The sequence below is a fragment of the Brevibacillus sp. BC25 genome, from assembly GCF_000282075.1.
Lineage (GTDB): Bacteria > Bacillota > Bacilli > Brevibacillales > Brevibacillaceae > Brevibacillus.
Genome location: NZ_AKIX01000025.1, coordinates 1 through 48,176 on the forward strand (window position 1 = coordinate 1; position 48,176 = coordinate 48,176).

Annotated in this window: 54 protein-coding genes and 1 riboswitch; of the genes, 22 read left to right on the forward strand and 32 right to left on the reverse strand. The window is 47.8% G+C overall.

Annotated elements, in window-relative coordinates; all coding sequences use genetic code 11:
• The 4 genes from proC to PMI05_RS05540 all read left to right on the forward strand — a co-directional run.
• Positions 1-495: pyrroline-5-carboxylate reductase (gene proC, locus PMI05_RS05525; protein ID WP_007718466.1), on the forward strand; the 495-nt coding region annotated here is incomplete at its 5' end.
• 78 nt (positions 496-573) lie between these two features.
• Complete coding sequence (locus PMI05_RS05530; protein WP_007718468.1) at positions 574-1,380, forward strand: hypothetical protein; 807 nt, start codon at positions 574-576, stop codon at positions 1,378-1,380.
• Positions 1,381-1,484: 104 nt separating this feature from the next.
• The gene (locus tag PMI05_RS05535) at positions 1,485-1,805 is read left to right on the forward strand and encodes a ferritin-like domain-containing protein (protein WP_007718471.1); all 321 of its coding nucleotides are present in this window, start codon (positions 1,485-1,487) and stop codon (positions 1,803-1,805) included.
• 13 nt (positions 1,806-1,818) lie between these two features.
• Positions 1,819-2,151, forward strand: coding sequence for a spore coat protein (locus PMI05_RS05540; RefSeq protein WP_007718473.1), 333 nt, complete (start codon positions 1,819-1,821; stop codon positions 2,149-2,151).
• Between the two features lie 42 nt (positions 2,152-2,193).
• Here the strand turns inward: PMI05_RS05540 and PMI05_RS05545 are convergent, their stop codons facing one another.
• On the reverse strand, positions 2,194-3,642 hold the full coding sequence (locus PMI05_RS05545) for a PLP-dependent aminotransferase family protein (protein WP_007718481.1): 1,449 nt from the start codon (positions 3,640-3,642) through the stop codon (positions 2,194-2,196).
• Positions 3,643-3,789: 147 nt separating this feature from the next.
• Between PMI05_RS05545 and PMI05_RS05550 the strand changes: the two genes are divergently transcribed.
• The 4 genes from PMI05_RS05550 (at position 3,790) to PMI05_RS05565 (ending at position 7,056) form a co-directional block, all read left to right on the forward strand.
• On the forward strand, positions 3,790-4,404 hold the full coding sequence (locus PMI05_RS05550) for a LysE/ArgO family amino acid transporter (protein WP_007718483.1): 615 nt from the start codon (positions 3,790-3,792) through the stop codon (positions 4,402-4,404).
• A gap of 81 nt (positions 4,405-4,485) precedes the next feature.
• Positions 4,486-5,103 (forward strand): DUF47 domain-containing protein, encoded by a 618-nt coding sequence (locus tag PMI05_RS05555; RefSeq protein WP_007718486.1) that lies wholly within the window; start codon positions 4,486-4,488, stop codon positions 5,101-5,103.
• Between the two features lie 19 nt (positions 5,104-5,122).
• Positions 5,123-6,130: an inorganic phosphate transporter gene (locus PMI05_RS05560; RefSeq protein WP_007718489.1), complete on the forward strand. Its 1,008-nt coding sequence runs from the start codon at positions 5,123-5,125 to the stop codon at positions 6,128-6,130.
• Between the two features lie 248 nt (positions 6,131-6,378).
• Positions 6,379-7,056 carry a GNAT family N-acetyltransferase gene (locus PMI05_RS05565; protein WP_007718492.1) on the forward strand — a complete coding sequence of 226 codons (678 nt, stop codon included), beginning with the start codon at positions 6,379-6,381 and terminating at the stop codon, positions 7,054-7,056.
• 125 nt (positions 7,057-7,181) lie between these two features.
• Here PMI05_RS05565 and PMI05_RS05570 read toward each other — a convergent pair whose 3' ends face one another.
• The 4 genes from PMI05_RS05570 to PMI05_RS05585 form a co-directional block, all read right to left on the reverse strand.
• Positions 7,182-7,739, reverse strand: a complete 558-nt coding sequence (locus PMI05_RS05570) for a DUF4825 domain-containing protein (protein ID WP_007718494.1) — start codon at positions 7,737-7,739, stop codon at positions 7,182-7,184.
• Positions 7,720-8,409: a permease prefix domain 1-containing protein gene (locus PMI05_RS05575; protein WP_007718495.1), complete on the reverse strand. Its 690-nt coding sequence runs from the start codon at positions 8,407-8,409 to the stop codon at positions 7,720-7,722. Before PMI05_RS05575 ends, PMI05_RS05570 begins: the two co-directional genes overlap by 20 nt.
• Positions 8,409-8,756 (reverse strand): PadR family transcriptional regulator, encoded by a 348-nt coding sequence (locus PMI05_RS05580; RefSeq protein ID WP_007718496.1) that lies wholly within the window; start codon positions 8,754-8,756, stop codon positions 8,409-8,411. Before PMI05_RS05580 ends, PMI05_RS05575 begins: the two co-directional genes overlap by 1 nt.
• Before the next feature lie 115 nt (positions 8,757-8,871).
• On the reverse strand, positions 8,872-9,369 hold the full coding sequence (locus PMI05_RS05585) for a DUF3574 domain-containing protein (RefSeq protein WP_157230854.1): 498 nt from the start codon (positions 9,367-9,369) through the stop codon (positions 8,872-8,874).
• 258 nt (positions 9,370-9,627) lie between these two features.
• Here PMI05_RS05585 and PMI05_RS05590 point away from each other — a divergent pair, with 258 nt between their 5' ends.
• The gene (locus tag PMI05_RS05590) at positions 9,628-10,017 is read left to right on the forward strand and encodes a cupredoxin domain-containing protein (protein ID WP_007718499.1); all 390 of its coding nucleotides are present in this window, start codon (positions 9,628-9,630) and stop codon (positions 10,015-10,017) included.
• Here the strand turns inward: PMI05_RS05590 and PMI05_RS05595 are convergent.
• The 3 genes from PMI05_RS05595 to panE all read right to left on the reverse strand — a co-directional run bounded on the left by PMI05_RS05595 (position 10,007) and on the right by panE (position 13,219).
• Positions 10,007-11,227, reverse strand: coding sequence for an MFS transporter (locus tag PMI05_RS05595; RefSeq protein ID WP_007718502.1), 1,221 nt, complete (start codon positions 11,225-11,227; stop codon positions 10,007-10,009). The two genes, PMI05_RS05590 and PMI05_RS05595, sit on opposite strands and share 11 nt — an antisense overlap.
• 67 nt (positions 11,228-11,294) lie before the next feature.
• Positions 11,295-12,230: a 4-hydroxy-3-methylbut-2-enyl diphosphate reductase gene (locus PMI05_RS05600; RefSeq protein WP_007718504.1), complete on the reverse strand. Its 936-nt coding sequence runs from the start codon at positions 12,228-12,230 to the stop codon at positions 11,295-11,297.
• A gap of 59 nt (positions 12,231-12,289) precedes the next feature.
• On the reverse strand, positions 12,290-13,219 hold the full coding sequence (gene panE / locus PMI05_RS05605; protein WP_007718506.1) for a 2-dehydropantoate 2-reductase: 930 nt from the start codon (positions 13,217-13,219) through the stop codon (positions 12,290-12,292).
• Positions 13,220-13,444: 225 nt separating this feature from the next.
• Here panE and glnA point away from each other — a divergent pair, with 225 nt between their 5' ends.
• Positions 13,445-14,863 carry a type I glutamate--ammonia ligase gene (glnA, locus tag PMI05_RS05610; protein WP_039960323.1) on the forward strand — a complete coding sequence of 473 codons (1,419 nt, stop codon included), beginning with the start codon at positions 13,445-13,447 and terminating at the stop codon, positions 14,861-14,863.
• A gap of 121 nt (positions 14,864-14,984) precedes the next feature.
• A complete protein-coding gene (locus PMI05_RS05615) occupies positions 14,985-15,698 on the forward strand; it encodes a L,D-transpeptidase family protein (protein ID WP_007718509.1) in 714 nt (237 codons plus the stop codon).
• Positions 15,699-15,721: 23 nt separating this feature from the next.
• Here PMI05_RS05615 and PMI05_RS05620 read toward each other — a convergent pair whose 3' ends face one another.
• The 11 genes from PMI05_RS05620 to PMI05_RS05665 form a co-directional block, all read right to left on the reverse strand.
• Positions 15,722-16,006, reverse strand: a complete 285-nt coding sequence (locus PMI05_RS05620) for a hypothetical protein (protein WP_039960314.1) — start codon at positions 16,004-16,006, stop codon at positions 15,722-15,724.
• An 84-nt stretch (positions 16,007-16,090) separates the two neighbouring features.
• A complete protein-coding gene (yjcZ, locus tag PMI05_RS31755) occupies positions 16,091-16,270 on the reverse strand; it encodes a sporulation protein YjcZ (protein WP_081496796.1) in 180 nt (59 codons plus the stop codon).
• Between the two features lie 21 nt (positions 16,271-16,291).
• Complete coding sequence (locus PMI05_RS05630; RefSeq protein WP_238543255.1) at positions 16,292-16,693, reverse strand: hypothetical protein; 402 nt, start codon at positions 16,691-16,693, stop codon at positions 16,292-16,294.
• A 177-nt stretch (positions 16,694-16,870) separates the two neighbouring features.
• Entirely contained in the window at positions 16,871-17,425 is a 555-nt protein-coding gene (locus PMI05_RS05635) for a hypothetical protein (RefSeq protein WP_007718514.1), read from the reverse strand.
• A gap of 210 nt (positions 17,426-17,635) precedes the next feature.
• Positions 17,636-18,130, reverse strand: a complete 495-nt coding sequence (locus tag PMI05_RS05640; protein WP_039960318.1) for a hypothetical protein — start codon at positions 18,128-18,130, stop codon at positions 17,636-17,638.
• A gap of 196 nt (positions 18,131-18,326) precedes the next feature.
• Positions 18,327-18,491, reverse strand: a complete 165-nt coding sequence (locus PMI05_RS30975; protein ID WP_007718517.1) for a hypothetical protein — start codon at positions 18,489-18,491, stop codon at positions 18,327-18,329.
• 55 nt (positions 18,492-18,546) lie between these two features.
• A complete protein-coding gene (locus tag PMI05_RS05645; RefSeq protein ID WP_007718518.1) occupies positions 18,547-19,395 on the reverse strand; it encodes an energy-coupling factor ABC transporter ATP-binding protein in 849 nt (282 codons plus the stop codon).
• Positions 19,392-20,189: a cobalt ECF transporter T component CbiQ gene (gene cbiQ, locus PMI05_RS05650; RefSeq protein WP_007718519.1), complete on the reverse strand. Its 798-nt coding sequence runs from the start codon at positions 20,187-20,189 to the stop codon at positions 19,392-19,394. Before cbiQ ends, PMI05_RS05645 begins: the two co-directional genes overlap by 4 nt.
• Positions 20,186-20,470, reverse strand: coding sequence for an energy-coupling factor ABC transporter substrate-binding protein (locus PMI05_RS05655; protein WP_007718520.1), 285 nt, complete (start codon positions 20,468-20,470; stop codon positions 20,186-20,188). Before PMI05_RS05655 ends, cbiQ begins: the two co-directional genes overlap by 4 nt.
• Positions 20,467-21,231, reverse strand: a complete 765-nt coding sequence (locus tag PMI05_RS05660) for an energy-coupling factor ABC transporter permease (protein ID WP_007718521.1) — start codon at positions 21,229-21,231, stop codon at positions 20,467-20,469. Before PMI05_RS05660 ends, PMI05_RS05655 begins: the two co-directional genes overlap by 4 nt.
• A 143-nt stretch (positions 21,232-21,374) precedes the next feature.
• A riboswitch (cobalamin riboswitch) is annotated at positions 21,375-21,569 on the reverse strand.
• A gap of 132 nt (positions 21,570-21,701) precedes the next feature.
• Positions 21,702-22,793 carry a quinone-dependent dihydroorotate dehydrogenase gene (locus PMI05_RS05665; protein WP_007718522.1) on the reverse strand — a complete coding sequence of 364 codons (1,092 nt, stop codon included), beginning with the start codon at positions 22,791-22,793 and terminating at the stop codon, positions 21,702-21,704.
• Positions 22,794-22,944: 151 nt separating this feature from the next.
• Here PMI05_RS05665 and PMI05_RS05670 point away from each other — a divergent pair, with 151 nt between their 5' ends.
• Genes PMI05_RS05670 through PMI05_RS05680 form a run of 3 tightly spaced genes read left to right on the forward strand, consistent with a single transcriptional unit; the run spans position 22,945 to position 26,586 of the window.
• Complete coding sequence (locus tag PMI05_RS05670) at positions 22,945-24,045, forward strand: endospore germination permease (protein WP_007718523.1); 1,101 nt, start codon at positions 22,945-22,947, stop codon at positions 24,043-24,045.
• Positions 24,035-25,411, forward strand: a complete 1,377-nt coding sequence (locus PMI05_RS05675) for a spore germination protein (protein ID WP_007718524.1) — start codon at positions 24,035-24,037, stop codon at positions 25,409-25,411. Before PMI05_RS05670 ends, PMI05_RS05675 begins: the two co-directional genes overlap by 11 nt.
• Positions 25,408-26,586: a Ger(x)C family spore germination protein gene (locus PMI05_RS05680; RefSeq protein WP_007718525.1), complete on the forward strand. Its 1,179-nt coding sequence runs from the start codon at positions 25,408-25,410 to the stop codon at positions 26,584-26,586. The genes PMI05_RS05675 and PMI05_RS05680 overlap by 4 nt, the downstream gene beginning before the upstream one ends.
• Before the next feature lie 62 nt (positions 26,587-26,648).
• Here PMI05_RS05680 and ald read toward each other — a convergent pair whose 3' ends face one another.
• The 3 genes from ald to PMI05_RS05695 all read right to left on the reverse strand — a co-directional run bounded on the left by ald (position 26,649) and on the right by PMI05_RS05695 (position 29,794).
• Complete coding sequence (ald, locus tag PMI05_RS05685) at positions 26,649-27,773, reverse strand: alanine dehydrogenase (RefSeq protein ID WP_039960320.1); 1,125 nt, start codon at positions 27,771-27,773, stop codon at positions 26,649-26,651.
• A gap of 131 nt (positions 27,774-27,904) precedes the next feature.
• A complete protein-coding gene (locus PMI05_RS05690) occupies positions 27,905-29,143 on the reverse strand; it encodes a CdaR family transcriptional regulator (protein ID WP_007718527.1) in 1,239 nt (412 codons plus the stop codon).
• 81 nt (positions 29,144-29,224) lie between these two features.
• The gene (locus PMI05_RS05695) at positions 29,225-29,794 is read right to left on the reverse strand and encodes a helix-turn-helix domain-containing protein (RefSeq protein WP_007718528.1); all 570 of its coding nucleotides are present in this window, start codon (positions 29,792-29,794) and stop codon (positions 29,225-29,227) included.
• A 226-nt stretch (positions 29,795-30,020) separates the two neighbouring features.
• On the opposite strand from PMI05_RS05695, the gene PMI05_RS05700 reads away from it, so the two are divergent.
• On the forward strand, positions 30,021-31,322 hold the full coding sequence (locus PMI05_RS05700; protein WP_007718529.1) for an MFS transporter: 1,302 nt from the start codon (positions 30,021-30,023) through the stop codon (positions 31,320-31,322).
• Positions 31,323-31,339: 17 nt separating this feature from the next.
• The gene (locus PMI05_RS05705) at positions 31,340-32,326 is read left to right on the forward strand and encodes an ornithine cyclodeaminase family protein (RefSeq protein WP_007718530.1); all 987 of its coding nucleotides are present in this window, start codon (positions 31,340-31,342) and stop codon (positions 32,324-32,326) included.
• A 65-nt stretch (positions 32,327-32,391) separates the two neighbouring features.
• Here the strand turns inward: PMI05_RS05705 and PMI05_RS05710 are convergent, their stop codons facing one another.
• Together PMI05_RS05710 and PMI05_RS05715 are read right to left on the reverse strand one after the other, a co-directional pair.
• On the reverse strand, positions 32,392-32,745 hold the full coding sequence (locus PMI05_RS05710) for a response regulator (RefSeq protein ID WP_039960321.1): 354 nt from the start codon (positions 32,743-32,745) through the stop codon (positions 32,392-32,394).
• Positions 32,746-32,864: 119 nt separating this feature from the next.
• A complete protein-coding gene (locus PMI05_RS05715) occupies positions 32,865-33,056 on the reverse strand; it encodes a hypothetical protein (protein ID WP_007718535.1) in 192 nt (63 codons plus the stop codon).
• Between the two features lie 168 nt (positions 33,057-33,224).
• Here PMI05_RS05715 and PMI05_RS05720 point away from each other — a divergent pair, with 168 nt between their 5' ends.
• Together PMI05_RS05720 and PMI05_RS05725 are read left to right on the forward strand one after the other, a co-directional pair.
• Positions 33,225-34,235, forward strand: coding sequence for a BMP family ABC transporter substrate-binding protein (locus PMI05_RS05720; protein ID WP_007718536.1), 1,011 nt, complete (start codon positions 33,225-33,227; stop codon positions 34,233-34,235).
• Positions 34,236-34,240: 5 nt separating this feature from the next.
• Entirely contained in the window at positions 34,241-36,061 is a 1,821-nt protein-coding gene (locus PMI05_RS05725; RefSeq protein WP_007718537.1) for an ATP-binding protein, read from the forward strand.
• On the opposite strand, the gene PMI05_RS05730 is transcribed toward PMI05_RS05725, so the two are convergent.
• Complete coding sequence (locus tag PMI05_RS05730) at positions 36,058-36,858, reverse strand: S9 family peptidase (protein WP_007718538.1); 801 nt, start codon at positions 36,856-36,858, stop codon at positions 36,058-36,060. The two genes, PMI05_RS05725 and PMI05_RS05730, sit on opposite strands and share 4 nt — an antisense overlap.
• Before the next feature lie 5 nt (positions 36,859-36,863).
• Positions 36,864-37,751 (reverse strand): LysR family transcriptional regulator, encoded by an 888-nt coding sequence (locus PMI05_RS05735; protein WP_007718539.1) that lies wholly within the window; start codon positions 37,749-37,751, stop codon positions 36,864-36,866.
• A 120-nt stretch (positions 37,752-37,871) separates the two neighbouring features.
• Here PMI05_RS05735 and PMI05_RS05740 point away from each other — a divergent pair, with 120 nt between their 5' ends.
• Positions 37,872-38,261, forward strand: coding sequence for a rhodanese-like domain-containing protein (locus PMI05_RS05740; RefSeq protein WP_007718540.1), 390 nt, complete (start codon positions 37,872-37,874; stop codon positions 38,259-38,261).
• A 51-nt stretch (positions 38,262-38,312) separates the two neighbouring features.
• Here the strand turns inward: PMI05_RS05740 and PMI05_RS05745 are convergent, their stop codons facing one another.
• The 5 genes from PMI05_RS05745 to PMI05_RS05765 all read right to left on the reverse strand — a co-directional run bounded on the left by PMI05_RS05745 (position 38,313) and on the right by PMI05_RS05765 (position 45,138).
• Entirely contained in the window at positions 38,313-38,726 is a 414-nt protein-coding gene (locus tag PMI05_RS05745; RefSeq protein WP_007718541.1) for a S1 RNA-binding domain-containing protein, read from the reverse strand.
• Positions 38,727-38,853: 127 nt separating this feature from the next.
• Positions 38,854-39,972: an acetate/propionate family kinase gene (locus PMI05_RS05750; RefSeq protein ID WP_007718542.1), complete on the reverse strand. Its 1,119-nt coding sequence runs from the start codon at positions 39,970-39,972 to the stop codon at positions 38,854-38,856.
• Positions 39,973-40,035: 63 nt separating this feature from the next.
• Positions 40,036-40,539: a VanZ family protein gene (locus PMI05_RS05755; RefSeq protein WP_007718543.1), complete on the reverse strand. Its 504-nt coding sequence runs from the start codon at positions 40,537-40,539 to the stop codon at positions 40,036-40,038.
• A 110-nt stretch (positions 40,540-40,649) separates the two neighbouring features.
• Positions 40,650-43,898 (reverse strand): efflux RND transporter permease subunit, encoded by a 3,249-nt coding sequence (locus PMI05_RS05760; RefSeq protein WP_007718544.1) that lies wholly within the window; start codon positions 43,896-43,898, stop codon positions 40,650-40,652.
• Positions 43,891-45,138 carry an efflux RND transporter periplasmic adaptor subunit gene (locus PMI05_RS05765; RefSeq protein WP_007718545.1) on the reverse strand — a complete coding sequence of 416 codons (1,248 nt, stop codon included), beginning with the start codon at positions 45,136-45,138 and terminating at the stop codon, positions 43,891-43,893. Before PMI05_RS05765 ends, PMI05_RS05760 begins: the two co-directional genes overlap by 8 nt.
• A 265-nt stretch (positions 45,139-45,403) precedes the next feature.
• On the opposite strand from PMI05_RS05765, the gene PMI05_RS05770 reads away from it, so the two are divergent.
• The 3 genes from PMI05_RS05770 to PMI05_RS05780 all read left to right on the forward strand — a co-directional run bounded on the left by PMI05_RS05770 (position 45,404) and on the right by PMI05_RS05780 (position 47,664).
• On the forward strand, positions 45,404-46,096 hold the full coding sequence (locus PMI05_RS05770; protein ID WP_007718546.1) for a CoA transferase subunit A: 693 nt from the start codon (positions 45,404-45,406) through the stop codon (positions 46,094-46,096).
• A gap of 46 nt (positions 46,097-46,142) precedes the next feature.
• Entirely contained in the window at positions 46,143-46,799 is a 657-nt protein-coding gene (locus tag PMI05_RS05775) for a CoA transferase subunit B (protein WP_007718547.1), read from the forward strand.
• Between the two features lie 100 nt (positions 46,800-46,899).
• Entirely contained in the window at positions 46,900-47,664 is a 765-nt protein-coding gene (locus PMI05_RS05780; protein WP_081496797.1) for a carboxylesterase, read from the forward strand.
• On the opposite strand, the gene PMI05_RS05785 is transcribed toward PMI05_RS05780, so the two are convergent.
• On the reverse strand, positions 47,642-48,176 hold a 535-nt coding region (locus PMI05_RS05785; protein ID WP_007718549.1), incomplete at its 5' end, for an MFS transporter. The genes PMI05_RS05780 and PMI05_RS05785 overlap by 23 nt on opposite strands.

Here is a 48,176-nt window from a genome sequence, read left to right on the forward strand (position 1 = left end):
TGGCTCGGTGCAGAGTGCCCGATCATCCGCACGATGCCCAATACTTCGTCTGCCGTTGGTTTGTCTGCTACGGGACTGTGCGCGAATCCTTTTGTTCAAGAAGAGCACCGCGAGCTGGCTACCAAACTTTTCGAAGCAATTGGCACTGTATATGAAGTCGCCGAGGAAGAGCTGGACATCATTACTGGATTGTCTGGAAGCGGCCCTGCTTATATTTACTATTTGGTAGAAGCCATGATGGGGGCGGGTGCCACAGCGGGGCTGGATCGGGAAATGGCACGCCAATTAACGCTGCAAACCGTGATCGGCGCGGCACATATGCTGCTCGATACACGCGAAGAGCCTTCTATTCTCCGCCAAAAAGTAACGAGTCCGGGTGGAACGACCCAGGCAGGACTGGAAGTATTGGAAGCCTATCAATTCCAGGAGGCCGTCACTGCAGCCATTCTGCGTGCTGCGGAAAGATCGCGGGAGATGGGGGCACAATACCAGTAAAGTCGTTTTGTCCCTCCTCCTTGTCATGTATAATAAAAAAGATCAAGCATAGTCGAGAAAAATGACGAAGGAGGTCCCATGGAAATTTACGCCTTGTACGGCACCAGTGGAACAGGAAAAAGCACCAGTGCATTAGAACTTGCTCACCGAATGAACATCGACGCCATTATTGATGATGGCATCCTGATTTACCAGGGACGCAAGGTGGCCGGAACCTCTGCCAAATATGAGAAGACAAAAATTCAGGCGGTAAAACGAGCTATTTTTCATTATAAGGAGCACGCTGAAGAAGTACGGCGAAGTCTTGGCGAGATTCAACCAAGCCGACTACTCGTGTTAGGAACTTCGCAGCGGATGATTGGTCGTATCGTCGAAGCCTTGCATTTGCCTTTTCAGGTGGACTTCATCCCAATTGAATCCATCAAGCCTCCGCAGGAAATCGAGGCTGCCCGCTACGTGCGGGAAACAATGGGCAAGCACACGATACCGATTCCGCGTGTGGAGGTAGAAAAAGATTTCCTCCAGCGCCTCATCTCCTCTGCCCAACAGATTTTCAGCTCGAAAAAAGAAGTCATTGGGGAAACAACTGTGGTTCATCCTCCGTTTTCAGGTGGACGCATCATGATTCATCCTCAGGTGTTGCGAAAAATCGTGGAAGCGGCCTGCGGCCAGTTTGATGAGGTCCATCATGTGGTCAAGATCGTCTCAAGCTTTGAGGATTTGCCTCGGTTTCAGGTTTCGATTGCTCTTCAACTGCCTTACATGACAAATATTCCAGCACTTATCCATGCCCTTCAATCTACGTTGTACAAAGAAGCCCAATATTGTCTCAATATCGCTCCCGCCAGCATCGACATCGTCGTTTCTTCGCTGGAGCTAACCTGATCCGGTCCTTTGCGACCGGATTTTTTTTTGGCTGCAATCCTCAGGGGTTACATCCTGACTTGTTGCTCATCCTATACATGATTCCATCTGAAAGGAGCAACCCAATGCCATCCATCCTGTCTTCCAAGCCCTTTACACAAGCTCCGATTCCCGAACCACCCAAGGTCATTACGACAAAGGACTTGAGCTATCTCAAGGATGCTTTGTCATGGGAACTGATCGCTTTCAAAAAGCTGCATGCTTTCGCACAGCAAGCTACTGATCCCCAGGTCAAGCAATGTCTGGAACAGCAAGGACAAATGCATCAACGACACTACCAAAAACTGCTGAGTCACCTGCAAAACAACAACACTGCAGTGATGGCGACCATTCCGCAGACACAGTCCCAGCAACAGCAATCCCAACCACAACATCAAATGCAATAAGGGAGGAATCGGGATGCCAAACCAAAACCAGATCGCCAATCCGCAATCCGGTCAGCTGCCACAAGTAAAAGGACCACAAATGAACGATCGTGACTACCTCAACGACTGTCTGGCTACGTGCAAGTATTTGACGGATAACTTTAACATCGCCGTTCGTGAAGCCAGCCACCAGCAGCTTTATGATGACATGGTACAAATTTTGAATGAAACCCATCAGTCAGCGCGCGATGCTTTCAATCTCATGTTCCAAAAAGGATGGTACAAGCTGGAGGCTGCCGAACAGCAACAACTGCAGCAAGCATATCAGCAGTTTAGCGGGTACTCCACGCAGTTCCCTTATCATTGAAATAACAGAAGACACCTGACCCAAGCAGGTGTCTTCTTTCCATTACCCCCTGCCACGCAGGAGCTGCGATAAGACAAATAACGCCTTTTCCATGTCGGCTTCCTCTGCGTACACATAGGACAAGCGAAGATGATGACTATCCGTCTGATCATATACAAAGCCGGGATTTAACAGGACCCCTTTTGCCAATGCTTCCGTAAAAAGCTTGCGCATCGAAACAGCCTGATGCAGACGCAGCCAAATATAAAATCCGCCATCTGGAATATGCCAATCTGCCAGATCGTCAAACCAGCGAGTAAGCCATTCGCACATCCTGTCCCTTCGGTGTCGCAGTGCCGCTCTTAGACGATCCAAATGCCGGGAATATCTTTCGCTTGTGAGCCATTCTGTCGCCACCCATTGGGAAATAGCACTCGCTCCGTAGTCTGTCTGCATTTTCACATCCGCGAGGCGTTCAATGACAGGCTCAGGCCCTACAATCCAACCAATCCGCAACCCCGGACTGAGTGTTTTGGACAAGCTGCCCAAATACAAGACCAACCCGCTCTGATCCCTCGCCTTCAACGGCAATGGCCCTGGCTCGTCCAACCACAATTCTCCATAAACATCGTCTTCCAACACAGGCAATCTCTCCCGCTCACATGCCGCCAGCACTTGCTCCCTTCGATTTTCTGATAGGCTAATCCCCGTCGGATTGTGGTAAGCCGAAATCGTATAGAGTAGTGCCGCGTTATGCGCCTGTTTTTGTCTCGTTAGCACGTGGGGAGAGATTCCTTCTGCATCCATCGGTACACCAACCAGACGCATTCCCGATGATTGAAACAAAGGCAGTGAGAATAAATACGAAGGCTGTTCGAGCAAGATGGCAGATCCACGGTGAAGGATGCCAATCGATATCAACTGCAGGGCTTGAAGGGCCCCTGAAACGACTAAAATAGAAGCCGGAGAAGCTTCGATCCCCCTGCTCCGCAAATGATTGCTGATCGCCTGACGCAAAGGCAACAGCCCTTTTGGCTCCGAATATCCGAGATGAGTCATTTTGCCTTGCAAGCTAGCCATGACCTCTTCCATCTCCGCAACCGGAATCAAGCTAGACGACAGCTCACCTGTCCCCAAACGAATGTACCTGGGGTCAGGCTCATAACGATTGATATCCTGAATCGTCGGCGAATTGGGGATATGCGCCCCTGCCTGAACGTAGCCCAGCCAATTGGGGGGAGGTGTGGTCGTCAGCAAGGACCACGTGTTGTTGCTAACGACGGAGCCACTGCCTACTGTTGTTTCAATGAAGCCATCCGCTTTTAGCTCTTCCAACGCCGTCACCACCGTGCTGCGGTTTACATCAAAGGCTTGCGCTAACGCTCTTTGTGTTGGCAATTTACTATTGATCGGCCACTCTCCGCCTGCAATTTTCCCCTTGATATAAGCCACGATCTGCGCGTAGATCGGTATGTCAGATGATTTGTCAGGCTTCCAGTCTATCGTCAGCACAGGCACATTCCTCCTCGTCTTATCATTGTACAAATTGGTTGGTTTGGATGTAAACCAATTGGCTGGAGACAACGGATTCACAAACGTGAATAATGACAGTAATGCAAATAGCCTTTGCATCCAGAGAGAAACGGGGAGGAAATGATCATGCTGGAAGCGATTTTGCACGGTTTTGTGCTTGCTTTTGGACTTATTTTACCGCTCGGTGCACAAAATGTTTTCGTTTTTAATCAGGGGGCTCTACAACCTACATTACTTCGCGCCATGCCAGTCGTACTGACTGCGGCACTCTGTGATACCCTGCTCATTTTATTGGCGGTATTGGGAGTTTCCTTGGTCGTATTGACAGTCACATGGCTGAAAACAGTTCTGTATGTCGTCGGCTTCTTCTTTTTGATGTACATGGGATATTTAACGTGGCGTAGCCGTCCAAATACGGAGGATGGAGAGAAAGAGCGCTTTTCTGCAAAAAAGCAAATCATGTTTGCTGCCTCTGTCTCTTTATTGAACCCACATGCGATTCTCGACACGATCGGCGTGATCGGCACCAGTTCACTCAGCTATACCGGAACAGAAAAATGGGGCTTTACGATTGCCTGCATTCTCGTATCCTGTCTCTGGTTTTTCGGCCTTTCCGTAGCTGGTCGTACAGCAGGACGATTGGATCAGTCTGGAAAATTACAGCGTGGTATGAATATGGTTTCAGCTGTGATCATGTGGGGAGTGGCCGTCTATATGGCAGCCCAATTACTAACGACGTAAAGAGTTAGTGAAAAAGTGCATAATCCCCACCTCCTCCACTCAAAATACTTCTAATCGGGTTTTCGAAGTGGAGGTTTGTTTATGCTTTTTACCAAATCGGATGCACTCTTGGATGACTTGTATGAGATTGCGAAAAATGTGCATCAAACAGCGATCTATTTTAATGAATACAAGATAACTTCATTGGAGACTGTCAAAACCTTTTCTACAGAGATGAAGGAGTACGAAACAAAAGGCGACAAGCTCATCCATGAAATCATCGTGCAAATCAACAAGACATTTATTACAGCCATCGAGCGAGAGGACGTCCTGGACCTTGCCGTCAAACTGGATGACGTATTGGACGGATTGGAGTTTTGCGCTTCGAGGCTCTATATGTACGACATTATTGAAGCAGATGAAACGATGGTCAGATTCGGGCAACTCATCGAAGACGCTACCAAGCAAATTCTTCTCGCCATCGAGCTGCTCCAAAAGCAAAAGCTGTCTGAAATGAAGGAGTACATCATCCGCATTAACGATTTGGAAAGCGAAGGGGATGAATTGGTGAGGGGGAGCATCCGGCAATTGTTCAAGACCTCGAGCGATCCGATTCACATTATGCAGCTCAAAGAGATTTACGAAGTGCTCGAAGATGTCATGGATCATTGCGAGGATGTCGCCGATGCGATGGAATCCGTGATCATGGGCAACTCTTAAACCAAGGAGACCTACTTTCATGCATACGAGCCTTCCTCTTGTTATTGCGGTTATTATCCTGGCTGTTTCCTTTGACTTTATCAACGGATTTCATGATACAGCCAATGCCATTGCAACCACCGTATCCACCAAAGCTCTCCCGCCTAAAATTGCCATTGCTCTAGCAGCTATCATGAATTTTATCGGTGCCCTGACATTTACCGGGGTCGCCAAAACTATCGGTGGAGATATCGCCGATCCAGCCAAGCTGGAATTCGGTGTGCTTGTGGTCATGGCAGCTCTTTTGTCTGCGATCCTTTGGAATTTGATTACGTGGTGGTACGGTATCCCGAGCAGTTCGTCTCATGCCCTCATCGGCTCACTCGTAGGTGCAGTCCTTGCTTCTGCCGGGAGCGCGCAAATCAACTGGGCTGGTTTTTTAAAAATCTTCCAGGCGCTTATTGTGTCACCGGTTATCGCGCTGGTTGCCGCTTACCTCATGATGAATTTGGTTTATTTCATTTTTAGTCGGATCATGATTCCCCCTACCAAGGTTAATCGGGGTTTTCGCCTCTTTCAGATTTTCACGGCGGCCCTGCAATCCTTTACACATGGAACCAATGACGCACAAAAAGCGATGGGCATTATCGTGTTCGCTCTTGTAGCCGCTGACCTGCATGCAGATACGAGCACGATTCCTTTTTGGGTGCAGTTCATTTGTGCGCTCGCGATGGGCTTGGGAACCTCTGTCGGAGGCTGGAAAATCATCAAGACGGTCGGGGGCAAAATCACCAAGATTGAACCAATCAATGGAGCCACGGCCGACCTCACATCGTCCTCGATCATTTTTACTTTTACGCAGCTAGGTTTGCCTGTCAGCTCTACCCATGTCATCTCTTCCGGGATCATGGGGGTCGGCGCAGCCAAACGGCTGAAAAGCGTCAATTGGGGCGTCGCTAAACGCATCGTGATCACCTGGTTTATTACACTGCCGATCTCTGCCTTACTGGCTGCGGCCATCTATTTGTTGTTACATGTATTTATCTAAAAGCAAAAGGGACGAGTGACGGGCTCGCCCCTTTTATCTTTTATCCGAATAAAAAGCCCAAGTAAGACTAGCGCGGAGAACCGTATCTCAAATGACGGCAAGTTTACTTGTTGAAACGTAAAGAAGACAATTCAAACTGCTTCTGAAAGATGATATCTTGAATACAGATTATGCCGAGAGCGAGTGATCTTTGATGATAATTAATTTGTACAGGGAAAGGGTGAGTGATCAATAGAGGAGGTAAGCCTTTGTACAACTATTTAGAACTAATGAGTATTCAAGCAAGAGTACTCTATATTCATGATCATGCTGGACGTATCACAACGATTAATGAGCCAACGAACCAGCCTGCTCCTCGATTTTTTTGGGGACAGACTGTTGCTGGCAGTATTGTAAGATTTCACAGCGACGTACCAAATCGCATAATCCATGACATCATGCAATCCCTGAATCAGGGTGATTCAACCGAGCAACTGCCTAATGTTATTCACGCGTTGGAGAAAGACAGAAAAATTAGAAGCTTATGGATGGGGCCGGCTTTTACATTTCATGAAACCGTAAAGGATTACACAGACGCCACCTTGGTCACTGAAGAGAATAAATACTGCTTGGAACCAGGGTTTCCTACCCTTTTATCGGAACTGAAGTTTCGAGGACCTTGTTTTATGGTGACGGAAAACAACATGGCCGTATCTGTCTGTTTTAGCGCAAGAAGTAGCGATAAGGCTGCAGAGGCCGGAGTCGAAACATTGAAAGATTATAGAGGAAAAGGATATGCGATGCACGTAACGTCCTCATGGGCCCAAGCGATAAGACGGTCTCAAAGGATTCCTTTATATAGTACATCATGGGATAATTATTCTTCGCTGTCCATTGCTAAACGCCTTCGTCTTCACCTTTATGGAACGGATATTTCGATATATTAAGGTTTACATCAAAATGAAAGGCCATTCTGGAAAGGATGGCCTCTATTTCCCTCTTCCCCTTTTGTTCGATCCAAAAATAAAAAAAGCAATGCATAACATAGAAGCTCCTTTGCATTGCTTTTGTCTTACTCATTTATAAGCTGTTTCATACCCTCTTCAACAAATTTATCATCCCGCAACTTGTCTTGCACACTTGTTCGCCACTTTTCTTTCGTCAACAACGATGCTAAATCTTCACCGAAGAGGCCCTGCATGGCAACTCGTGTGGCAACAATCGTAGTATCTGAAAAACGGTATTCGATTGTTTGCAAATTGTCTACCAGTGCAAAGGCTGACACGGAGTTATACAGCATCGCTTGCTTGAACAATTTCGCCTCGACGTCGGTCGTCTTGTCCTCGTAATGGATCTCAATCGTAAACTTCTCCGGACGAAGCTGAAAGGTTCTCTTGAGCTGATCCAACGGCAGATGATTGAACATAACCAGATTCGAAGTAGCGCCCATGTACTTGTTTTTGTATGGCAAAATGGATTCCAAATCGTGAGTCAGCGGGCTTTGCTGAGCCAATTGATATTGCTCTGATTGCGCTTCGTTCTCCGGGATAATGACGATCTGAATGACCATGAACAGGACAACCCCGATGAGAACCAAGGCAAGTATGATTTTATTTCGCAATGACGTCACCTTCCCCTACATCGTATTTTAAAATAAGCCGCGGAATGGCGTGGAGCCACAATGGTATAAGGATTGAGAGAAAAGGCAGCGCATATGATACGGCAACGTTAGCGAATTGATAAGGTCCAGTAAGATTCACTGGCGTTGAAAACCATAGATTACTGCCAAAATAGAGCGCAGTCGTAAAGACGAGTGTCCCGACAATATAAAGCGCCCACAGCATCCAGCCTGTTTTTCGCAGCAAAAAAGCAGACCGCACATTCAGACTGGTCAAATGATGTGAGGAAGCCGGTCGATTGCTACCTAGCAAGATCAAATAGACGATTCCGATGAGGATGCAAATCGCAAACAGACTATAGTTCAAAAAGATACCCATGCCCCAAATTCGCAGAGGCATAGTCACGATCCAGGCAATGAGTACGTACAACAATCCGAGTTGCAACAACTCTTGCACAAGTGGAAATATGTATACTTGGCGGCGTTCTCCGACAATCGAATCAATCGAAGGGAGATTGGCTTTTGCTTTTTTCACCGCTTCATCCAGTGATAGCCCATCTGCAACTAAGTCGGCGACCTTTGCCTCCAGATTGCTCAATACTTCCCATTTGAGCTCCTCGATTTTCTTACTTCCTCGATATTTTTGAAACAATTGATCGACATAGTGCTGTAAACTCTCCATCACACTTCCTCCCGCCTTTCGATGAGCTGGTCAATCAATTCTTTAGCGACTTTCCAGGATGCCAGCGCTTTTTCGTACGCCTCCCTCCCTGCTTCTGTCACCTGATAATATTTGCGTCTGCCCCCCTGGCTCTCATCTCCCCAGTACGAAGCAATCAGCTTGTGTGCCTCTAGTCTTTTCAAACTGGTATACAAGGAAGGCTCTTTCAATTCGTAACGCCCACCGCTGTTTTTGAAAATGGCTTTGATGATTTCGTATCCATAGTTATCGCCGTCACACAGGACACGGAGAATAATCGTATCGATATGACCGCGGATAATGTCACTGCTGATACTGCTGTCACTCATCTCGTTCACCTCGCAGCTATAGCATAACACATATTACTATGTATGACAGAGTAATGTGTTACAGAAAGCAAAAAAAAGACCGTTACAGCACAACAGTCTTTTTTGCTCCACCCTTTTATTCAATAAAGTACATCTTACCGTCCACTTCAAGAGAAATAGCGGATTGCGTCATATCCTTCTTCAATTGTTTGGCGTAGGCTACGACTTCATCCAGTGCCTGATTGTCGAGTTTTTCAGCGAAGCTGTAAACGATCGTGACTTTCTCCTTGATCAGTTTTTTGTTATCGTCTACCCATCCACCCGTTCCGCTAATGGCGGTCGCTCCTCCGAAGAGATTTGAAAATTTCGTCAATGATTGGTCGACGTATTTTGCATGAACTTCATCTGTAACCGGGATGCTTCCGTTCATCGTAGATGGGACATAGATTTTGACAACATGACTCAAGTGGAATTGGCTTTGCAAGGCACTTTTGTCTGTTTTTGATGTCGTCTCGGTATTTGTTGCTGCTTTCGTAGAAGCAAGAGCTTGGAGCGGATTTGTTGCAGATTGCAAGGAAAGTACAAGCAGTGCGGCCATACACAATCCGATCATTCTAGAAACGATTTTTTTCATGCGCTTTTCAACCCCTTCATGGATTGGATATAAAAACCAATTTCCATTGTAATGTAGCGCAACACGGAAATGAATCCACCCGAAGACACGGGCTTACTCATCGGGATTAGTAGGCTAGCCCTACACGAGACATTCCTCATGTAAGAGATCTAGTTATTGACCTCATCCGAATAGGAAAAAGGTGTTTATCCCCCTCACTCCGAGGACAGGATAATAGTAACTTCCCAAGCTATGGTCCTCAAAGGAGTTGAAAGCAAAATGTCTCGTCACTGGTATCGGCAGCTTCGTTATCCAATCATCGCTCTGGCTGTGACATTAACGCTACTTTGGACACATCATCACCATCGCCTGCCCGCTTCGTACGCTGTCGCGACGCGGACACATACCGTTACGATTTCTAGCGCTGGCTTTTTGCCCAATCAATTGACTGCACACGAAGGAGAGCGAGTCTCGTTGATGATCGTCAACACCGATACGCGCCCTCACAATCTATCCATTCGTGATCTAAACCTTGCATCTACAGAGCTGAAGCCGACCCAATCGACTCTTTTACAGTTTTCAGCCGCCAAACGCGGTCGGTTTCATTTCGTATCAGACGCACCTGGCTATCCGGAAACAGGCTTCCAAGGCATGCTCGTCATTGACTAGTTTGCACTTCTTCGTCTGGTGAGATTTGCTTCCACCGTCCGAATTTTATCATGAGCAGAGGAATGATCCCGATCGCGGTGATGATTCCAAAAAACAAATAAATGGCTAGCACCGAAAACGAATCTTTGATCCACCCTGCTACCAAATTACAAAACATCGCACCAAGCCCGCCTCCTACCGAAAAGAAGATGGCCAACGCCGTCACCTGAAGGGATGCGGGCGTATTTTCGCGCACAAATTGGGCTGCTGTCGCCAAATAAAAGCCTACTGAAATCCCTTGCACAAAGAACATGGCAATCACGGCAGTGGTACTCGGAGCTGAACTATACCAGAACCAGCGCATCGCGCAAAAAATCGCAGATAGCAAGAGCGTCAACTCCAGTCCCCACCTGCGGACAATATAACCTGCCAGCTTCATAAAAGGAGCCTCACTGCCTGCAAACAACAAGAAGGCAAGACCGATTCCGGCAATGGTTCCTCCGATATCCTGATAAAACAGGGAAAACCAAATATTATTGGCATTCACAGAGCCCATCATGCAAAACGATGAAATCAAAAACAGCGCAAATCGCGGAATACGCGCCAAATCCCTGATCCCCGCAAGCATACTGACACGAAACCGCGAAGCCTCTGTCACTTCTTCCGGAACCTTCTGAAGAAACAGAATGGCAATCAGAAACGCCAAGCAAAACGAGTAAAAAAGAACATGTGGCCCCCATTGCTCGACGAGAAGACCTGTGATGAATGCCGCTAGTGCAAAGCCGATGGCTCCCCACAAGCGAATGTCGCCAAACTGCATGCCATGTCCCTTGGCATAACCAAGAGCCAAACTATCTGAGATGGGAACGACAGCACTTTGAAAAAACGACAGAAGTATGTAGAGCAAAAATACGTAAACAAAGGTGGAAACACCCGTAAAGAGAAGTCCCACCAAGCCGGTGATGATCAATGTCAGAATCAGCACAGTTTTGCGAATTTGATAGCGATCACAGATCATACCCCACATCGGCTGCGCCACTATGGAAACGATCGGCGCGACTGCACTGATGAGACCAATTTGGGTCCCAGTTAGATGGATGGATTCGTAGTATTGCGTAATGAGCGGAGCAAAAGCGCCAAACCCGTAGTAAATAAAAAGATAAAGGGCGCAAAGACTTACGTATCTGCCTTTTGCGCCCCCCAGCCCTATACCGGAAAGTAATTCTGGCATATAACTCTCCTATTTTGAGGTTAATTAACCGTGTAAGAAAACATAACACAGAGCATGCCTACATTATTTATTTTACCGTTGGCAATATTTTCGCCATGTTGACTGTCCGTTTTTTCTCCCATGTAGCCGGGTTGAACTCATCGAACTGCTCCAGGAAGGAAATGACTTCCTTCGTCAATGGAGTCGGCGTCGAAGCTCCAGAAGTTACCGCCACATTTTTCTTTCCACGCAACCATTCAATGTCCAGCTCAGACAAATCAGCGATTCGATACGATGGAACATTCGCGATTTCTTCCGAGACCTGTGCCAAACGATTGGAGTTGTTGCTGCGCGGATCGCCTACGACAATGCACAAATCTGTCTCTCCAACTTGCCCTGCTACAGCTTCCTGACGAACCTGTGTAGCGAGACAAATTTCATTATGCACTTCCACGCCTGGAAAACGCTGAAGAATGGCGTCCATCAGATGTTTGACATCCCATTGGCTCATCGTCGTCTGGTTCGTTACGATCAGCTTGTCTGTCGGCAGATCGAGCGCGTTCAGCTCTTCCAGCTTTTGAACAAGATGTACGTGATCCGGCGCGATCCCCATAGCGCCCTCTGGCTCTGGATGTCCTTTTTTGCCGATGTAGAGCACATGATAGCCTTCTGCTACTTTTTCACGGATCAAATCATGTGTCTTTGTTACATCCGGGCAAGTCGCGTCGACGACGGTCAAGCCTTTATCGCGCGCTTTCTTGCGCACCTCAGGAGACACCCCATGGGCAGTGAAGATTACTGTTCCTTCATGGATCTGATCCAAGAGAGCCAGTCGATCCTCTCCATCCAATGTTTTTATCCCTTGTTTTTCAAACGCCTCGACGACGTGAGCATTGTGTACGATCATGCCCAAGATATGAATCGGGCGGGGCAAGTCAAAGTTTTGCGCTGTTCGCAGTGCCAAGACCATGGCATCCACTACACCGTAACAATATCCACGGGGGGAAATCTTGATGACTTCCATCTTTACCCCTCCTACTTTTTATAATGCGTGAGCGAAAGCATTTCACCCCGTATTATACCTTATTTGTCTCCTGCACGCTTCTGTTCGTAAACCTTCAGATTATTGTAGACAACTTTTAAAAGTGGCGTGGACAAGCCATTTTGTTCCGCTCTCTCCAAGAGATAGCCTTGCAGATGATCTGCTTCCACCGAAAGGCCTTTTTCCATATCACGTAGCATTGAAGATTTCGTTTGAGGACGCTGATTCTGGAAAGTCTCCATCTGCTTGTCGACGATATCCGGCTTGATTGGTGCCCCCAAAGCGTTCATAACAGAAGTGATTTCCTCAGCGAGCTGACGTGTCAACTCTACGCCCCAAGCCGATTCCCGGATAGGACCGACAGCGGAATTCATCAGTGTGGTAATACCGGAAAACGTCGCAATAAACAAGTATTTGTGCCAGGCTTCCCGTTGAATATTTGCGCTTGCACGCATCGTTCCATTGATCTTGGAAAAAGCTTGCTCAATTCGCTCTACACGCTCGCTTTTGCCGCCTTCCCACTCACCGAAAACCGTATCATGAATAGGACTTGTCTGCACGACATCTCCGTCAGCATTCAGCGTCGTCTCAATGAAACAAAGACCTCCGAGCACACGCTCCCGGCCAAAACGATCCCACAGCAGCTCCATATGCGCAATTCCATTCAATAGTGGAATGACGACCGTGTCCTCGCCTACGTACGGAGCGATGGCATCAACGCTATCTTCTAGCGTGTAAGCTTTGTTGGACAAAAGCACAACATCAAAAGGTCCTGCTTCCTCCCCTGCTTGAATCAGTTGTGGCTGTTCCAAAAGCAAATCCCCATGAATGCTCTGAATGCGCAAGCCTCGCTCCTGCAACTGTTTGTATCTACGTTCGCGCACAAGAAATGTTACATCTACCCCAGATTCAACCAGCCTGCCACCAAAATAACCGCCAATGCCCCCCGCTCCCAGTACGAGAACCTTCATCTATATCGCCTCCGCGTTTATAAGTCTTGGTTTGTCTACATTTTATTAGAAAGTAACCATTTTCTAAACCCCACAATATAATGTTAGAAAATCTGACAACAAACGTCAGAAAACCTCTTGACGAACAATGTGAATTGTCGATATAATTCGGAATATAGAAATTAAGGAAAAACCGAACGTTGATAATGAATTCGTAAATTTAATTCGTGAATGGAGTGAATCATGTTGGATATGAAAACAGTCTTGTCCACAATTGACGCAGAAAAAGTGGAATATGTAGATTTTCGCATCGTTGACCTGCTCGGCCGCCAACACCATGTCACAGTTCCTGCCTACGCGGTAGATGAAGGAACATTCCGCAATGGCGTTGCATTTGACGGCTCCAGTCTAATCGGCTACAAGTCCATTGAAGAAAGCGACATGGTAGCGATGCCCGATCCAGCAACGGCCTTCATCGATCCATTCGTAGAAACCAAAACCATGAATATCATCTGCAACATCGTCAATCCAGACAACACCGTCTACACACGCGATCCTCGTGGCATTGCACTCAAGGCTGAAGCCTATCTGCAACAATCCGGCCTCGCTACCGCTGCTTACTTTGGTCCAGAATCCGAGTTCTTCCTCTTTGACAACGTACGCTATGCCTCTGGTCCGTCCGGTTCCTTCTTTCACATCGATTCAGAAGAAGCTTTCTGGAACACAGGAAAAGAAGGACAAAACCTCGGCTACAAAGTACGTAACAAGGGAGGATACTTCCCTGTTCAACCAACCGACTCCCAAATGGATATCCGCAATGAAATGTGCACGTTGATGACGAAATGCGGCATGTATGTGGAGCGCCATCACCATGAGGTGGCAACAGCCGGTCAAGGTGAGATTAATTTCCGTTTCGATACACTGACTCGTACAGCAGACAATTTATTGCTGTTCAAATACATCGTGCGCAACGTAGCTGCCAAACATGGCAAAACTGCTACCTTCATGCCAAAACCAATCGTTGGCGACAACGGATCTGGTATGCACGTTCACCAAAGCTTGTTTAACGGCGATACCCCGTTGTTCTATGAGCAAGGCGGTTACGCAAACCTAAGTGAGACTGCGCTACACTACATTGGCGGTATTTTGCACCACGCCCCTGCTCTGATCGCCTTGACGAACCCAAGCACCAACTCGTTCAAGCGTCTAGTTCCCGGGTACGAAGCACCCGTGAATTTGGTCTTTTCCAAAGGAAATCGCTCTGCTGCTGTTCGGATTCCGATTGCTGCGGTTACGCCAAAAGCGTCTCGCATTGAGTTCCGCACCCCGGACTCTACTGCTAACCCGTACTTGGCTTTTGCTGCCATGCTGATGGCTGGCCTCGATGGAATCAAGCGCAAGCTCGACCCGCGTGAACTGGGCTTTGGCCCAATGGATAAAAACATCTACGACTTGTCCGATGCAGAAAAACACGAAATCAAGAGCGCTCCCGCCTCTCTCGGAGAAGCACTTGTCGCACTTGAACAAGACCATGACTTCTTGCTCGCGGGAGATGTCTTCACAAAAGAAGTAATTGAAGGCTGGATTGCACAAAAACGCGGTGAGATTGAGCAAGTCGAGCGGACTGTGAATCCGAAAGAGTATGAGCTGTATTACGACCTATAAGCAAAGAAACAGCCCTTCTCAGCTGAGGAGGGCTTTTACATGCTCCCGAATAAAACGCTGTTTCCATACACAAATTAAAGTTGTACTGTGAAAAAAACAGATGATCGGATGAACATTTACAATGGTGAATCGAACGATAACTCGCTTGCTCATTTGTTTCGCTGCAATACTTCTCCTAACCGTAAGCTTTCCTGTTGAAATAGAAATCGGTCAAAAAATCGTTTACGCCGAGCATTCGTTACCAATCATAAGCGACCAAGGGATTATTACGATTGAGGTTTATCCTAGAAAACATAAGTTAATTGTCAAAAAGCATGGAAAAACAGTAAAAACTTATCAGGTTGCAGTTGGTAATCCTTCTACACCTACACCAGTTGGAGAATACAAAATCATATCCAAAGGAAAAGATTGGGGACCCTCATTCGGTCCACGATGGTTAGGCTTAAACGTCCCTTGGGGAATTTATGGCATCCACGGCACAAACAAGCCACACTCCATCGGACAGCATTTGAGCCATGGTTGTATCCGCATGCGAAACAACGACGTCATCGAACTGTTCAAGATGATTCCACTCGGAACAAAAGTAACGATTTATGGTCATATATTGGGGGACCCGAGCCACGACCCTAGAGATTTAGCCGAAGGCGATGTTGGTGGAGATGTACAGCTCATCCAATCTCGATTGAAGAGCGCTGGTTATTATCACGGGGTATGCGATGGCAAGTTTCGATCCTCGACAACTGCAGCTCTAAAGAAATTTCAACGGGATCGAAAGTTAATACCAAACGGTGTCGTGTCCAAAAAGGTATACGAAGAGCTTGGATTGCTGGAATAAATCCCGACAAGATTCGTGATACACTACATGAACCTTCTAAACATGCTTCCAATCCCATTTGTTCCTTGGAACGTTCTGAATACCTCGTTCGCTATGCGTACACCATTTAAAATGGAATCCATATCAAGGTTTAGATTTGAAACCCTTGGCGCTCTAGACTCTTTTCTCGTCCTACGGCTTGTTTTTGCCCACTCTTGATAATACTGACCAAGGGATTCAGGATTTTTTTGCAGCTTTCTGACCGAGACCTTATTTGACTTGAGCCAGTCAGAAAACTCTGGGGTAAAACCATTGATTTTTCTAGCCACTCTTCACTCTCACCTCGTTTCATAAATGAATAATGCAAAGGGATTGTATGTCCCTTTGCATTACTCTTTTGCTAAACCCATTTCCTAATCACAATCACATCCGACAATGACAAGCAAAACAAACAATACCAGGATCAGAGCAAAGTCATCAAAGCCATTAAAGAAACCCATTCTGCCTCCTCCTTTCCTTAGACACAGTACTGTATGCGTATCGCGGCTATTTTGCCTGTACCATGACCTACTAAGCAAAAAGGACGCAAGCATTTGCCTGCGCCCTTTTTCATGCTATTGAAGTCCGATTTGCGATTTTACTTGCAGAACCCCGCCTTGGAAAGAAAAATTCGCATTTGCCCCAATCGCCCCTTCTCCCTTATACATGTAGACGATCGTGTGTCCTTCCTCTCCCTTTTTCCCAACCTCAGCAAGCAGTTCGCCTTCTCCGCCCACTATTTTTTTTACTTCCTCCAAGCTCATCCCATTTTCAATCTGTTCAAATTCACTCTTCGTGATCGTTGCTTTCTCTGTCACTGCAGGAGCAGTCGCTTCTTGTGCTGGTGTAGCTGGCGCGGTTCCTTCAGCTGGAGCCGTGTCAGCTGGCGTTGTTGGAACAGGTGCTACCGTATCCGTTGATTGCCCGGAGCTACATCCAACCAACATGATGGCGAAAGCCACTATGAAAAAAGCCATTTTTTTCAAAGAAATTCCCCCTAAATTGAAATAAATCTCTCCTACCATAATCCAAAATATGACTACCAACAAGAATAACAACCTGACAATTCTCGACAAATACGAATAACACATGTACGACTTTTCAGGCATAAGAATGCAAAAAGAGCCTAGTTCAAGGCTCCCTTTGCGTTGTAATTACTCTTTTACATAAAGCTGATACATCTCGGTTTCTTCATCAGTTGCTTTTGCGATTCGAAAAGCTTCTTCCACGCTTTTCTTGTTTTGAATTACCTCGTAGAAAAAGCGCAGTGCGAACATCAGCGCAGAATTTCCGTCTGGGTAATCCTCTGGCCCGATATACGTCTGGCAACCACTGTCCAGAAAGGCCTTCGCTAATTCGGGATCACCAAGCGAGCATCCGTTACCTAACACGATTTTTCCATCCAGCTTGGCAAAACGCCTTACCTCGTCAGGACCAAAATCACCCTTTGGTTCTCCTTCCTCATAAACGTCCTCGCCCAGTTCTGGCATGATGAGGCTTCCCTCATCGCCATGGAAATTCAGAATAATCATGTCGGTATTTGGGTATAGGTCGCTGCCATTCAATACATCGATCAAATCGCTTGGTCGACCAATCCAGTACGTAAAGACTCGAGCTCCAAAATACTCAAGTGTATTTCGGATTGCTTGGCTATCCAGGTCCGTATCCGGACCGACTACTAAGGCAACATTCATTTCAGGTTTACTCATCGTGATATTCCTCCATATTGTTGTAAGTGGTTTTTATTTGTGGGTAGACAAAACCATTTACATGGAGGGGGTCGGGCCAACTGGTGAATGGCAAGACGTTACTTTTTGATCATCAAGTAGGAAAACTCCTCTTCAATTGGAATATTTGATAAATTTTCAGTAGTATATCATCCGAAACTTGGCATGTAAAGTTGCTCTACTAACAAAAAACTACGCAAACCCTTTTTTGATTTTGGACTTCATATCACGATACAGCTCTCCGTATGTAATCGCATGCTCGATATGCGAATAGGAAAGTACGGAATCTCCATCCTTGCTCTCGCAGCACGCAAAGAACAAACTTTCCATCAGATTGTGATTTTCGATGGAATTGGTAATATGGACGCAATCCTCAATCGAATCATGAGCGTCATGCTTGTAAAAAAGAAACGTCCCTTCCTTGAACGCCCCTTTTTTGTTGGCGTCTTTCCAAATGAGCATGCCCAAGGTAATAAAGTACCCTTCCTGGAAACGGATGACGCCTGTAATAACAGAATTAATCGTGGTCGGAATGATCGCAATCGAGTCATTGAGCTGATTGACGTATTCATACAACACTTTATTGGATTCTCGAAGATCAGCGATTGGTACATGAAGAAGCTGCTTGTCTCTTAATTTTTCTACGAGTTGCTGAACACATAGCGTCTTATTCAAAGTTGAAATCACAACCTCATCACTTCTCCCATTGTAAGTAAGTGCCTTCTTTACGTTATTCGTGATGAATGGACATATCCCTACAAAATTCGCACAAATCTTCTTACCCGCGGTCAAGATTTGCTCTACCGTGAATATTACTTAAACCATCCCATGTAAAAAAGCCCTTCATGCCTTTATGTGGCGAGAAGGGCTTTTTGGCGCAAATTTACGCCTTTCCTTTTAAATAATCATCTTTTAGCTTCTTTTCCTGCTCGTCGGTAGTCATCTCTTTCTCCAATACTTGATACATCAGTTCATCCTTTACATGGCGAGAGATTCCTTTTTCCTGATGATTCGGGACCGATGTGCTCGTGATAGAGTCTTGTTCCATACTGTGTACCTCCATGGCTTTTTGGGGTTAGCTTACCCGAAAGCGCCCACTCCATTCACCAAACCCGCTGAACACTGAGCATTTTTCGCAGCTCGTCGACCGAACGGGGAATATTTCCGCCAAGTTCCCGCTTCCACTGCTCAGGCAGTGCCTCCCACACATCAACGAGCAACGGCATACCCAGATGAAGACTCTCCAGCATAGTTCTATTTTCCAATGCCTCCTGCGGATCTCCCGCGAACACAAGCCTGCCTTCATCCATGATGCAAATCCATTCTGCCCATTCAAAGGCAATATCCATATCATGTGTCGCCATCAAAACAGTCGTTCCTTGCCGGTGAATGGTATCGAGCTCCCGCAGCAAATTTTTTGTCTGATAGCGATCCAGATACGCAGTAGGCTCGTCCAATAGCAAAAGCTCGGGCTCCATGACCATGACCCCCGCGAGTGCCAGACGTCGTTTTTGTCCCAGGCTCAAATGATGAATCGGAGCTTCTGCCAGCTCTCTCAATCCGAATGCATCCAGCACCTTTTCTACCTTTGCCCGGATTACGTCCTCAGGCAGCTTCTGATTGCATAAACCGTAGGATATATCTTCCGCGACCGTGCTTGCGATCAGCTGATGCTCGGGATCTTGAAAGACCAAGCCTACCTTTTGCGTCATCTCTTGCAGTGCGGCTCGTTTGTATACAAGCGGTTTCCCCTTCCACAGCACCTGTCCCTGCTGTGGCTCGATGATCCCGTTTCCATGCAAGAACAAGGTCGACTTCCCACAGCCATTTCGTCCCAAAAGGACACATTTTTTTCCCTCTGGAATCCATAAGGACAGCCCTGACAGGACGGGTCCCCGCCCTCCCGAATACGTGTACTGCAAATCGATGAACTCCAACAACCTTGATGTCATAACCACCAACCTCCTGTCCACCACTCAAGCAGTACCAGCAGCATACAGCCTACGATTGACTCCCACTCATAGCGTCGCGAACGAGCATGTGTATGAAACGAGAGCACCTGCATGCTCTCCCCGAAGCCTCTAGCCGCCATTCCTTTGTGCAAAGCTTCGTATTTGCGCATTGCTCTGACAAACAATTGCGCAACGAGAACCCCTGCATCTCGAAGCGTCGCGCGGAAGCCGCGGTGACCTCCCCGAGAACGTTGGGCAATCCATAGCTGGTGAGAAATCGTTACCAACACAAAAATAAACCGATACATGATCATTAATAAGTCAGTCACAAGGACAGGCATACGAAGCCGGCGAAGTACCTGCAAGGTTTCAGCAAACGGCACGGTAAACAAAATGAAAGCAAAGCAAGATAAGCTCGCCATGGTACGCCAAAACAAAACCCAAACTTTACCAAATGATGACATAGGCACATAGAGCACATACGAACCCAACTCCCATGCTGCCACGACCTGGACGTGTACTTCTCCTGCTCTCGCCCCTTCTACCAATAGGGCAGGGAGCCCCGACACGAAAAACGAGAGCGACACGATCATAAAGGCACAATAGATACGGACAGGAATACGGGCATACACCACTACCCATACCGTCATCCAAACAACGACGGCCATCTGCATCCATACATGTCCCACCAAGACGAGTAGTAACAATGCACTCGCCAGCAATAGCTTATGAGCTGGCGGCAGACGTTTCAGCCTGTTTTGATAAGAGAGAGAATCAGGTTGCAGCCCGTTCATTTTTTCCGTTTATCCAACCGACCTTTGTACAAGCCTACAGCGTAGCCAACCACTCCCGCTCCCAACGCCGCCTGCACCGCAAACAATAGACTCTCCGTCTCTCCCCCTGGTGGTTCTATCAGCGGTTGAAACCACGGCTCGTAGTTCGGAGCAATTTCCTTGATCGCTTCCTCTGCCACGCCGTCTGCGCCGCCAAATTCCGAATCCTGCACCAGCAACAGCGGGACAATCGCGAGTACGATTACCCCCAAGAGTAAAAGCCAGTTCCATCCTTTTTTCACAGCGATTCCTCCCGTTTGAGCAAACGAAGCTGTGTAAGCTCTTTTGCGTTGTAAGATAACAACCAGTTCCAAACGAGGACGGTCAACAGACCTTCACTGATTGCGAGCGGTACTTGCGTGAATGCAAAAATTCCTGCAAATTTGGCAAACGAGGCCAACACTCCACCAGATTCAGCTGGAAATGCGAGTGCCAGTTGAATCGAAGTCACCACATAGGTAGCGAGGTCAGCCAAAGCAGCCGCCGCAAAAACAGCCAGACGTTGGCTTCCGTTGACCTTCATGATCATCCGATAGATTCCGTATGCCACCAGTGGTCCTACTACAGCCATGGATACAGCATTTGCCCCTAGTGTAGTCAAACCTCCATGTGCCAAAAGCAAGGCTTGAAACAAGAGCACCATGCTCCCTAACACAGACATCGCAAAAGGCCCAAACATAATGGCGCCAAGCCCCGTCCCAGTCGGGTGAGAGCTGCTACCTGTAACCGAAGGGATTTTCAATGCAGATAAAACAAACGCAAACGCTCCAGCAACGCCAATAAGGAGCTTCATTTCGGGATGTTCTTTTACAATCTTGTTAATCGAGCGAATCCCAAGAATAAAAAATGGCAAGAAGACAGCCCACCAAAATAAGGCCCAGGATAATGGCAAATACCCTTCCATGATGTGCATCGCATGTCCTGTCTCTGGTTCATTGAGCAAAAAATACAGGACAAAGCCCGCGATCATCAGACAAGTCGATACGAGACGAGATCGATTCATGTTCATTCCTCCTTCACTGACTTTTGTTCTTTGCCTACAAACAAAAAAATCCCATCCATCAATGGACGAGATGTGCACACAAAACAACAGACTGACTATACAGCCTCATTGCCTCGTATTCACCGCTCCTTTCCGCGAAGGTTCTGTGGGTGTGGCTACTAGGTAGGTCTCCTGGCTTCCAGATCTATGCGCTCTTTGTCCTTCCCCATACGAAAATGAGTGGTTTCCTTCTCAAAGAGAGCTCCCTGGTTACAGTGGCGGGACCGCTCGGGACTTTCACCCGATTCCCTGTTACCCTTTATGCGTCACATAAAGGCACCTAACGCCGACAATATGAAATTGACAGACAATTCATGTTTGTCCACATCATTATACCGGATCACTACATAAATCGGAAGAATATAAGCAAAAACGCATAAGTCGATGACCCACTACAAACGGAGCCATCTACCTATGCGTACTTGTTCTATCTATTCTTTTGCGTCTACGCCAATTACTTCACTAATATGTTTAAAACCATCGCGCTGCATGAGCTTGAGCAGCTTTTTGTTAATTTGTTTGGCGATACCTGGGCCCTGATAAATCATCCCCGTATACACCTGAACGAGACTGGCTCCTGCTCGGATTTTCGCGTAGGCGTCTTCGCCGTTATAAATACCTCCGACACCGATGATTGGTACCTTGTCTCCTACTTCTTGATAAATCTCCTTCACCCAAGCAGCGGAACGCTCCGTAAGAGGTCTTCCGCTCAAGCCACCAGCTTCCTCGGCAAATCGATGTCCGGAAACCGCCTCGCGTGACAGTGTCGTATTGGTAGCGATAATTCCGGAAATGCCTTCTTCAACAGCAGCGTGAACAACATCACGCATGTGCTCATCCGACATGTCTGGTGCTACTTTCAGCAATATCGGTTTTTTCTTGATGGCACGCGCTTCCATTTCGGTCGCCTTTTCCCTTACTGCACGCACCAAATGACGCAAGCTCTCTGTTTCCTGCAAGTCACGCAGATTCGGGGTATTCGGAGAGCTGATGTTAATGACGAAATAGTGACCGTATGCATAGAGCATGTCCATACATTTGATATAGTCGATGGCCGCCTCTTCATTCGGCGTTACTTTGTTTTTCCCAATGTTAATCCCAATCGGAACATCTGAGTATGCGTAACCGACCAAATGCTGGGAAGCCAAATACGCACCGTGATTGTTGAAGCCCATCCGGTTAATGACAGCTTGATGTTCCGGCAATCGGAACAAACGCGGCTTCGGATTGCCTGGCTGCCCCTGCGGCGTCAACGTCCCGATTTCCACAAATCCAAAACCAAGAGCACCCAACGCATGATAGACTTCTGCATTTTTATCAAAACCGGCTGCAAGTCCGACTGGATTCGGAAACGTCATTCCCCACAGCTTATTCTCCAACCGCTGGTCTTTTACCTGATAGATCATCTTCAGGATGCTTTTGCCTGGAGCAGAATCCTCCACCAGCCTTAAGGCACCAATTGTCTTTTCATGAATCTCTTCCGCATCTTGCTGGAACAGATAATTTCTTATGAGCTGATACATCGGCTGCACTCCTTACTCTGTTTCTACCTTTTTACCTCATAGTAGAATACCATACTTTTTCGGACGGATGTAACCTTTATACCTGATACATATTTCCAAGCAAGCAGGCAAATCCTAACAGCACCACCACGCACAGGGGGATAAGTCTTTCATGAAAGTGGACGGAAAAATCGGGATTGGTCAAGCCATTATGGTGATGATGCTGACGATCGGCATTACGAACCACGTAACCGTCATCCCCCTCTTATTGAGTAAAGCCGGAAGAGATGCTTGGTTGAGCGTGTTGCTTGCTGGTATCCCCTTTTCCTTCTGGGCGTATCTGCTGTTTGTGATTAATCGAAGTTTGGATCAACAGTCTTTGTATGAATGGATTTCACAACGGTCAGGAAAAATCGTCAGCAATCTCTTGCTCGTTCCAATCATGATTTGCCTGTATCTTATGGCGCTAACGAATCTGATCGATACGCAAACTTGGACAACCGTAAACTACTTGCCTCGAACACCCGAGTGGGTGACCGCTTTAGCCTTGATTGGGCTATGTGTACTCGCTTCTATTGGAGGTATGACCTCCGTTGGAATCACCGCAGGCGTCTTGCTCCCCATAGTCGTGTTGCTCGGATTTTTCGTTGCTTTTGGCAATATTCCCAAAAAGGATTATAGTCTTTTGCTCCCGCTTTTCCAGAACGGTTTTCGTCCGCTGCTACATGGGATGCTTTACGTTGGCGGCGGTTTCACCGAGCTGTTTCTGCTCCTGTTGCTCCAGCATCACGTACGAAAGCCGTTTCGACTCGTACACTTTTTTGTCATGCTCGGTATCACGCTGCTGTTGACACTCAGCCCACTGACAGGGGCAATTGCAGAATTTGGACCTGTGGAGTCCTCTCGTCAACGTTTTCCTGCATTTGAACAATGGCGGCTACTCACGATCGGAAAAGACATCGAGAACATGGAGTTTTTCTCGATTTTTCAGTGGCTTTCTGGTGCTTTTATTCGAATAACGCTTTGCCTGATTCTTTTAGGAGATTTGATCACGATACGAACCCGAAAGCAACGCAAATTCATGATGCTGTTTTTCGGCGGAAGCATGATTGCCCTCACCAGCCTCCCTTACAGCGACATGCAATTCGTAGCCTTCTTATCGCGTGTATACTACCCACTTTACTTCGTCATCATGGTTGTTGTCTCACTCGCGCTCATCCTGATATCCCTGCGCAAACCATCCAGACAGGAGGGGGCCCCTTATGACCCTTGAAGAGGAACTGCGGGAAAAATTCGCGCATTGTGCGGACGTCGTTTTTTTGCGCACGGTCACATCTGAGGACCAGCCTGTATTGATGCTTTATTGCGAAGGACTTGCAGACGTTCGTCAATTACAAGATACGGCCTTGCCGCAATTGGAGCGATTTCTGGCTATTGGTGATTTGCGTTCCCTGCCTCTTTTTCCGCTCTTCACGAATCCAGAGTTGTGGGTTGAGCGACTGTTTGCAGGAGATTTGCTGATTTTCATTGGAGACTCCCCGCCATTCGCCTGGGATATCTCCAATCGGCCGGAGCGTGGCCCTGAGGAAGCCAATACAGAGATATCGATCAAAGGTCCCCGCGACGGCTTCGTCGAGGATCTTTCCACGAATGTGGCTCTCATTCGCAAGCGTATGCGAACCATTACCCTGGCCTATGAGCCTTTTATTCTCGGAACGCGCTCGCGTACAAGAGTTGCGATGATGTATATCACGGATGGGGTATCTTCGGATCTCGTGGAGATGATGCGCGAGAGGCTCCTCAATTGTAGGTCAAAAAAAATCTTGAATAGCGCTATCCTGGAAAAATTACTCAGTGACAACACTCGTTCGCTGTTTCCGTTAGTTGATTATACGGGACGTCCTGACTTTGCGATTTACATGCTGCTGCAAGGTAAAGTGATCGTGTTGATAGACGGCTCACCCTTGGCAATCGTGGCCCCTGTTACCTTGCTCGAACTCATCAAATCTCCCGAAGATGATCAGTATCCGGTTACTTATGTATGGCTGGAACGCATGCTGCGCCTGGGTGGATTTTGGATCGCGATCTTTTTGCCTGGCTTCTGGATTGCCCTGTCCGCCTATAATATAGAGCAATACCCTTTTCAATTGCTCGCTACCGTTACACAAGGCCGAAAAGGGCTGCCGTTTTCCGCGCCGATGGAGCTTTTTATCATCTTGTTTATCTTTGAATTTCTGCGTGAGGCAGGTGCCCGTTTGCCCAAAAACGTCGGGCAGACACTGGCATTAGTCGGAGCACTGATCATCGGGGATGCTTCCATTCGTGCAGGACTGACATCGCCCTCGATGCTTTTTATCGGCTCCCTTACAGTCGTTGCCTCCTTCACACTGGTCAACCAGGCATTAAGCGGAGCCGTTACCGTGGCCCGTTTCGCTGTTTTCTTCCTTTCCGCAACCATCGGCATGTATGGCTTTATCCTCGGGATGATTGCCATCGTATACTACTTGTCTACCTTGACCTCCTTTGGCAGATCGTATATTTTGATGGGTTCATCCAACTCCTTGTCCACACTGTTCATTGTCTTGTTCAAGACCATGACCAGTTTTTTTCGGACGAGATCGGGTGGCGATCATAAATGAAGTGCATGCGGATTGCTTCTGCTATGCTGCTGTTGGCAACGACTCTTCTTAGCGGCTGCTGGGACCAGAAATCGATTCAGGACCTTCGCTACTTATCTGCAATTGGCATTGATTACGTCAACAATGAATATGTTTTATACGCCCAATCCACCGATTTGTCTACCGTCGCCAAGCAGGAGTCATCAACCACCCTTCAAGCACCACCTGCGACCATTTCGATCGGAAAAGGGAAAACGCTACAGTCTGCCTTTGATAACCTGCAAAAAAACGCACAGGTACCCGTGTTTCTAGGCTTTGTATCCTCCCTCGTATTTCATGAGCGTCTCTTGCAAAAGGGCGTTACTACCTCCCATGATATTATGAATCGATACGGTTTGATTCGTTACACCAAATGGGTATTCGGAACGCGGGAGCCGATTGACAAAGTATTAAGCGCTCATTCTTTGGTCGGATTTTCTCCATTGGACTCTCTCTTGCATCAGCCAAGAGATGTTTACGAGCAGCGTTCGTTTATCGAGCCGATCCAATTTTTTCGGTTTATCTCGAACTATTGGGAGCCATCAAACACCGTGTTATTGCCAAACATCACGCTGTACGAGCGTTCGTGGAAAGAAAATAACCGTTATATTTCTCGTCTCTCCATCGATGGCATCCACGCCATACATCGTGGAAATTGGCAGCGTTACTTCCCCAATCGTGATTTAATGGGGATTCGGTGGATGAATAGTGACACGAAATTTGCTGGCCTCATTGTGAGACAAAACAACATTCCCAAAGCAACAATGCGCATTGAGCATGTCAAATTGGACATCACTCCGATAACCACCGGGGACCATCCTCGTTATCAGGTCAATGTTCGACTAAAGGGGTTCGTTCGTGAAATGATGAGTACGGTTACGCCTGCTTTCGTACGGAAAAACTCTGAAGAACAGGTAGCCGAGCAAATTCGCGGGACGTTTCTGAAAGGAGTCAAGGCAGGGGTTGATCTGTATAGCTTGGAGGAAAGTTTGTTTAAAAAAGACTATCAGGCTTGGCGAAAATACGAAATACGCAAGCGAAATAAGCTCACACCTGATTCCCTGACCCAAATCCAGGTGCATATGTACTTAAGTGATTCCGGAAAAATGAAGATGGATTCGGTCAAATACCCTGACCCGCTTGGGCCGAATGAATAATTAAAAAACTGCTTGCCGTAAGCTCGGGCAAGCAGTTTCTTCTTTACTATTTATCGTTGAAGCTAGTTTTTCACCAGTAAAACTTCTTCGATAGAAGCATATGGCAGGTTATGCGCATCAGCTACAGCCTTGTAAGCGACTTTGCCGTCGATGACGTTTACGCCTTTTGCCAATGCTTTGTTGTCGCGAATTGCTTGTGCGTAGCCTTTGTTCGCCAATTGTACAGCGTAAGGAACGGTTACGTTGGTCAGGGCCAATGTAGATGTACGAGCGACTGCACCAGGCATGTTGGCTACAGCGTAGTGAATCACACCGTGCTTCTCATAGGTTGGCTTGTCATGAGTTGTGATGCGGTCAACGGTTTCGATCGACCCGCCTTGGTCAATCGCAACGTCTACGATCACAGAACCAGGTGCCATCTCTTTTACCATGTCTTCTGTTACCAGGCGTGGAGCACGAGCACCTGGAATGAGTACAGCTCCTACCAGCAAATCTGCTTTTTTCACAGCGTTTGCGATGTTGAAGGAATTGGACATCAGCGTTTGAACGCGGCCTTGGAACAGGTCATCCAGTTGGCGCAGACGGTCTGCGTTTACATCGATGATCGTTACATTTGCACCCAGTCCAAGCGCCATTTTTGCTGCGTTTGTCCCTACGATTCCGCCGCCGATTACGACTACCTCGCCTTTTGGTACGCCTGGTACGCCACCGAGCAGAACACCTTTTCCACCGTATTGCTTTTCCAAGAATTGCGCGCCGATTTGAACGGACATGCGGCCTGCTACTTCAGACATCGGCATCAACAGAGGCAGAGCGCCATTGTCGAGCTGGATGGTTTCGTAAGCGATTGCAATCACTTTTTTATCGATCAATTCACGAGTCAATTCAGGCTCTGGTGCGAGATGCAAATACGTGAACAGAATCAGACCCTCGCGGAAATATCCGTATTCAGCAGCGAGTGGTTCTTTTACTTTCATTACCATGTCAGACGCCCAAGCCTCTGCTGCTGTTTCTACGATCTCAGCGCCTACTGCCTTGTAATCTTCATTCGTAAAACCACTGCCTTGCCCTGCACTTGTTTCTACACGAACGGAATGTCCGTTTTGTACCAGAGCAGCTACACCTGCTGGGGTAATGGCTACGCGGTTCTCATTATTTTTAATTTCTTTTGGAATTCCAACGATCATGATAAGTATGTCCTCCTTGGAAACGCCAATTTCTTTGCGGTTACTATTATTGTACAGCGTATCCTCGGGCATACTCCTTGGAGATTCCTTTAATTTTAGCGTCTTTTCATTTGTGAAAATTCACAAACAAACTACTGTTCCCCATCTAATTTGGCTATTTTCAACTCTAAATATAAGGCAGCCCGCTGGTTCATATTGTCGAGATCGACACGCATGATCTCCTCAATTCGTCTCAGTCGGTAGCTCAACGTATTAATGTGGATATGCAGGCGCTCTGCTGTCTTGTTGACCTTGCCAGCGGCATCCAAAAAAGTCTCCAATGTCGTCAAGAGCGTGGTCTGGTTGTCCCGATCGTACTGTCTGAGCTTTTCCAGCCGTTCATTCTGGTAGCCCTGCTCCTCTTCCCACTGCTTCAGTTGTAGGAGGTATCGATAAATCCCAAGCTCGTGGTACCCGTGAATCCCCTCATTTTCCTGCGGAAACAGCTTTTTGATCTTGAGCGCATGCAGCGCTTCCCTGTAGCTTTTCACAATATCTGTATACGACTTGTAATCTCTTCCGTACCCGGCAATCACCTGGCGTCCTTCCGTGACATGTGCTTCGAGCTTGCCGAGCGAGTCGGAAAGGAACTGTTCCACCTTACGAATGAGTACGTCACTCTTGTCTTTTTTTGCATCGGACAGACCGATCAATAAGATGATTTGCGAGCCGTCGACAACCCAGAGCAGCTTGTCACGCATTAATAACGGATACAAGTACTGGTCCAGACGCGCTCCTGCCGCTTCAATAATACAAATTAGATAAGAGGTTGGAAGCTGCATCTGCAAGGTGTCCGCTTTTTGGCGAATGACAGCCTCACTGCTGTGATTCCCCAGTAACAGCTCCCACAGAAATTCCTTGCGTCGCTGCTCCTCCGCCTTGCGTTTTCCCTGCCGTTGGATGAGACGTGAGACGGCTACGCGTGCTGCCTGACGAAGAATTTCATCATCTTCCCGGGTAATCGGTCGATTCACCTCTTGTGCCCAAATGTAACCGAGCACGTCGCTCCCTCTGCGAATGGCAATCGCCACACGTTTCCCCAAGCCGATTTCGTCCTTGGCCGGGATGTGTACGGGGTCGCCTTGCGTTAACAGCTCCTGAAATACGCCGTCCTTCCAAAGGCGCGTCAGCACTTTTTCCGGTACCCGTCGCCCCATGATGGTAGACCAGCGCGCTTCATCTGTGCTTTCTCCGTGTGAGCTGTAAGCAATCAGTTTATGATCGGCATCTTCAACCGTAATCGGATTTTGCAAAAGTTCTCCAATGACATCAGCTAATTCCTCGATATCAGCATGCTGATACTGTTGAAAATAGTTAGGCTCTACGGGCACACTTTCACCTCTTTACCGCTCTTTTCTACGCGTTCCTCTATTATAGTAGAAAACATGACTTCGCTAAACGCTCTGTCTCAATTAATAAGAAGCGGTCGGAATCATGTCGCTGTCATGCGAATTGACACAAAGGAATCTGGTGACCTCGCCTGTACGGTTCACCCAATTGTGCGGTACGGATGAATCCATATGAATGCTGTCGCCGGGGAACAAATCATGCTCCTCTTCCCCCAGCAAAAGAGTCAACACACCCTCGAGGACGTAAATAAACTCTTGCCCCTTATGTACAAAAGGCGTGCCTTTTTCTCCATACGGTGAAAGCGTGACGAGAATCGGTACCAGCGACGGATTCGTCAAATCACCGGACAGGTCCTCATACACAAAAGGCGCATGCAAAAGCCCAGATCGCTCTTTGCTCGCCCTGCGTACCTGCCCATTCCCTCCACTCGACTCACCCGAAAAGAAATAGCCTGGGCTCACTCCCAAGGCTTCCGAAATTTTTTTCAATGACTCCAGCGTGATGGATGACTTCCCACGCTCTACTTGGGACAAAAAGCTGATAGACAGCTGTGTTTTTTCTGCAATTTGTTTGAGTGTCTTCTTCTTGCCGACACGAAGCGATTTGATTAATACACCAATGGTAGGTTCCATTTGCATACCTCGCCGTAAAAAGGATAGGTCTATCATACTCTTTCTCGAAAAAAGTTGTAAAGTTAGCATAAGTATCAACTTTTACTATTGCTACAAATTATATTACATTTTATAATCTTTGTTATTATCAGATTTGTAACCGCTTTATTTTTAAAAAATTGAAGTGCTACTTCACTCATAAATTGAAGTGATACTTCAATATCTACCGACAAAGGAGGATTACCCGATGGCATTACAAACACAAGCCGACGTTTCCAAAAAGGTTCAAAACAAAGCATTGGTCGCGAGCCTTATTGGCAGCTCCATTGAGTGGTTTGACTTTTTCCTGTATGGAACCATGGCATCGCTCGTATTCAACAAGCTATTTTTTCCTTCGTCAGATCCAGCTGTAGGCTTACTGCTCTCTTATCTCTCATTTGGTCTTCCCTTTTTCATCCGGCCTTTGGGTGGCGTGATCTTCAGTCATATCGGGGACAAAATCGGTCGTAAAAAGACGCTGGTCTTGACGTTGTCGCTGATGGGAGGCGCTACCGTCTTGATCGGTTTGCTGCCTGATTACAATGCCATTGGCGTCTGGGCTCCGATTCTTCTCGTCCTGATGCGTTTGATTCAAGGCTTGGGGATCGGCGGTGAATGGGGAGGTGCATTGCTTCTCGCCGTAGAGTACTCCGGCAAAGGCAGACGCGGCTTTTTTGGAAGTATCCCGCAAATGGGTGTAACAATCGGCATGCTGCTCGGTACGTTGGCCATTTCTTTAATGAGTGCGCTTCCCGATGATCAATTCATGTCTTGGGGCTGGAGAATTCCGTTTCTGTTGAGTGCAGCACTTGTCTTTTTAGGACTCTGGATTCGCAATGGCATCGATGAAACACCAGCTTTTCAAGAAGCAAAAAAGACGGGGAACATTGCGAAAGTTCCCATCGTAGATACATTTCGCTATCACTGGAAAGCTGTTCTGATTGCCGTCGGAGCCAAAGTGGTAGAAACCGCGCCATTCTATATTTTCTCGACGTTTATTATTGCCTACGCGACGAACTACTTGGGCTACGACCGAATAACGGTACTCAATGCCGTGACGATCGCCACATTAGTGACAACCATCGCGATTCCGTACATGGGCATGCTGTCCGATAAGGTAGGCAGAAAGCCATTGTATATCGTGGGAACTATAGCGATGATGCTGTTTGCATTCCCTTACTTTTATATGCTGTCATTGAAATCAGCTCTCTGGCTTACCGTCGCTACAGTCATCGGACTCGGGATTCTCTGGGCTCCGGTCACAGCTGTATTGGGTACGATGTTCTCCGAGATTTTCAGTACGAATGTACGCTATACTGGGGTAACGGTTGGCTACCAGCTCGGCGCTGCTTTGGCGGGCGGTACTGCTCCGCTGATCGCTACTGCCTTGTTAAACTCCTTTAACTCGTGGGTGCCAATCGCTTTGTACATTGTCATTTCCGGGGTTATTTCTCTCATTGCAGTTTCTGCTACGAAGGAAACAAAGGATTTGGATTTGGACGAATCCTGATGGAAAGGAAGAATGAGATGCTAGTATTAAGCCGTGAAAACATTGAACAAATCTATACGATGAAAGATTGCTTGGAAGATGTGGAACAAGTCTTCCGTGAGCATATGCTGGGAAACGTCACCACCCCTGTTCGTACTGCCATTGACCATCCAAAATACGGAGCAACCAGTCTATATATGCCGTCCTATTTGGAAACGGACGATTACGTAGCGGTAAAAATCATCAGTATTTTCCCGGAGAATCACAAGCACGATATCAAAGCACTCCAAAGCGTGATCGTGTTGACCGAAGCAAAAACTGGACAGCATGTGGCAATGATGGACGCGAGCCTGTTGACGATTATGCGCACAGGTGCAAGCAGTGGTGTTGCAACCAAATACTTGGCAAAAGAAGATGCACAAAGCTGTGCTGTATTGGGATGCGGGGCACAATCCATCGGACAAATTCAAGCCGTCATGGAAGTCCGTCCGCTGACAAACATTTATCTCTATAACCGCACACGTGGGAAAGCGGACGAAATGAAACAAACACTACTCTCGCTCTACCCGGAGTGGCAAGGCCAAATCACGGTTATGGATGACGCCAATGAAGCGGTTGCGAATGCCGAAATCGTGATTTGCAGCACCAAGGCTACCAGCCCGTTGTTTGATGGAACACGCTTGCGTCCTGGTACGCATATTAATGCCATCGGTGCTTTTCTTCCCCATATGCAGGAGGTCGACTTGACTACTGTACAAAACAGCAAAGTCGTGGTCGATACACTCGAGGGAGCCCAGCACGAAGCCGGCGATCTGCTCATTCCGATTGAACGCGGCGAATGGAGCTTTGAACAAATGCACGCTGAGCTGGGAGACATTCTGATTGGGAAAAAGCCTGGCCGAGAAAACGATGAAGAAATCACGCTGTACAAATCCGTGGGTATTGCTTATTTGGACACAGCCGTTGCCAAAACGGTCTATGAACGTGCGAAAGCAAACGGCATTGGAACAGAAATCAGCTTGTAAATCATGGCTTATAAAAAACAGCCGCCTTCCCACCCGGGCTTTGGCGGCTGTTTGCTTTTTCCTATCTACAAAAGTCGTGCGATTGCATCGAGCATCTGCTCTTTTTGAAAAGGCTTCACGACAAAATCACTCGCTCCTGTTTTCATCGCTTCCAGCACCTTCTGCCGGTGCCCGATTGCCGAGCAGATCAAAATTTTGGCATCACGGTCAAAATCCAAGATGTGGCGCATGGCTTCAATCCCGTGCATGTGCGGCATGGTAATATCCATGGTGACAATATCTGGCTTGAGCTCCTTGTACTTTTCAATTGCCTCCAAACCATTGCTCGCTTCTCCACAAACTTCATGTTGTTCGCCTAGCATATCCGTTAGCACCCTTCTCGTGAAGGCTGCGTCATCTACTATCAGCAATCGGGCCATGCAGTCTTATCCCCTCGCATCTCGCTTGCTATTCTACTTCCTACTTTTGCAGAAATCGCAAGGCTTGTCCACGAGAGAAAATGACTTCTTTTGTCGAATAGCGCGAAATCCGATCGGTATTATGAAATAAAGCCGATTCGCTCGCTGCTCTCTTTCGAATCGCTGTCGCTGGCGGGCTCAGCTGTCCCATTCGACGCCAGAGGACTATCTGGTTTCGGGTGTGGAGTGGTCTCTCCAATCTCCGGTCGATCGACCTGTGTTACCTCATCTGGAATATGAATCTGGGGGATTTCCACCATATCGTTTTCCATCGCGTGTACGCCTCCCTTCTGTTCCCGCTATGCAGGATGTTCTCCATACGATTAGCCTGTCCGTATCCCTTTTTTCCATGCACAACCTTCACAGAACCGATATAATAGGCATGACGTGTATTTATATTTTTAAGTGGATTATGCTTTTTTTCTATGGAGGAATCCCGCATGCCAAAGCTGCTGCCATTTCCCGTCTTATTTACTGGTTTGGTAGTCGGGCTGCTTCTGCTCATTACCAGTCAGTTCGTTACAAGCATGAAGCATCTCGATAAAGTCATAAATAAAAGCAGCCATTCTTCTGACAAAGTGCGTGTCGCCCTGTTGTTGGAGGGCCCCACTTATGATCAAGGCTGGAACAGCAGTGCACTGGAGAGTATGACAGAACTGCAAAAAAGATTTAACTTTTCACTCGAAATCGCTAATAATATAAAACCGGAGCAGATCACGAAGGTGGCTGAGAAATATGCAGCCAACGACTATGATCTCATACTCGGTCATGGCCTCATCTTCTCTGAACCTTTTACAGACGTGGCGAATCGGTATCCGAAATCACACTTTGTTTCCTTTAACGGAGAGGCTCCGCATCCGAATCAGACGACGATTCGTTACGATATGAAGCCTGCCGGCAAGCTCGTCGGTATCCTAGCCGCTAAAATGACGAAATCAGATAAAGTCGGATACATCATGGTAGACAAGCCCACAGAGTTACTTCAAGTAGAGGGCTTTATCGATGGCGTGAAAAAGGCATCGCCCCAAACCACTATCGTTGTGGGAAAAGTTCCTGATTTCAATGACATTGAGGGGGCCATTCGCACGACTCGCGACATGATTTCACAAGGTGTGGATGTCATCTACACCACAGGCGACAGCTTCAATCTCGAAGTGATTACAGAAGCGCAGCGCGCAGGAGTATTCACCATCGGATATATTGCCGATCAGCGCTACATCGCTCCAGACTACGTGCTTGCCTCCATGATGCAGGATGTTCGTCAGTGCTACCGCATCATTACGGAACAGTTTATTCAAGGGGACCTCCCCAATGGAAAAGTTATGTACGGACTTGCCGAAGGAGTCAACCATCTCAGTCAATTCGGACACATGGTGCCAGCAGATGTACGTGAAGATTTAGAACGGGAACTGAAAAATCTCATTCCTTCCCGTGGCTCGTATGGAGGTTAATCAGCATGCCCCTTTTCAGCAATCTTGGATTTCAGAAAAAAATCATGCTCAGCTATCTCGTAATGATGCTTCTCATCGGTTGCGTAACGACCCTGTTCAGCTATCAAATGACCAAGGTCACCTCTGATGAAGTGTATTTGACGCAAAACCTCTTACCGCAAACGAGCGCCTTACTGGAAGTCAAAAACCAGATTTACACCAAGACATATGCGTTGAACATGTATACATTGACACGCGACGAGTCTTACCTGGATCAGTACTATACAAATCTGATCGATACCGCTCGTTTTTCCTCGCTTCCCAAAACCGAGGCGAACAGTGGCTTGTTTACCATTATTGAATCGATATCAAAACTGGACTTTATTTTTTTGAACAAAATAAATCCGTTGCTGCAAGCAGGGAATGTTCCCGCCGTCAGCTATGTCCTTTCCAATGAAGTACAGCCATTGCTCGACCGGTTGGAACGAGATCTGTCCTTTTCACTCAATCAGCTGGAGTATCAGACGAACAAAGAGTTTCAGAATTCGAATGAGAGCATAAAAGTCTCGTTGATCCTGACGTATTCGGTTTCCGTAGCCTCTATCTTGTTTGGGCTATTCTGTACGTTTTACTTCCGAAATGAGCTGCTGCGCCCGATCCAGTCTCTGATGCAGCAAGCGCGTGAAGTATCGAAAGGAACATTCGGCCAACAAATCGTCTATACCCATCAAGATGAATTCCTTGAGTTGGCGCAGGAGTTCAATAAAATGTCGAGCAGCATCGCCAATCTATTCGCACAAGATGAAAGGCAACGGCAAATTTTAACCGAAGAAAAAAACATCCGGGAGCAAATCTTAAACTCTCTGCCTGTTGGGATTATTACCCATTCCCATGCGACAGTCGGTCTTCATGTAAACCAGCTGGCACAGCATTTGGTCAAGCTCGACGATCACGGTTACCCCGTATCCAAGGTTTCCTTTGAAGCACCCACATGCAATGAGCCGACCCCCTGGTTCGTCAATCGCAAAATGACCTTGTATAAAAAAGACGACACGCCATTCATTGCCCTGGTCTCCTACATTCCTTTGCACAATCATCACCACGATCAGGAAACGGGGTGGATGGTCGCCTTTTTGGACATTACGGAACAGGAGCAAATTCAAGAGTACTTGAATCAATCCGAGAAGCTGGCCATGGTCGGTCAGCTGGCAGCGGGAGCCGCTCATGAAATTCGCAATCCGCTAACGGTCATCTACGGCTTTATTCAGCTATTGGAACAGCGTTTATCGAATCAAGAGCGCGATTTATACTACTTGCCCTTGATCTTACAGGAAATTGAACGGGTCAACCGCATCGTGACGGAGTTGTTGATGCTCTCTAAACCGTCCAAGCCCGATTATCGCGAGGTTGCGCTAACAGGTGTCGTTCATTCGATTCTTCCCTTGATGAATGCCGAGGCCATGCTGCATGGGATTGAAATCGTAGACCGCTGTGATCCGAGCATTCGCATTCACGTCGATGTCGAGCAATTAAAGCAAATCCTGTTAAATTTAATGAAAAACAGCATTGAAGCCATGAAAGACGGCGGCGTTCTCTCCATTGAAAGCCGCCTGGACGAACAAGCTGTCCATATTCATGTCAAAGACACGGGAGAAGGCATTTCCCAAGAGTATCTGGTGCGTATATTCGATCCGTTCTTCTCCTTAAAAGAGGATGGGACAGGTCTCGGGCTGCCAATTTCGCGTCGAATGGTTGAAAACCACGGTGGGGAGCTGCACGTGAACAGTAAGCTGGGGAAAGGAACGGAAATCATCATCACGCTACCGCTTACTCCAAAAGAAGATTAGACTTGCGCATCCAGCCAAGCGAACATCTTGCGCGTATACATCTCCATATCTTCTCCGACAAACAGATGGCTGGCCCCTTGCGCCAGCCATTTTTCATACGGTTTACCTGCCCGCGTCAGCGCATCTGCCAATTTATGAGCATGCTCCACTCCCACATTCTCATCTTCCGTTCCATGTATGATCAGCACAGGGCAAGAAATCTCGTCCATCCGATACAAAGGCGTCCGATCGCGATAGGCATCCTCCTGCTTGCGCGGGTGACCGATGATTCTGCGCAGCATCCTTCTCAGATCAACCCGCTCCTCATAGGTCAAAAACATGTCGCTGACGCCGCTCCATACGACGCAAGACAGCATGCCTTTGCACTCCATTGCAGCAAACAAGGCCATGACGCCACCGCGTGAAAAGCCGTAGACGCTGATTCGCTCCTTATCCACCTTCTCCAGGTTGCGGAGCAATTCAAATGCAGCAAACACATCATGCCTGTCTGCCCCACCGAATTCATCCCGGCCCTCTCCGCCTTCGTTGCCACGGTAATGAGGAGCGAGGACCACGTAGCCAAAGGCTGCCATTTGGCTAATTCGCTCGGGTCTTACCCGTCCCACTCCTTTTATCCCGCCTCGGCAATACAGGAGAGCTGGCAAACATGCTCCCTCCTGAAAATAGGCCTCTGGTACAGCCAAGGCGGCTTTTACCAGCAAGTCTTGACTGTAGTAGCTGACGGTATAGAGCTGCACTCCCGGATGGACTGTCTCCTCGGGTGTACATGCGACAAATGGTGAAGTCTCTAGCTGCATCCTGCTCACGATTCCTCTCTCTGTGATCTCGTAATCGTATCCACAAGCGTCACCATCGAAGGTGATAGCCATTTCTTTTTATGATAAACAAGCTGAATGGAAAAAGGCGGCTTATCTGACTGAAACGGGATGGCTGTGAGCACCCCTTCTGCAAGCTCTCTCTTGACCGCCATGAGCGGCAACAAAGCTACACCCAAGCCACAGCGTACACACTGCTTGATCGCTTCCGGATTGCTGAACTGGCAGGCGATTCGCTGACTCATTCCAGCCTCTCCAAAGGCCTCCAGCAGCATGCCCCGATACGTACAGCCTTCTTCGGTCAATACAAGTGGCTCGCCGCCCAAATCATGGACAGTGAGTGCCGTTGCTGTTGCCAATCGATGTACGGGTGGCATGACGATCACCAATTCTTCCTCACGAATAACGTGGGTGACTAACTCAGGGTCTGTACAAGGGCGATCGAAAATGATTCCGAAATCGAGATAACCATCTCTGATCTGTTGCACAATTTCTGCTTCCCCAGCCGTCCGCAATACTAAATCAACCTGAGGGTATTGCTGACAAAAAGCCTGCAAATACGGCGGCAGAAAGAACGCCGCCAATGTATCAATCGTTCCAATGGCAATCGGACCTGTCATCTGTTGCTTAATCACTTCTTTAGATTCCCCATACAGACGAATCAATTCCCGTGCATACGGCAGCAAGGCTTCACCTGCTTGCGTCAGTCGCAGCTTGCGTCCGTATCTTTCAAATAGCGGTGCTCCATACGACTGCTCCAGCTTTTGCATTTGTGCCGTTACCGTCGGTTGAGCATAGCCCAGTTCTTCTGCTGCCCGTGTAAAGCTCCCATACCGAGCTACTTCGCGAAAAGTATGTAAATAGACCAGCTCCATCCCGCTGCCTCCCATAGAAATTAGTAATGATCCTCATTGAATAGTATAGATAACTGTGATGAATGCTTCAATGCTATGCTTTTATACATAACCATCACACGTACCGAGGAGGATTTTGATATGTCCCTTGTTTTGCAAACACCCGCCGCGTCATCTGAAGTAGCCCGCACTCATTTTCTCAACAAGCTTTCTCTCGAGACAGATGTCGCTGATGTATGGAATGACATCCAAAACCGAATGGAAGGCTTCTACATCCTGGATGCTCGCAGCGAGAAAGCATATCGGGATGGTCACGTTCCCAGGGCTCTGAATCTCCCCCATTCCCTTATTTCCGCTGAAACGACGGCTGTTCTGGACCCGACCAAGCTCATGGTCGTCTACTGCTGGGGTCCCAACTGCAACGGTGCTGCGAAGGCGTGCGCGAAACTGGCCGCTCTTGGCTTTCGAGTAAAAGAAATGCTCGGCGGGTTTGAATACTGGCTAAAGGAAGGAAATCCCCTGGAACACTAGACGCAAAAAAGGACGGGAATTATCCCCGTCCTTTTCACGTTATCGCAAGGCTTAGTAGCCGCGTTTTGCGTTCTTTTTGTTGATTGTCGCAAGGTTCTCTTCGCTGTGCTTCATCCATTTTTTCATCTTATCTTCGAAAGAAGCTCCGCTTTCTCGTTTTGCATTCCCTCCGCGGTCGCCTCCACGATATCCACCACCACGGCGTTCTTCACGTTCCGGACGCTCAGGCGCTGGGAGTGCTGCGCGAACCGAGAGCGAGATTTTACCTGCATCATCAATGGAGAGTACTTTTACCTTTACTTGTGCCCCCACGGTAAAGTGATCATTGATATCCTTAACAAAACCGTTTGCTACTTGGGAAATGTGGACCAGCCCCTGCTCGGTTTCGCTGACTGCTACGAACATCCCAAACGGTTTAATCGCTGTCACTTTTCCTTCGATGATGCTTCCCACTTGTACTGCCATCCAGTTTGCACTCCTTTTATTTTTTCAGAAAAATGGTGAGAACCTCAAACCAGAAGCCTCATTCTCTTAGTATAGCAGAGAAATTCCAATACTGAAAAGCCTATTCTTTCTAGGCGCTTATTCCAAACTATTTATGGCCTAGTTCGAATGCATCCATTGCCATAACGAGCTCTTCATTTGTCGGGATTACCATTACTTTAACTGGAGAGTACTTCGTGCTAATAAATGCCTCGCCTTTGCTTGTGCGATTTACCTCACGATCAAGGTTCACTCCAGCATATTCCAGACCAGCGCAAACCAGTTCACGCACGGCAGAACTGTTTTCTCCAACACCAGCTGTAAAGATAATGCCGTCGACTCCGTTCAGTCGCGCGAGGTACAGTCCCACATGCTTATGCAAAATAGTGGTAAATAATTCCAGCGCAAGCTTACTGCGATGATGTCCCTCTTCTGCTTTTTTCATAACGTCGCGCAAATCATTGGATACACCCGATACGCCCATGAGACCGCTATTGTTATTCAGAATCTTAATAGCGCCAGCCGTGTCGGTCTTTTCAATTTCCTCAATATACGGGATGATACCTGGGTCAATGTTTCCGCTACGCGTACCCATGGACAAACCAGCCAACGGCGTCATCCCCATCGACGTATCATACGATTCACCATTTCGGATCGCCGTGATACTTACCCCGCTTCCGATGTGGCAGCTGATCAAACGAAGCTGCTCTTTCGGGCGACCCATCATTTCTGCTGCACGGCCCATTACATAGCGGTGAGATGTTCCATGGAAACCGTATTTACGAATACCGTATTCCTCGTAGTATTCATAAGGCAGTGCGTACAAATACGAGGATGGTGGCATCGTTTGGTGGAACGCTGTATCAAAAACAGCTACGTGAATCAAATCAGGAAACAGACTTTGAGCAACTTCAATCCCGGTCAGGTTAATGGGGTTATGAAGCGGGGCGAAACGGGACAGGTTACGAATTTCGTCTTTTACTTGGTCATTAATAATAACGGACTGCTTAAATGCTTCCCCGCCGTGGACAACACGATGGGAAACGATATCTATCGAATATTGTTTGAGGGATTCAAACACTCCCCGAATAGCATCTTCATATTGGTCACGCTGGATTTGCTCCAAATAATCATGCGCAATCAATGTTTTGGAAGGCATTTCATACAGCTTGTACTTCACCGAAGAACTTCCGCAGTTCAGTACAAGGACATTCTTTTTTTCTACCACGATCTACTCCACTCTCCAATCATTCAATCGCAGCCTTTTCTCCTCATAGGATGGATAGGCTCCCTACATTTTATAACGATATGCTCTTTGTGAATACAGGTAATTGAGAGCAATTATCAACAACATCGTGACAGATCCAGATGCATCGAGCAAAACATCCTGCACCATTCCGGTTCGATCCGGTGTAAACGTCTGGTGCCATTCATCCAAAACAGCCGTCATCACACTGCAAAAAGCGCTCCAGGGCAGTGCTTGCCCAAACGAGAGATGATGCGAAAATACGCGATACCAGCTATAAGCCAAGAAGGCAAAAACTGTAAAGTGTGTCCCTTTCCGTATCAAGAACTCGATAAAACCAGCCGCTCCCTTTTCTTCCAGGCTCACATCCTTGCCTCCGTACGGAATGGATATGTCGCCTATACGGTCCTGTAAGCTCTGTTCATCCACGAGCTTGTCTATCGTCCCTCGCATGTCTTGCTTGGCGTATGGCTGTGAAGAAGAAATGAACAACCCAAGCAGAATGGCAATCAAAAGCAAGTAATCCCATACTTTTCGATATCGACGCACGTGTTTGCTACCCCCTGCTTTCGATTCTCTTTCCTATCTTACCATGACGCATACCTGGTTAGTCGGTTACAGCTACGTGAACGATTGAAAAAGAAAAACGCCAACCTATTTTAGCGGTTGGCGTCATGTGTAGAAGAAGAAAGAGGCAGGAAGTCCTCTTGTACAGGCACATACCCCCGGGAATCGTGGTTCGATTCTTCGACTTGTCCTGTTTTTTGTGAGCGGGCTTGTTCCCGTTTTCTTTCTTTGAAATCGCGGCGACGTACTTGGTTGTTTTCCCACCAAATCCGCAAATGACGAGCGAGGATCGGCAAGGACATCTCAGAATGGGCAGTCTGTCTTTGCACAGCTGCATGTTGCATACCAGGAAGAAGTGCCATTGTGGCAAATGCCCCCATTAGAATGCCAAACAACAATACACTGGCAAAGGACGCAAATGAATCATTCCCATTACCCAAGCCCCCAGCTAGCGGAAGGCTAGCTAACGCGATCGCCAAATATATCCCCGATTGATTGACCATGATTCGTTTGGCCCCCAGCTTGATACCGTCCCAAACTCGCTCCTGTTCGGATTGGGCCTTGTACAGCTCATCCATCGCAAGAAGTGCCTGCAAAACGATGACGGCAATGGCAGCAATCATACCGTAGAAGCTCATAACGTTCATGGGTCGATCTAACCACAGCAATCCCAGCGCAAAGCCTCCAGACAAGACTGGCAAGAGAACGAGGGCAAATAATCCATCGCGCGTTCTGCGTTGCAAAAGCAAGCTCATGATAAGTACGAGGGCAATCAGACTGCCAATCGTCAAGAAGCGGCTGCTCCAATCAACCTTGTTGAGCTTTTTCTCCTCCAATTTCTTCAGCTCATCGTCGTTATATACCGTGTAGCCTTCAGGTATCGTTACCTTTTCTTGCATGGAATAAGGAATGATGTACGACCACAGCTCAATTCGACTTGGGTCTGAAACGGCACTGCTTACCTTGAAGACATACAGTCCGTCTTCCCGTTGATAAATAGGCGGTTCACTGCCGATCGACCAATCTACCAGCTCAGATAATCGCACCGTACCTTGTGAGGTTCGAATCAAAATATTTTTCACCTGATCCGGATAGTCCATCCACCCGTCAGGGAATCGGACGTGGATAGGTACCTGACGCTCATTCCAATAGACACGACCAGCTGTTTTTTCTCCCAAATAGCTCTCCAGTTGTCTCTTGATCTCCTCTTGCGTAATCCGGTAGCGTGCCAACATCTCTTGTTTCGGACGAATGTCGATAAAGGTACCCTCTGCACCTGGACCGATTCGTTCATCTGTTACCAATTCTTGCCCCTCTTTATCCTTCGCACTCTGTTTTTCCATGAATGCCAATACTTCATTGGCAATGTTCTGCGTCGTTTGCAAGGATGGCCCCATGATCGTCAAGACGAGACGAGTTGCCTTGTCTTTATTAATGACCAACGCAAACGGATCTGTCTGAGGAATATCTCGCAGCTCTTTGTCCAGTACTTTTTCCAGCTCCGAGACTGATTGCGTCCAATCGTATTTGTCCACGAGCTTTAGTTGAAAGCTCAGATTTTCTTCGGAGGCAATTGTGTAGACATCTCGGACTTCGTCAATGGCGAGCAAGCGCTCCTCAGCTATTTGTGCTGCCCGCATGGCCTCATCGATGCTGCTTCCCTGCACCATTGGCAATGAAAGCGACTTGTCGCCATAATCGAGCTTGGCGTACGGATCTACAAGAATAAATGACTTGAGCAAAAAGACAAAGACAAGCGAGGCAACCAGTGTGATTCCATAAGGCAAATACCCTTGTTCCACCAGTCGTTCCCAGCGATCTTGAAAATAACTTGTCACTTTATTGGAGGCCCGTGGTGTTTCCTCCTCTACTCGTTCGGAAGCTTCCAGCCATGTTCCTGTCAGTACCGGCGTGATAAATCCATAGATAAGAATAAGAGCAAACGTCCCCAGCAAAAGGACTGGCCAAGCATCGTACAAGACAACCTTGTCTTCTGCCTTGAGGAAATCAGTGAAAACGACACCTGTCCAACAGGCTGCCACTACGACAACCGTGAGCAAAAACGGCTTCATCAACCCCCACGCCACTTGCAAGCAACGAACAACCGAGTACGAGGGCAATCGAGAAAACTGATGAAACAACGCAGAGCCTGCTCCTGTGAACAATAGTGAAAACAACACGAGTGGTCCAAGCGTGGAGAGCGTCAATGGGATTCCCCAAAGCCACATGCTTCCAAGAACACTGCCGACCGCTAGAACGTTTGCCAAAAGCGCGAGTACAGCCCCTGACAATTGTTTTCTGGTCAGGTACAAAAAGAGCGAACAGATGACAGCAGTTAGAACAGCCAGTGTCCCAAGCTGTCTCAATGCAGCGGTGATAGTCTGCGCGTCGTCACGAAACAAATCGAGGCGGTACTTGCCGCCTGAAGCCTGATTCAACTCGCCAACCGCTTCCTTTACTTGCTTGCTGATCACAGGCAATTGCCCGACATCTGCTGCGTACACATTGATTCCTAATGCAGGCGAGCCTCGATACATCCCGATTTGTTCGCCTTTGCTCCCGCGTCGATCACGAATGTCAGCCAACGTATTTAGTGGTACGTATCCTTTATCGGTGGAGATCAAGTGCTTACCCAGATCTTGCAGCCCTTCCGATTTACTCGTCCATTGAATAATCGCTCGATCCTTATCAGCTCCAACAGAGCCTACCTCTTCTCCAACCACATCTGTCGGCAGTTGTGACAGAACATCAGCAGGTGTGAGCCCGTAGGCGAGTAGCATGGACGGTCGGAAAATAATATCTATCTGTTCTTTCAAGGCTTGCTTGTCCATTTCGATGCGAGCAATTCCTGGCAAATTGATCAGTTTGTCGTAGACGGTATTTTGGGCAACGTCAGACAAGGTCTGCAAGTCCGTGCCGTACAGGACATAAAAGCCAATTTTGCTATCTGCCAGATTGCTTTGACTGACGCTCCACTCCTGCACTGGCAGCTGCTTCGTGATTTCTCCCAGCTTCTTTTCCAGACGTTCCTTGTAATCCGAACCGATTTGTTCCGATGTTTTTACAGTAATAACCGCCGACCCCGTCCGAGATTCGGAACCAATCGTAAGCACACTGCCCAATGAACGTACTGATTCCTCTACTTTTCTCGCGACAGATTCGTCTACTTCCGCAGAGGAGAGTTTGGGTGCTGAGAGACTGATTGTATATTCAGGCACAGACCGATCCGGAAACGTCTTGATATCCAGACCGAACCAAGCTCCTACCGCAAGTAGACAGCAAATGACCGCCAAGATGCGGGCAAAGGAGGGGATAATCGATAAAAATGTCTTGTTATTCATCCGCCACCTTCACCGCCTCACCATCCACTACATACGACAAGCCTGCAGCAACAATCTGGTCACCAGGCACGAGGCCTTCCACTACCTCATAGAAGGTTCCTTGCAATGCCCCCACTTTGACAAACGTCTTTTCCACTGAATGTTCATTGATTTTCATGACGTAATATTCTTCATCAGAGACACCGATGCTGCTAACAGGAACGAGCGCAACATTTGACGCTGGCAGCGGATACTGACAAGTGACAGTCATGCCACCCTTCCACGCTACATTCTTGCCGTCTACGGTCACCTCTACTGGATAAGACCCCAAGCTAGTATCCATAACAGGTGAGACAAACGTCACTTTTCCTTCTGCTTCACTGCCATCCGGAGCTTTCACCTTTACCACTTTACCTGCCTGCCAATAACCGATCTGCTCCCTTTCTACCTGCAGCTTGACAAGCCAGGAGCTCGTATCGACCATCCGAATGACCTCTGTCCCAGGTCCGGCTTGCTCTGACGCAGTCTTGGAGATCGCTGCAACCACACCTGTAAACGGAGCTTTGATCACCGCATCAGCCGCTTCCTGCTTCGCGCGGCTCAATTGAACATTCGCCTGCTGGATACTTGCATTCGCTTCTTCGATATCCAGTGGATCGGCGCCCTTCAGCAGGTTGTTGTACGCAACTTTTTCTTCTTCCAGACTCAGCTCGGCCTGTCGCAGCGCTGAGGTCAGCTTGTCTTTTTCATCTTTCGAGATGGCTCCATTCGCATACAGAATCTCCGCTTTGGTGAGTTCGTCGCGAGCTTTTTGCATCTGTTCTCTCGCTTTTTCTACCTGTAGCTTCTTGGTCTGCACTTCATGACTCTCCGGTCCCTTGGCGGCCTTTTCCCGCTTGATCGCAGCACTTGCTACTTGTCCTTGGGCTGCGTGAATTCCTTGCTGCAAGGCCGTTCCATCTAATGTCGCCAACGTCTGCCCTGCCTTGACAGTGGCACCTTTTTCAACGAGAATGCCTGAAATTTTGCCTGAGGCCCCAAACGATAAAGCCAGCTCCTGACGCGGTGCCACTACACCAGCTACTTCCATCAGTCGCTCATCCTTGCCATTCTCCACCGTATACGCACTTACCGTTTTCACCTTGATGACTGTTTCTTCTTTCGTTCGTTTCAGACTTGAAACATCCTCATTTAGTTTTTCGCACCCTACGAGCAGCAGGACCACAACCGTGAGACTTATCCATTTATTCGTATTTTTCATTCCTGCAACCCCACATTTCTCCCTGAATCTTCCTATACTAACAAAGAATCGACGAATATTGACAAAATATATTTTACAGAAAAAAATGGTATAGTTGTACTACTTTTCTGTCATTTTACATTATTTTTTATAATCCAAATGTCTCGTCACTTGTTTGTAACTCGTATCTAGTATGATAGAAGGGCAGGGAAACGGGGCATCTGCACTGACCCTATTGTTAGCGCTTACACAAATCCTATATTTTTTCATGGTGGGAGTGATCGTCATGGCCAAAATTTACACTTCTTACACGGACATCGTGGCTGATATTCACGATGGTGCCACTTTATTAGTGGGCGGCTTCGGACTGGTAGGAATTCCAGAGAATCTGATTATCGCCCTGCGGGACAAAGCTGTGAAAAACTTGACAGTCGTCTCAAATAACTGTGGGGTAGATGATTGGGGACTCGGTCTCCTTTTACGCGAAAAGCAAATCAAAAAAATGGTCTCCTCTTATGTGGGAGAAAATAAGGAATTCGAACGTCAATTTCTGTCGGGTGAGCTCGAAGTCGAGTTGACGCCACAAGGGACGCTGGCGGAGAGAATTCGTGCAGGCGGAGCTGGTATTCCGGCATTCTATACCCCAGCTGGAGTCGGCACACCTATCGCTGAAGGACGGGAAACGCGTGATTTCGCAGGGAAAGAGTACTTGCTTGAGTACGGCATCACGGGTGATTTCGCACTGATCAAGGCGTGGAAGGCTGACAAGATGGGCAATCTCGTCTTCCGCAAAACAGCCCAAAACTTCAATCCGATGATGGCAGCAGCCGGAAAAATTACCATCGTCGAAGTAGAAGAAATGGTAGAGACAGGTGAACTGGACCCTGAGCATATTCACACACCAAGTGTCTATGTGCAACGTGTGATACAGGCACCTTCGTTCGAAAAACGCATCGAACGACGCACTGTCCGCTCGTAAGCAGCAAAAGAGAGAACCGGATTACATTCAAGGGAGGAAAACACAGATGTCGCTTACACGTGAGCAAATCGCCACTCGTGCCGCCGGGGAAATAGAAGATGGCTTTTACGTAAACTTGGGGATTGGAATGCCCACGCTCGTCGCCAACTACATCCCGGAAGGAAAAACGGTTGTTCTGCAATCGGAAAACGGCTTGCTTGGAATTGGCCCTTACCCGACAGAGGAAAACCTAGATCCTGATCTAATCAACGCCGGAAAAGAAACCGTTACGGCTATTCCAGGTGCAGCCTACTTCTCCAGTGCTGAATCGTTTGCGATGATTCGCGGCGGCCATATCGACCTCGCTATATTGGGGGCGATGGAGGTTTCTGCTGCGGGTGATCTCGCAAACTGGATGATTCCTGGCAAAATGGTCAAGGGCATGGGTGGTGCCATGGATCTCGTCCACGGCGCGAAAAAAATCGTCGTCATCATGGATCATGTCAACAAGCATGGTGAGACAAAAATCTTGAATGAATGTGCTCTGCCACTTACCGGCAAGAAGGTTGTCAACCGTATCATTACGGACAGAGCAGTCATGGACGTCACACCAGATGGGCTCGTCCTCGTCGAAGTAGCAGAAGGCTATACAGCGGAAGATATCCAAGCCTGCACACAACCTACGCTAGTTATCTCTCCTGAACTGAAAACAATTGGGCTGTAACCTATTTTTCAGGTACAGAACCCCGTTAGTGAATAGCCGACTTCATCGCAGCTGCGTGAAGTCGCTTTTTCTTTCCTTTTTTTGCTTGGTATGGGCACACTTGCGTGGTCGCCTCCTTCTCACCTTTTCGTATATAATATGGATGATCCATCAAATTTCCCAGTATCTGAGAGGAAGAGATTCCATGTCAGGAACAGTCGGTTGCTTACTCATCCATGGATTTGCCGGAGACATCAACGACATACTCCCACTCGCCAAAAAGCTCCGCGAAGCTGGCTATCAGGTGGAATGCCCTACCTTGGAGGGACATGGGACTACTCGTCGACACATGGCAAAAAGCACCCGCCACGACTGGCTCCGCTCGGCAGAAGAAGGCTACAAGCGACTGTCCATGCGTGCTGACACCATCGTGGTTATCGGATTTTCCATGGGAGGACTGCTCGCCTTTCACTTGACGACGAAATACCCCGTCGCCCTGCTGATTACCATCAATACCCCTTATAAATATTGGGATGTCAAAGAGGCGATGCACTATTTGCGTGAGGATTTCTCTACCCACTCCAAACGCTACATACATGGCATCGGCAGAATCCCTATTAGCAGTATGCTGCAATTTCGCAGACTGTTGGCAGAAACGAAGCCGCTTTTGCCTCAAATTACGACCCCTTATTTCCTGCTGCAAGCAAGGCGAGACGACACTGTACACGCCGTGAGCGCACAAATACTCGCAACCAGCGTAGACGAATCGGCCTCCCCGCAAATCACCTGGTACGAGCATTCGAACCATATGCTGCTGCACGGTCCGGACAAGGAAGCAGCCATTGCTTACGTCATGACAACTATTAAGAAGCGCTTTCCATCTTGATCAGCTTTGGTCGGCCCAACCATACAAGCCCGACCAGAAGCAAGATGATCGCTATTCCGGTGTACATTGGACTCAGACCAACCTGTTCATCCAGCCAGAAGGCTAAGAGCGGCCCCAGCGCTGCGCCCAGGTCACTTACAACTGAGTATTGTGTCATTACTGCTTGGCTGTTGGCCTGTCTTGCAGCTTCATCTGCCGCAAGGGTATCCATCACGGTCGTGATAATCGTTGCGGTCAGCTGGATGCCGAATAAAATCGCAAACCATAGAACAAGCGAAGACGCTGCCTGCAACACGGCAAACAGAACGGAGGCGACTAGCAATGTCCCGATGAATAAATTCGTCCGGCCATGCCTGTCCGACAATTTGCCTACCAATGGGGCAGCCCACGGCTCCCACCCCCAGCGAATGCCTTGGATCACACTTGCAATCACCGCTGCCCCCAGCACGACTCCGCCAATCATGAGAAGCGGTTCGCGTACTTCGATCACTCTGCTCAACGTGGAGGTAAAT

Excerpts from the sequence above, each read along its gene's own strand:
- PMI05_RS05530 (WP_007718468.1), top strand. The coding sequence starts at position 574 with ATGGAAATTTACGCCTTGTACGGCACCAGTGGAACAGGAAAAAGCACC.
- PMI05_RS05535 (WP_007718471.1), top strand. The coding sequence starts at position 1,485 with ATGCCATCCATCCTGTCTTCCAAGCCCTTTACACAAGCTCCGATTCCC.
- PMI05_RS05540 (WP_007718473.1), top strand. The coding sequence starts at position 1,819 with ATGCCAAACCAAAACCAGATCGCCAATCCGCAATCCGGTCAGCTGCCA.
- PMI05_RS05550 (WP_007718483.1), top strand. The coding sequence starts at position 3,790 with ATGCTGGAAGCGATTTTGCACGGTTTTGTGCTTGCTTTTGGACTTATT.
- PMI05_RS05555 (WP_007718486.1), top strand. The coding sequence starts at position 4,486 with ATGCTTTTTACCAAATCGGATGCACTCTTGGATGACTTGTATGAGATT.
- PMI05_RS05560 (WP_007718489.1), top strand. The coding sequence starts at position 5,123 with ATGCATACGAGCCTTCCTCTTGTTATTGCGGTTATTATCCTGGCTGTT.
- PMI05_RS05575 (WP_007718495.1), bottom strand. The coding sequence starts at position 8,409 with ATGGAGAGTTTACAGCACTATGTCGATCAATTGTTTCAAAAATATCGA.
- PMI05_RS05580 (WP_007718496.1), bottom strand. The coding sequence starts at position 8,756 with ATGAGTGACAGCAGTATCAGCAGTGACATTATCCGCGGTCATATCGAT.
- PMI05_RS05585 (WP_157230854.1), bottom strand. The coding sequence starts at position 9,369 with ATGAAAAAAATCGTTTCTAGAATGATCGGATTGTGTATGGCCGCACTG.
- PMI05_RS05590 (WP_007718499.1), top strand. The coding sequence starts at position 9,628 with ATGTCTCGTCACTGGTATCGGCAGCTTCGTTATCCAATCATCGCTCTG.
- PMI05_RS05595 (WP_007718502.1), bottom strand. The coding sequence starts at position 11,227 with ATGCCAGAATTACTTTCCGGTATAGGGCTGGGGGGCGCAAAAGGCAGA.
- PMI05_RS05600 (WP_007718504.1), bottom strand. The coding sequence starts at position 12,230 with ATGGAAGTCATCAAGATTTCCCCCCGTGGATATTGTTACGGTGTAGTG.
- panE (WP_007718506.1), bottom strand. The coding sequence starts at position 13,219 with ATGAAGGTTCTCGTACTGGGAGCGGGGGGCATTGGCGGTTATTTTGGT.
- PMI05_RS05615 (WP_007718509.1), top strand. The coding sequence starts at position 14,985 with ATGGTGAATCGAACGATAACTCGCTTGCTCATTTGTTTCGCTGCAATA.
- yjcZ (WP_081496796.1), bottom strand. The coding sequence starts at position 16,270 with ATGCTTGCGTCCTTTTTGCTTAGTAGGTCATGGTACAGGCAAAATAGC.
- PMI05_RS05630 (WP_238543255.1), bottom strand. The coding sequence starts at position 16,693 with ATGGCTTTTTTCATAGTGGCTTTCGCCATCATGTTGGTTGGATGTAGC.
- PMI05_RS05635 (WP_007718514.1), bottom strand. The coding sequence starts at position 17,425 with ATGAGTAAACCTGAAATGAATGTTGCCTTAGTAGTCGGTCCGGATACG.
- PMI05_RS30975 (WP_007718517.1), bottom strand. The coding sequence starts at position 18,491 with ATGGAACAAGACTCTATCACGAGCACATCGGTCCCGAATCATCAGGAA.
- PMI05_RS05645 (WP_007718518.1), bottom strand. The coding sequence starts at position 19,395 with ATGACATCAAGGTTGTTGGAGTTCATCGATTTGCAGTACACGTATTCG.
- cbiQ (WP_007718519.1), bottom strand. The coding sequence starts at position 20,189 with ATGAACGGGCTGCAACCTGATTCTCTCTCTTATCAAAACAGGCTGAAA.
- PMI05_RS05660 (WP_007718521.1), bottom strand. The coding sequence starts at position 21,231 with ATGAATCGATCTCGTCTCGTATCGACTTGTCTGATGATCGCGGGCTTT.
- PMI05_RS05665 (WP_007718522.1), bottom strand. The coding sequence starts at position 22,793 with ATGTATCAGCTCATAAGAAATTATCTGTTCCAGCAAGATGCGGAAGAG.
- PMI05_RS05670 (WP_007718523.1), top strand. The coding sequence starts at position 22,945 with ATGAAAGTGGACGGAAAAATCGGGATTGGTCAAGCCATTATGGTGATG.
- PMI05_RS05675 (WP_007718524.1), top strand. The coding sequence starts at position 24,035 with ATGACCCTTGAAGAGGAACTGCGGGAAAAATTCGCGCATTGTGCGGAC.
- PMI05_RS05680 (WP_007718525.1), top strand. The coding sequence starts at position 25,408 with ATGAAGTGCATGCGGATTGCTTCTGCTATGCTGCTGTTGGCAACGACT.
- ald (WP_039960320.1), bottom strand. The coding sequence starts at position 27,773 with ATGATCGTTGGAATTCCAAAAGAAATTAAAAATAATGAGAACCGCGTA.
- PMI05_RS05695 (WP_007718528.1), bottom strand. The coding sequence starts at position 29,794 with ATGGAACCTACCATTGGTGTATTAATCAAATCGCTTCGTGTCGGCAAG.
- PMI05_RS05700 (WP_007718529.1), top strand. The coding sequence starts at position 30,021 with ATGGCATTACAAACACAAGCCGACGTTTCCAAAAAGGTTCAAAACAAA.
- PMI05_RS05705 (WP_007718530.1), top strand. The coding sequence starts at position 31,340 with ATGCTAGTATTAAGCCGTGAAAACATTGAACAAATCTATACGATGAAA.
- PMI05_RS05710 (WP_039960321.1), bottom strand. The coding sequence starts at position 32,745 with ATGGCCCGATTGCTGATAGTAGATGACGCAGCCTTCACGAGAAGGGTG.
- PMI05_RS05715 (WP_007718535.1), bottom strand. The coding sequence starts at position 33,056 with ATGGAAAACGATATGGTGGAAATCCCCCAGATTCATATTCCAGATGAG.
- PMI05_RS05720 (WP_007718536.1), top strand. The coding sequence starts at position 33,225 with ATGCCAAAGCTGCTGCCATTTCCCGTCTTATTTACTGGTTTGGTAGTC.
- PMI05_RS05725 (WP_007718537.1), top strand. The coding sequence starts at position 34,241 with ATGCCCCTTTTCAGCAATCTTGGATTTCAGAAAAAAATCATGCTCAGC.
- PMI05_RS05730 (WP_007718538.1), bottom strand. The coding sequence starts at position 36,858 with ATGCAGCTAGAGACTTCACCATTTGTCGCATGTACACCCGAGGAGACA.
- PMI05_RS05735 (WP_007718539.1), bottom strand. The coding sequence starts at position 37,751 with ATGGAGCTGGTCTATTTACATACTTTTCGCGAAGTAGCTCGGTATGGG.
- PMI05_RS05740 (WP_007718540.1), top strand. The coding sequence starts at position 37,872 with ATGTCCCTTGTTTTGCAAACACCCGCCGCGTCATCTGAAGTAGCCCGC.
- PMI05_RS05745 (WP_007718541.1), bottom strand. The coding sequence starts at position 38,726 with ATGGCAGTACAAGTGGGAAGCATCATCGAAGGAAAAGTGACAGCGATT.
- PMI05_RS05760 (WP_007718544.1), bottom strand. The coding sequence starts at position 43,898 with ATGAATAACAAGACATTTTTATCGATTATCCCCTCCTTTGCCCGCATC.
- PMI05_RS05765 (WP_007718545.1), bottom strand. The coding sequence starts at position 45,138 with ATGAAAAATACGAATAAATGGATAAGTCTCACGGTTGTGGTCCTGCTG.
- PMI05_RS05770 (WP_007718546.1), top strand. The coding sequence starts at position 45,404 with ATGGCCAAAATTTACACTTCTTACACGGACATCGTGGCTGATATTCAC.
- PMI05_RS05775 (WP_007718547.1), top strand. The coding sequence starts at position 46,143 with ATGTCGCTTACACGTGAGCAAATCGCCACTCGTGCCGCCGGGGAAATA.